This is a genomic window from Paenibacillus sp. JDR-2, assembly GCF_000023585.1.
Lineage (GTDB): Bacteria > Bacillota > Bacilli > Paenibacillales > Paenibacillaceae > Pristimantibacillus.
Genome location: NC_012914.1, coordinates 267,672 through 325,342, shown reverse-complemented (window position 1 = coordinate 325,342; position 57,671 = coordinate 267,672). Strand labels below are relative to the sequence as shown.

At 51.9% G+C, this 57,671-nt stretch carries 48 protein-coding genes (2 of these 48 cut by a window edge); 28 read left to right on the top strand and 20 right to left on the bottom strand.

Annotated elements, in window-relative coordinates:
- Positions 1 to 228: the 5' end (the start) of an ABC transporter permease gene (locus PJDR2_RS01520; RefSeq protein ID WP_012772272.1), read on the bottom strand. Its footprint begins 681 nt before the window's first position; only the first 228 of its 909 coding nucleotides appear in the window; the start codon lies at positions 226 to 228; the stop codon falls past the left edge of the window.
- Between the two features lie 133 nt (positions 229 to 361).
- Between PJDR2_RS01520 and PJDR2_RS01515 the strand changes: the two genes are divergently transcribed.
- Positions 362 to 2,137, top strand: coding sequence for a sensor histidine kinase (locus tag PJDR2_RS01515; protein WP_012772271.1), 1,776 nt, complete (start codon positions 362 to 364; stop codon positions 2,135 to 2,137).
- Entirely contained in the window at positions 2,134 to 3,639 is a 1,506-nt protein-coding gene (locus tag PJDR2_RS01510) for a response regulator transcription factor (protein WP_012772270.1), read from the top strand. Before PJDR2_RS01515 ends, PJDR2_RS01510 begins: the two co-directional genes overlap by 4 nt.
- 731 nt (positions 3,640 to 4,370) lie before the next feature.
- Here PJDR2_RS01510 and PJDR2_RS01505 read toward each other — a convergent pair.
- A complete protein-coding gene (locus PJDR2_RS01505) occupies positions 4,371 to 5,246 on the bottom strand; it encodes a hypothetical protein (RefSeq protein ID WP_012772268.1) in 876 nt (291 codons plus the stop codon).
- A gap of 417 nt (positions 5,247 to 5,663) precedes the next feature.
- On the opposite strand from PJDR2_RS01505, the gene PJDR2_RS01500 reads away from it, so the two are divergent.
- From PJDR2_RS01500 to PJDR2_RS01470, 7 genes are all read left to right on the top strand, one after another.
- Entirely contained in the window at positions 5,664 to 7,280 is a 1,617-nt protein-coding gene (locus PJDR2_RS01500) for an ABC transporter substrate-binding protein (RefSeq protein ID WP_012772267.1), read from the top strand.
- A gap of 80 nt (positions 7,281 to 7,360) precedes the next feature.
- Positions 7,361 to 8,311 (top strand): ABC transporter permease, encoded by a 951-nt coding sequence (locus tag PJDR2_RS01495; RefSeq protein ID WP_012772266.1) that lies wholly within the window; start codon positions 7,361 to 7,363, stop codon positions 8,309 to 8,311.
- Between the two features lie 4 nt (positions 8,312 to 8,315).
- Positions 8,316 to 9,161, top strand: a complete 846-nt coding sequence (locus PJDR2_RS01490; RefSeq protein WP_012772265.1) for an ABC transporter permease — start codon at positions 8,316 to 8,318, stop codon at positions 9,159 to 9,161.
- Between the two features lie 57 nt (positions 9,162 to 9,218).
- Positions 9,219 to 10,250: an ABC transporter ATP-binding protein gene (locus PJDR2_RS01485; RefSeq protein ID WP_012772264.1), complete on the top strand. Its 1,032-nt coding sequence runs from the start codon at positions 9,219 to 9,221 to the stop codon at positions 10,248 to 10,250.
- Entirely contained in the window at positions 10,237 to 11,142 is a 906-nt protein-coding gene (locus PJDR2_RS01480; RefSeq protein WP_012772263.1) for an ABC transporter ATP-binding protein, read from the top strand. Before PJDR2_RS01485 ends, PJDR2_RS01480 begins: the two co-directional genes overlap by 14 nt.
- A gap of 39 nt (positions 11,143 to 11,181) precedes the next feature.
- Positions 11,182 to 11,616 carry a hypothetical protein gene (locus PJDR2_RS01475; protein WP_012772262.1) on the top strand — a complete coding sequence of 145 codons (435 nt, stop codon included), beginning with the start codon at positions 11,182 to 11,184 and terminating at the stop codon, positions 11,614 to 11,616.
- A gap of 1,768 nt (positions 11,617 to 13,384) precedes the next feature.
- Entirely contained in the window at positions 13,385 to 13,624 is a 240-nt protein-coding gene (locus PJDR2_RS01470; protein WP_012772261.1) for a DUF6953 family protein, read from the top strand.
- Positions 13,625 to 13,704: 80 nt separating this feature from the next.
- Here the strand turns inward: PJDR2_RS01470 and PJDR2_RS01465 are convergent, their stop codons facing one another.
- Positions 13,705 to 15,102: an MATE family efflux transporter gene (locus tag PJDR2_RS01465; protein WP_012772260.1), complete on the bottom strand. Its 1,398-nt coding sequence runs from the start codon at positions 15,100 to 15,102 to the stop codon at positions 13,705 to 13,707.
- Between the two features lie 116 nt (positions 15,103 to 15,218).
- Positions 15,219 to 15,677: an HPP family protein gene (locus tag PJDR2_RS01460; RefSeq protein WP_012772259.1), complete on the bottom strand. Its 459-nt coding sequence runs from the start codon at positions 15,675 to 15,677 to the stop codon at positions 15,219 to 15,221.
- A 191-nt stretch (positions 15,678 to 15,868) separates the two neighbouring features.
- Here PJDR2_RS01460 and PJDR2_RS01455 point away from each other — a divergent pair, with 191 nt between their 5' ends.
- A complete protein-coding gene (locus PJDR2_RS01455) occupies positions 15,869 to 16,333 on the top strand; it encodes a DUF4395 domain-containing protein (RefSeq protein ID WP_012772258.1) in 465 nt (154 codons plus the stop codon).
- Positions 16,334 to 16,375: 42 nt separating this feature from the next.
- Here the strand turns inward: PJDR2_RS01455 and PJDR2_RS01450 are convergent, their stop codons facing one another.
- Complete coding sequence (locus PJDR2_RS01450; protein WP_012772257.1) at positions 16,376 to 17,029, bottom strand: FusB/FusC family EF-G-binding protein; 654 nt, start codon at positions 17,027 to 17,029, stop codon at positions 16,376 to 16,378.
- A 239-nt stretch (positions 17,030 to 17,268) separates the two neighbouring features.
- A complete protein-coding gene (locus PJDR2_RS01445) occupies positions 17,269 to 18,129 on the bottom strand; it encodes a patatin-like phospholipase family protein (RefSeq protein ID WP_012772256.1) in 861 nt (286 codons plus the stop codon).
- A 281-nt stretch (positions 18,130 to 18,410) separates the two neighbouring features.
- On the opposite strand from PJDR2_RS01445, the gene PJDR2_RS01440 reads away from it, so the two are divergent.
- A complete protein-coding gene (locus tag PJDR2_RS01440; RefSeq protein WP_012772255.1) occupies positions 18,411 to 19,331 on the top strand; it encodes an aldo/keto reductase in 921 nt (306 codons plus the stop codon).
- A 136-nt stretch (positions 19,332 to 19,467) separates the two neighbouring features.
- Positions 19,468 to 20,373 (top strand): AraC family transcriptional regulator, encoded by a 906-nt coding sequence (locus PJDR2_RS01435; protein ID WP_012772254.1) that lies wholly within the window; start codon positions 19,468 to 19,470, stop codon positions 20,371 to 20,373.
- Between the two features lie 61 nt (positions 20,374 to 20,434).
- On the opposite strand, the gene PJDR2_RS01430 is transcribed toward PJDR2_RS01435, so the two are convergent.
- Both PJDR2_RS01430 and PJDR2_RS01425 read right to left on the bottom strand, forming a co-directional pair.
- Positions 20,435 to 22,270 (bottom strand): S-layer homology domain-containing protein, encoded by a 1,836-nt coding sequence (locus tag PJDR2_RS01430; protein ID WP_012772253.1) that lies wholly within the window; start codon positions 22,268 to 22,270, stop codon positions 20,435 to 20,437.
- A gap of 20 nt (positions 22,271 to 22,290) precedes the next feature.
- Entirely contained in the window at positions 22,291 to 25,749 is a 3,459-nt protein-coding gene (locus tag PJDR2_RS01425) for an Ig-like domain-containing protein (protein ID WP_012772252.1), read from the bottom strand.
- Positions 25,750 to 26,033: 284 nt separating this feature from the next.
- On the opposite strand from PJDR2_RS01425, the gene PJDR2_RS01420 reads away from it, so the two are divergent.
- Positions 26,034 to 27,320, top strand: a complete 1,287-nt coding sequence (locus PJDR2_RS01420) for a WD40/YVTN/BNR-like repeat-containing protein (RefSeq protein WP_012772251.1) — start codon at positions 26,034 to 26,036, stop codon at positions 27,318 to 27,320.
- An 87-nt stretch (positions 27,321 to 27,407) separates the two neighbouring features.
- Here the strand turns inward: PJDR2_RS01420 and PJDR2_RS01415 are convergent, their stop codons facing one another.
- The 3 genes from PJDR2_RS01415 to PJDR2_RS01405 form a co-directional block, all read right to left on the bottom strand.
- Entirely contained in the window at positions 27,408 to 28,007 is a 600-nt protein-coding gene (locus PJDR2_RS01415) for a glycerol-3-phosphate acyltransferase (RefSeq protein WP_012772250.1), read from the bottom strand.
- Complete coding sequence (locus PJDR2_RS01410) at positions 28,004 to 29,104, bottom strand: glycosyltransferase (protein ID WP_012772249.1); 1,101 nt, start codon at positions 29,102 to 29,104, stop codon at positions 28,004 to 28,006. The genes PJDR2_RS01415 and PJDR2_RS01410 overlap by 4 nt, the downstream gene beginning before the upstream one ends.
- A gap of 1,180 nt (positions 29,105 to 30,284) precedes the next feature.
- Complete coding sequence (locus tag PJDR2_RS01405; protein ID WP_012772247.1) at positions 30,285 to 32,822, bottom strand: beta-mannosidase; 2,538 nt, start codon at positions 32,820 to 32,822, stop codon at positions 30,285 to 30,287.
- A gap of 183 nt (positions 32,823 to 33,005) precedes the next feature.
- On the opposite strand from PJDR2_RS01405, the gene PJDR2_RS01400 reads away from it, so the two are divergent.
- Genes PJDR2_RS01400 through PJDR2_RS01390 form a run of 3 tightly spaced genes read left to right on the top strand, consistent with a single transcriptional unit; the run spans position 33,006 to position 35,704 of the window.
- Positions 33,006 to 34,511, top strand: coding sequence for a sensor histidine kinase (locus PJDR2_RS01400; RefSeq protein ID WP_012772246.1), 1,506 nt, complete (start codon positions 33,006 to 33,008; stop codon positions 34,509 to 34,511).
- Positions 34,508 to 35,206, top strand: a complete 699-nt coding sequence (locus PJDR2_RS01395) for a response regulator transcription factor (protein WP_012772245.1) — start codon at positions 34,508 to 34,510, stop codon at positions 35,204 to 35,206. The genes PJDR2_RS01400 and PJDR2_RS01395 overlap by 4 nt, the downstream gene beginning before the upstream one ends.
- Before the next feature lie 18 nt (positions 35,207 to 35,224).
- On the top strand, positions 35,225 to 35,704 hold the full coding sequence (locus tag PJDR2_RS01390) for a hypothetical protein (RefSeq protein WP_012772244.1): 480 nt from the start codon (positions 35,225 to 35,227) through the stop codon (positions 35,702 to 35,704).
- Positions 35,705 to 35,733: 29 nt separating this feature from the next.
- Here the strand turns inward: PJDR2_RS01390 and PJDR2_RS01385 are convergent, their stop codons facing one another.
- Positions 35,734 to 36,243 (bottom strand): GNAT family N-acetyltransferase, encoded by a 510-nt coding sequence (locus PJDR2_RS01385; protein WP_012772243.1) that lies wholly within the window; start codon positions 36,241 to 36,243, stop codon positions 35,734 to 35,736.
- Between the two features lie 134 nt (positions 36,244 to 36,377).
- On the opposite strand from PJDR2_RS01385, the gene PJDR2_RS01380 reads away from it, so the two are divergent.
- On the top strand, positions 36,378 to 37,232 hold the full coding sequence (locus tag PJDR2_RS01380) for a LysR family transcriptional regulator (RefSeq protein ID WP_012772242.1): 855 nt from the start codon (positions 36,378 to 36,380) through the stop codon (positions 37,230 to 37,232).
- A 75-nt stretch (positions 37,233 to 37,307) separates the two neighbouring features.
- Positions 37,308 to 37,820 carry a DUF302 domain-containing protein gene (locus PJDR2_RS01375; RefSeq protein ID WP_012772241.1) on the top strand — a complete coding sequence of 171 codons (513 nt, stop codon included), beginning with the start codon at positions 37,308 to 37,310 and terminating at the stop codon, positions 37,818 to 37,820.
- A gap of 125 nt (positions 37,821 to 37,945) precedes the next feature.
- Here PJDR2_RS01375 and PJDR2_RS01370 read toward each other — a convergent pair whose 3' ends face one another.
- Complete coding sequence (locus tag PJDR2_RS01370; protein WP_012772240.1) at positions 37,946 to 38,299, bottom strand: DoxX family protein; 354 nt, start codon at positions 38,297 to 38,299, stop codon at positions 37,946 to 37,948.
- Positions 38,300 to 38,434: 135 nt separating this feature from the next.
- On the opposite strand from PJDR2_RS01370, the gene PJDR2_RS01365 reads away from it, so the two are divergent.
- Complete coding sequence (locus tag PJDR2_RS01365; RefSeq protein ID WP_012772239.1) at positions 38,435 to 38,800, top strand: winged helix-turn-helix transcriptional regulator; 366 nt, start codon at positions 38,435 to 38,437, stop codon at positions 38,798 to 38,800.
- A gap of 46 nt (positions 38,801 to 38,846) precedes the next feature.
- Here PJDR2_RS01365 and PJDR2_RS01360 read toward each other — a convergent pair whose 3' ends face one another.
- Positions 38,847 to 39,485, bottom strand: coding sequence for an FMN-dependent NADH-azoreductase (locus tag PJDR2_RS01360; RefSeq protein WP_012772238.1), 639 nt, complete (start codon positions 39,483 to 39,485; stop codon positions 38,847 to 38,849).
- 138 nt (positions 39,486 to 39,623) lie between these two features.
- Here PJDR2_RS01360 and PJDR2_RS01355 point away from each other — a divergent pair, with 138 nt between their 5' ends.
- On the top strand, positions 39,624 to 39,983 hold the full coding sequence (locus PJDR2_RS01355) for a winged helix-turn-helix transcriptional regulator (RefSeq protein ID WP_012772237.1): 360 nt from the start codon (positions 39,624 to 39,626) through the stop codon (positions 39,981 to 39,983).
- Between the two features lie 73 nt (positions 39,984 to 40,056).
- On the opposite strand, the gene PJDR2_RS01350 is transcribed toward PJDR2_RS01355, so the two are convergent.
- Positions 40,057 to 41,307: an MFS transporter gene (locus PJDR2_RS01350; RefSeq protein ID WP_041613247.1), complete on the bottom strand. Its 1,251-nt coding sequence runs from the start codon at positions 41,305 to 41,307 to the stop codon at positions 40,057 to 40,059.
- A 135-nt stretch (positions 41,308 to 41,442) separates the two neighbouring features.
- Here PJDR2_RS01350 and PJDR2_RS01345 point away from each other — a divergent pair, with 135 nt between their 5' ends.
- The 3 genes from PJDR2_RS01345 (at position 41,443) to PJDR2_RS01335 (ending at position 43,851) form a co-directional block, all read left to right on the top strand.
- The gene (locus PJDR2_RS01345; protein ID WP_012772235.1) at positions 41,443 to 42,327 is read left to right on the top strand and encodes a LysR family transcriptional regulator; all 885 of its coding nucleotides are present in this window, start codon (positions 41,443 to 41,445) and stop codon (positions 42,325 to 42,327) included.
- Between the two features lie 85 nt (positions 42,328 to 42,412).
- Positions 42,413 to 42,820 carry a DUF6855 family protein gene (locus PJDR2_RS01340; protein ID WP_012772234.1) on the top strand — a complete coding sequence of 136 codons (408 nt, stop codon included), beginning with the start codon at positions 42,413 to 42,415 and terminating at the stop codon, positions 42,818 to 42,820.
- Positions 42,821 to 42,990: 170 nt separating this feature from the next.
- Entirely contained in the window at positions 42,991 to 43,851 is an 861-nt protein-coding gene (locus PJDR2_RS01335) for a hypothetical protein (RefSeq protein ID WP_012772233.1), read from the top strand.
- A 40-nt stretch (positions 43,852 to 43,891) separates the two neighbouring features.
- Here PJDR2_RS01335 and PJDR2_RS01330 read toward each other — a convergent pair whose 3' ends face one another.
- The 3 genes from PJDR2_RS01330 to PJDR2_RS01320 all read right to left on the bottom strand — a co-directional run bounded on the left by PJDR2_RS01330 (position 43,892) and on the right by PJDR2_RS01320 (position 49,879).
- Positions 43,892 to 45,646 carry a methyl-accepting chemotaxis protein gene (locus tag PJDR2_RS01330; RefSeq protein WP_012772232.1) on the bottom strand — a complete coding sequence of 585 codons (1,755 nt, stop codon included), beginning with the start codon at positions 45,644 to 45,646 and terminating at the stop codon, positions 43,892 to 43,894.
- Positions 45,647 to 45,803: 157 nt separating this feature from the next.
- A complete protein-coding gene (locus tag PJDR2_RS31645) occupies positions 45,804 to 46,961 on the bottom strand; it encodes a YecA family protein (RefSeq protein WP_012772231.1) in 1,158 nt (385 codons plus the stop codon).
- A gap of 140 nt (positions 46,962 to 47,101) precedes the next feature.
- Positions 47,102 to 49,879: a glycoside hydrolase family 3 C-terminal domain-containing protein gene (locus tag PJDR2_RS01320; protein WP_012772230.1), complete on the bottom strand. Its 2,778-nt coding sequence runs from the start codon at positions 49,877 to 49,879 to the stop codon at positions 47,102 to 47,104.
- A gap of 225 nt (positions 49,880 to 50,104) precedes the next feature.
- On the opposite strand from PJDR2_RS01320, the gene PJDR2_RS01315 reads away from it, so the two are divergent.
- Entirely contained in the window at positions 50,105 to 50,734 is a 630-nt protein-coding gene (locus PJDR2_RS01315) for a YfbR-like 5'-deoxynucleotidase (protein WP_012772229.1), read from the top strand.
- Between the two features lie 180 nt (positions 50,735 to 50,914).
- A complete protein-coding gene (locus tag PJDR2_RS01310) occupies positions 50,915 to 51,193 on the top strand; it encodes a DUF2277 domain-containing protein (protein WP_012772228.1) in 279 nt (92 codons plus the stop codon).
- 132 nt (positions 51,194 to 51,325) lie between these two features.
- Here the strand turns inward: PJDR2_RS01310 and PJDR2_RS01305 are convergent, their stop codons facing one another.
- On the bottom strand, positions 51,326 to 51,763 hold the full coding sequence (locus PJDR2_RS01305) for an Lrp/AsnC family transcriptional regulator (protein ID WP_012772227.1): 438 nt from the start codon (positions 51,761 to 51,763) through the stop codon (positions 51,326 to 51,328).
- 158 nt (positions 51,764 to 51,921) lie between these two features.
- Here PJDR2_RS01305 and PJDR2_RS01300 point away from each other — a divergent pair, with 158 nt between their 5' ends.
- Positions 51,922 to 52,377: a VOC family protein gene (locus tag PJDR2_RS01300; protein WP_012772226.1), complete on the top strand. Its 456-nt coding sequence runs from the start codon at positions 51,922 to 51,924 to the stop codon at positions 52,375 to 52,377.
- 47 nt (positions 52,378 to 52,424) lie between these two features.
- On the opposite strand, the gene PJDR2_RS01295 is transcribed toward PJDR2_RS01300, so the two are convergent.
- Complete coding sequence (locus PJDR2_RS01295) at positions 52,425 to 52,787, bottom strand: DUF423 domain-containing protein (protein WP_012772225.1); 363 nt, start codon at positions 52,785 to 52,787, stop codon at positions 52,425 to 52,427.
- A gap of 126 nt (positions 52,788 to 52,913) precedes the next feature.
- Between PJDR2_RS01295 and PJDR2_RS01290 the strand changes: the two genes are divergently transcribed.
- Positions 52,914 to 54,173, top strand: coding sequence for an MFS transporter (locus PJDR2_RS01290; protein WP_012772224.1), 1,260 nt, complete (start codon positions 52,914 to 52,916; stop codon positions 54,171 to 54,173).
- Between the two features lie 380 nt (positions 54,174 to 54,553).
- Positions 54,554 to 57,671, top strand: partial view of an endo-1,4-beta-xylanase gene (locus PJDR2_RS01285; protein ID WP_012772223.1) — the 5' portion only. 1,271 nt of this gene lie beyond the right edge of the window; only the first 3,118 of its 4,389 coding nucleotides appear in the window; the start codon lies at positions 54,554 to 54,556; the stop codon falls past the right edge of the window.

Below are 57,671 nucleotides of genomic sequence, written 5' to 3'. Positions count from 1 at the left end.
CCAAATAATCCGGAGCGTCTTGTCGTTGCTGAAGAGCATCTCGAAATTTTTGAAGCCTACCCAAGGACTATGGAACACGCCATCGAAGAAGTTGTAATTCTCGAAGGAGATGACAAGCCCGCCTATTGGCAAGTATCTAAAAATCAAGTAATATGCAAGTGCCGGAGCAAACATCAACATTAGAGGCACATTTTTCTTGAACAAGGCTTTCTTAGATGCTGATTTCAAGCTATTCCCTCCTTTCAAGTTACTGTTAACCTTTGACCTGTTACCAGTGTATCCGTTTGCAAAGGGTACTTCTTTAATTTTAATTGGAGGAACTTTAGCTAAAATTAGATCTTGTAAGGAGGCTGGCTTTGTTATGCCGTTTCATACCCGAAGTCTTGTCGTCAAGCTGATTCTCAGCCTGTCGCTGATCGTCATTCTAACTTCCTCTATAACCGGAATCATCGTGTACCGGTCCAATCAGAACATGTTCCGCGAGGAAATCCGCAGCCAGTTCCTGCAAAACAACAAGCAGGCGCTTCAGCGGATCAACCAGAATATCCATGAGGTTGAACGGATCTCGCAGTCTATCGTCTTCCACCCTACCGTCGTGAAGATCTTGACGAACTCCTTAAATAACGAAGATAAAGTCGAGCAGCTGCAGCTCATGTACGACATGGTCTCGCAGGCGAAGCTTGATGCGCCCCATATTCGCGCGATGTTCATCTACAATCTGCGCGGCGACAGCTACTACAATGCGAATTACGGCGCCGTCTCCATGCTGGAGAAGCCTACCCGCAGCATTATTAATCAGGAGCTGGAAGGCACCAACGGCGCCTTGACCTGGTTCCGGCTCAAGCTGGCCAGCTCGGCCGACCCAAGCGGCTACCGCTATATGATTATTGCCGCCCGCCAAATGAAGAGCACCTACCAGGAAACGTACGGTACGCTGGTACTGGTGCTGGACGAAGGCTTTTTCTCCGAGGTCATTGACGACATCGGACAAGATGACGGCATCGTCTATTTGCTTGACCGCAAGGATCGTCTGTTGTTCAGCCAGCGAAGCCAGGAGGTTAACGCCGACGAAGAGCAGGATTCACCGGAAGTCATTCCGCTGCAGCATGACCAGGAAGAACGGGCATCGATTGTTCAGTCTACCGGCCAAGGCAATTATCTGTTCGTGAAAAACACCTCCGATTCCGGCATCTTCAAGCTGATCAGCGGATTGGGACTAAGCGCTCTGGACAAGCGTAACGCCGATATTTTGAAAACCATTGCGCTATCCGGCCTGTTCAGCATCCTGCTGGCCGGCCTGCTCCTGACACTCACCAGCACCAGGCTGCTTCGGCCGCTCGGGAATCTCGTATCCGGGATGAGGCGGCTTCGGTCGGGCCAGATGAACGCCCGCGTCGAGGTTCGCTCCAAGGATGAGCTGGCTTTTCTAGGAGAGTCGTTTAACGATATGGCCGACAACATTCAGAAGCTGGTTGACGAGGTGCTGCTCAAGCAGCTGCGGGAGAAGGAAGCGGAGCTAAGGGCGATCCAGGCGCAGCTCAATCCGCATTTCTTGTACAATATATTGAACGAAATCTACTGGAAGCTGTATTTGCAGAACGCCAAGGATACGGCCGGCATCATCCAATCGCTCTCGAAAATCCTGCAATACTCCTTGAAGCCGATCGAGCAGCCAAGTACGCTGCGCGAGGAGCTGGAGCAGCTGCAGAGCTACATTAATATTCAGATGTCCCTCTTCCACCCCGACCTCGAGCTGGATATCCAAACGGACGAGCATCTGCTCTGCTTGGAAATGCAGCGACTGCTCCTCCAGCCGGCGGTCGAGAACGTCTTTGTCCATGCCTTTGCCGATAAGACAAAAGCGGACAAGAAGCTTCTGCGGATTCACGTTTATCAGGAGCAGGAGCATCTGAGAGTGGACGTAACGGATAACGGCAAAGGGATTAAGCCAGAGATGCTGCTTAAGTTAGCGGCGGGTGATCGCGATGTTCACGGCAATCATCTGGGCATTCATAACGTGGAACGAAGAATCCAACTCGTCTATGGCGCGCCATACGGGCTGCATTTCGACAGCAGGCCTGGTGACGGAACAACCGTCAGCTTTATTTTACCGATCAGCAAGGAGGACTCCGTATGAAGGGAACCGTCTTAATTGTAGAGGACCAGCCTAATTTCCGTGAGGGGCTGAAGTTTATGATCTCGCAGAGCAGGAATTGGACCGTCATCGGAGAAGCCGAGACCGGTGAGGAAGGCTGGCAGAAGGCGCTGGAGCTGAAGCCCGATCTCATTCTGATGGACATTCACATGCCCGTTATGAACGGGATTGAGCTCGCGGAGCGCATTCATTCGCATGGGATGGATACGTTGTTTATCATCATTACCGGCTTTCAGGATTTTCAATATGCGCAATCCGCCATCCGGTACGGAGCGATGGATTTCTTGCTCAAGCCCTGCTCGGATGAGGATATTTCAGGCATTCTAGGCAGCGCCTCCAAGAAGCTGCAGGCAAAACGCAAGGATCAACAGACGACGCGCGAGCATCTGCTCCGCTCGATTCTGCTCAAGTACCAGATGAATCAGGAGCTGACCTCGCATTTCCTCCGCATGTTCGAAGGTTGCCAGCTGTGGCTGGTGACGATTACGGATTATTTTCCGGAGGGTAAAAATTACGGTGCCGACGATCTATACGTGCTTCAATACGGCATCTACAACATCGTCCAGGAGCTGGCGCTAAGCGAGGAGGCGGATGCCAAGCTGCTTATTCTGAAGGAAGACCAGTTTATTCTGTCGGCATCCTCCGACTTGAAGACGGATTGCTGGCGAGAGCATGCGGAGCTTGCCGTACGCGAATATTTAGGCATTGCTATCGAAAGTATCCCGCTTGGCCCATGTATGGACGTCGATCAGCTGATGTCTGCCTATGCTTCCTATAATGAACAGCGCGTGTTAGCGCCAACGGTTCCGCAGACAGCGGACCGGTCAAGCAAGCATCAAGCCGTCGAAGCGGTGAAAAACGAGATCATGTCGCTCATTATCTCCGGGGACCTTCAAGCTCTGCATGACTACTTCGAGAAGGTTGGCGGGCAAGCCGGCTCCCTCCAGCTGACGGACGGCAAGTTTCTGGTGATCAATCACTCCCTTGCGCTGGATCAGATTTCCGAGGTGCTCGGACTGTTCAGCCATCAGGGCAAATCGGCCGAGTCGCTGCTGCAGACGATTGACCAGCTTCCGGGAAGCATGGAGCTGAAGAGCTGGTTCAAGGCAGCCTGCCAAGACTTCGAGACCCGGCTGGACCGCTGGAAGCAGCAGGCCAATCCGTATGTGAACAGCATTCAACAGGCGATTGATTATATCGAAGAGCATTATTTGGACAGCGATCTGTCGATCAAGCAGGTGGCGGAGAACATTCATTTGAACCCAAGCTATCTGAGCACTTTGTTCAAAAAAGAAACCGGCGAAACCTTCACCGGCTACGTCAACAAGCTTAAGCTGCAGAAAGCGCAGGTGCTGCTGCGCAACACGGACATGAAGATCTCGGAGATCTGCCAGACCGTCGGGTTCGAAGACTCGACCTATTTCTCGAGCGTGTTCAAAAAGCACTTCCAGATCTCGCCGAGCGAGTTCCGGCAGAATCATTAATGGCGTCAAACAGATAGCGACCAAGGAGACTTGTACTCCGTGGCCGCTATTTTTCTATACACGCTCACTCACGCTTTTCGCGCCCCCTCCACTACCTTCACGTTTTCCTCGCACAAGATCCCATGTGCATGCACTCCCCTAGCGTCCTTCCCTCTTACACGCTTCTCGGTACGTTGGATTTTGTACAGCGTAAATGCTAAGAGAGGCTCCAGCTCAGCGCCTACGTTAGATTGGATACAGTAAAAACCTGTGTATCGCGCTTTTCCGCATAAAACAGGCCGGTTACGTTGGCGGAGATCCAAGGTAGGGTCAAGCATTCTACTATTTTTGAGCTTTTTTATTGGTTAGAATCCAGCATAGCCTGCTCTCCCAGTCCAAACCTGCAAATGTTAGGGTTCATCCCTCTGCTAAGTTGCACAATATGCAGCATATTGACAGCCACCAGCCCAGTAGCCAGTATTATGCTGCACGGAATACAGCATATCCCACTCAGAACAGACCAAATGGACCAAATGAGCGAAATATACTGCACTCCGTGCAATGTAGTTTAACCGCAACCGCCAATTAAGCCCTATATCCTGCATTTCGTGCAATGAAGCTCGTGTTCCTGGCTATCATGCCATGGCATCGCAACATCGAACCAGCCAACCGCCCTTCTCCTTCCTCAACAGAGAAAAAAACAGCCCCCGAAGAGCGCTAAGCTCCCCGGAGGCTGTTCATCTTCTATTACCCTATTGCGCTGCTATTGAACCCATCGAAGTAAAGGCGAGCGGTCCAAAGCCTTCGGTTGGCTCCCCTACCGGTTGATTGACTTTGAACAGGAAGCTAGTACCGTCCACCGTCTTCACGATAACTTCCTTCGTCAGCTTATTGCTTGCCGCTTTGAGCATCAAATCAACGTCGCCAATCATCGATTTCGAATCCTTCTGATCGATCGATTGCACATCGCCTACGGATTTGAGCTCTTTCTCCGCATCCGCCTTCACATCGTCCAGCTTGAACCCTTCCGGCAGCTTGCTGATCTCAATGTAATAATCGTTGTCTACATTCATGATCAGCTTATTAGCCGCCGCATCGAATTTAAATTGCTCGAAGATGTAGAGCGCGTAACCGTCGCCTTTGGCAAGCGTACCGGTACGGGTCTCCTCATTGCCCTCCAGCTGGAACTTAAAGTCCTTTGTTGCAGGAAGCTCGTTGACGGCTGGCGTATCTCCGGCTGCTTTCTCAATCTTGGTGATCGTGAGCAGCTTAGCCGTTGCATCGCCCTCGATAGCCGCTTCCGTGTACTCGAAGCTTACGTTATCGCCTTCTTTAAGAGCAGCCACCGCACTGTCCGTTCCTTCTCCCAGCTGATAGGCAGCCGCTTCGCCATCCACTGTGATCTCAACCGTATGTGAGTCGGCCAAGCCGACAAATACACCTTTTCCTTGTTTTGCTTCCGCACTAGGCGATTCCGACGGAGTTGGCGACGCCGATACCGTAGGACTTGGCGACGAATTCACATTCGAATTTGAGTTATTGTTGTTGCAGGCCGATAATAGGCACGCCGCCAGCACCGTACTGCTCAGCAGGATCGTCCATTTCGTCGTGATATTTTTGTTCTTCATACTTATACCTCCTAAAAGGAATTGCTCTTTGTTGAGTGGCTGGTTCCGTCACTTGCAGTAGTTCTAACTTCGTAAGCTTTACTCGTTATTACAAACGTTTCCGCTGCTGTAAAGGTTACATTAATTTATGAATAACATCACCCAACATTAGGGAAACCTTGTCATATCCAGGCATAACAGGGGCTTCCTTGCATCGACAGTTCTATCTTTTTGGAGCATAATGAGAGAAATATAATAAATCCTTTACCGAAGCTTATTTCACGGTGAGCGACCGCGCTTAAAGCAAGGATTTATTGCCAAACAAAATTTTTGATTTTGAAAATTTCAGTTGTGGAAATTTAAAGATTGTAATTCCGAGTAATCCGATGTATTATACAATACATTAGAACACCACAGAAAAAACTGGAGGATGGAATCATGCGCAAAAGCATTCCCGCTTTACTTACCCTCATTATTCTAGCAGTAATGATTAGTGCTTGCAGCGGCAACAACAATGGTGGCAACACTGCAGGCAACAATTCCGAAGCATCGCCTTCGAACACGGCGGCAGCCGATCAAGCGAAGGACGGCGGCAACCTGATCCTGGGTGTACAAGCCGACCCCGTTGTTCTTAACCCAATCTATGCAGGCGACCGTGTCAGCCTGACAATCGACCAAGCTCTCTACGCTCCACTGTTCCAAGTGAACAACGGCAAGAAAACCTTCTACCTGGCTGACAGCCTTGAGCCTTCGGCTGACAACCTGACTTATACACTGAAGCTGAAAAGCGGCCTGACTTGGCATGACGGTCAACCACTGACAGCTGACGACGTTGTCTTCACGTTCGATACGATTCTCGACGAGAAGCAAAACAGCTTCTTCCGCGAGAACCTGATCCTGGGCGGCAAGCCGATCAAAGCGGTTAAGGTTGACGACACTACGGTTGAATTCCAACTGCCGCAAGTAAACCCGGCGTTCGAAGCAACTCTCGTGCAATTGACTCCTATTCCTAAGCATATTTTCGAAGGCGAAGCGAATATCGAGAAAAGCACAAAAAATAACACGCCTGTTGGTTCCGGCGCATTCAAGTTCAAAGAGTACAAAACAGGCGAGTACGTAACGCTTGAGCGTTTCGATAACTACTTCGGCGGCAAGCCGCATCTGGATTCGATCACTTACCGTATCGCGAAGGATGCCAATGCAGCTAACCTGGCTCTGCAAAACGGCGAAATCAACGTGAAATACCTGGATCCGCAAGACGTATCCACAATCGAAAGCACGGGCAATTTCGATATTCAAGCTTACTCCGAAGGCCGTCTGGCTTACCTGCTCTTTAATGAAGACAGCGACACTGGCGCCCTGAAGAAAAAAGAAGTTCGCCAAGCGATCTCTTACGCTCTGAGCCGCGATGAGCTGATCCAGACGGTATATGGTTCGAGCGAATATGCAGATCCTGCCAAATCGTTCGTAACACCGGATGGCCTGTTCCAAACGAATGACGTCACTTCCTATGACAACGATGTAAATAAAGCAAAAGAATTGCTGGCTTCCGCCGGCGAAAGCAACCTGAAGCTCCGCTTCATCGTATCGAGCGGCAATAAAGCGCAAGAAGCTGCTGCCCTGTACATTCAGCAAAAGCTGAAAGCCGTTGGCATCACGGTTGAACTGCAAAGCATGGACGCTTCCGCGTACGGTCAGAAGTTTGTTGACCTGAAATCGAAAGACTACGAGCTGTCCTATGCAGGCTATATCATGGGCTATGACCCGGACGCTTACCGTATCCTTTACACAACGGGTTCGAACTCCAACTACGCTCGCTACTCCAATCCTGAAGTAGACAAGCTGTTCGAGCAAGGCGCTGGCGAAGCTGACGCAACAAAACGCGGCGAGGCTTACCAACAGCTGCAAAAAACAATCGCGGATGACGCGCCTATCTACCCTGTCGGTTATACAAAAACAATCGTTGCGATCGACAAACGTTTCGGCGGCCTGAATGAAGCTGTTCTGAAACCGGTCGTAATCTTCGAAGATCCGTCCAAGTTGTACATGAAGTAAGAATTAAATATGGATATAGGCAAAAAATAGCTGGGACTTCCCAGTTATTTTTTGCCGTAAACAGCATAGGAGACAATCGCATGAGACAACTCATCGCTAGACGCTTACTGCAGACGATTCCGCTCTTGCTCTTCGTCTCGATCGCCTGCTTTGCCTTAATCAAGCTGGCTCCTGGAGACCCTGTTCTATCCTTCGTGACGCCAAACATGCATCCCGAGGATATTGAACGTATCCGTCATAATCTCGGGCTGGACAAGCCTGCATATATTCAATATTTACTGTGGATCAAGGAGCTGTTCCAAGGCAATCTTGGTTACTCGCTCGTGAATCACCAGCCGGTGATGGATCAAATCCTTGACCGTCTGCCTGCAACCGCGGGACTGATGGCTAGCGCCATCGCGCTGTCCGTCCTGATTGCCATTCCGCTTGGCCTTACTGCCGGAGCGAATCGTAACCGCTGGCAGGACAAGATCATTAATCTGATCTCTTACGTCGGCATTTCGGTCCCCCTGTTCTACCTGGCTATTTTACTTATCTACTTATTTGCGATTGAACTGCACTGGCTTCCGATTATGGGCATGCGGACGATTGGCGTCCATTCCGCGTGGGACGTCGTTAAGCACGGTATTCTGCCATGCGCCGTTCTGGCATTTGGTTTCCTGTCCGTCTATGTGCGTTACATCCGTTCCAGCACGATCGGTCAGCTTAAGGAAGATTATGTTCAGATTCAATACGCCTTTGGCGCATCGCGCCGGCAAGTGCTGTTCCGCCACGTCATGAAGCATGTTCTGCTGCCGGTTATTACGCTGCTCGGCATGTCCATGGCGGATCTGGTTACCGGCGCGATCGTAACGGAAACCGTCTTTTCCTGGCCGGGCATCGGCTCGCTTGGCATGACGGCCGTCAAAGGGATGGATTATCCCGTTATTATGGGCATTACGCTGTTCTCCGCCTTGTTCCTGATCCTTGGCAACTTGCTTGCGGATATTTTATACGGATTCGCCGATCCGAGAATCAAATCAACGAGGTGAGCTCATGAATCGGACCAAATGGCGAAATGCGGGCCTCGAGCTCGTTCGAAGCAAAATGGGGATCGTCGCAATCGCGATTCTCGTTATTTTCATACTGGGAGCGATCTTTGCTTTTCTCTCCCCCAAAGATCCCAACGCACTGGATGCCTTGCAGCGACTGAAGTCGCCTAGCTCCGCGCATTGGTTCGGAACCGACGACTACGGCCGCGATTACTTCGCCCGCGCCTTGTACGGCGGACGCGTCTCCCTGATGGTCGGCTTCTCCGCCATGGTTCTGGCAACCACGATCGGCACGATCGTTGGGGTTGTCAGCGGCTACTTCGGCGGCTGGATCGATAACCTGCTGATGCGTTTGCTGGAAGTCATTTTGTCGATTCCGACCTTCCTGCTCATGCTTTTGCTAAGCGTCTTCCTGAAGCCGAACCTGACCAGTATCGTCTTTATTATCGGACTTCTGATGTGGATGAACATGTCCCGTATCATACGGGCCGAAACAATGACGCTTCTGGAGCGCGAGTACGTGCTGTATGCGAAAGCCTCCGGTCAGAATCACTTGGGCATTATTATCCGTCATATTTTCCCGAGCCTTGTTCCGGTCATTATCGTTGCCGCAACGAACAACGTGGCTTCCGCGATTATGATGGAATCAACCCTCAGCTTCCTCGGATTCGGGGTGCAGGCTCCAAACGCGACGTGGGGAAGCATGCTTAACAATGCGCAGGGCTATATCGCGCAAGCGCCTTACCTTGCGTTGTTCCCGGGTTTATTCATTCTGCTGACGGTGCTCAGCTTTAATATTCTAGGCGATATATTGCGCGTTGGCTTCGAACCGAAGCTTGGCAAGCGGTAATCGAAGGGATCCCCTTCCTACCCTGGCCCGCGCCCTTCCGAAAGGAGTGAACGTTAGATGGCAGACAGGCTGCTAACCGTCAATAACCTACAAGTATCATTCCATACCCGCAGCGGAGAAAATAAAGCGGTTCGCGGCGTCAGCCTTCATATCGATCAAGGCGAGACGATCGGCATCGTTGGCGAATCCGGCAGCGGCAAGAGCGTCACCGCCAAAGCGATTATGGCGATGATTCCGCCTCCGGGCGAGATTATAAGCGGCGACATAACCTTTGCCGGCGAGAAGTTGAACGACCTGCCAGAACGCAAATGGCGCCAGATTCGGGGCAACCGGATCGCGATGGTATTCCAGGATCCCATGACCTCGCTTAATCCGGTTAAGAAAATTGGCGATCAGATGACGGAGGTTATCCGCAGGCATCGCGGTCTAAGCAAGGAAGCCGCGCTGAAAGAAGCCATTGAAATGCTCCGTCAGGTCGGTATTAACGAACCTGAGCGCCGCGTCCAGCAATATCCGCATGAATTCAGCGGCGGCATGCGTCAGCGCGTTATGATCGCAATGGCGTTATCCTGTCAGCCGGAGCTCCTGATCGCCGATGAACCAACAACGGCTCTCGACGTAACTATTCAGGCACAGATTCTCGATCTGCTGAAGGAATTGAAAGCTAAGACCAGCGCTTCTATCGCGTTAATTACCCACGACCTTGGCGTAGTCGCCCAGGTATGCAGCCGCGTTATCGTGATGTACGGCGGCATGGTCATGGAAGAAGGAACGGTTGAAGATATTTTCTATAACTCCAAGCATCCGTACACGCAGGGTCTGTTGCGTTCGGTACCGCAGCGGCAAGGCGGCTCGCGCGAACGTCTGGTGCCGATTGAAGGCTCCCCGCCGGATCTGCTCGACCCGCCGCCGGGCTGTCCGTTTATGGAACGCTGTCCGCATGCGATGCCGAAATGCGCGGAGCTTCCGCCTCATTTTCAGATCGGCGAAGGCCATCGTGCCCTCTGCTGGCTGAACGATGCCGAGATTCAGGCTGAATTAGCGCGCCATCCGGAAATCGAAGGGAGCGCTGCCCGTGTCAGAGGATAAAAAAGTGCTGGTGGATGTCCAACAGCTGAAAAAGCATTTTGTGAAGAGCCGCGACGCCTGGGGCCGCACATCGGAAGTACTGAAGGCCGTTGACGGCGTAAGCTTCCGGATCAATAAAGGCGAGACGTTTGGCCTTGTTGGCGAATCCGGCAGCGGTAAATCCACCGTTGGCCGCTCTATACTGCGGTTGTACGATTACACGGATGGGACGGTCAAGTTCGACGGCCAGGATATCTCGAAGCTTGGCGAGAAAGCGCTGAAGCCTTTCCGACGGCGCATTCAATCCATTTTCCAGGATCCCTACTCGTCTCTTAATCCCGGCATGAGCGTGCTGGATTTGATCGGCGAACCGATGAACATCCACGGTCTGTACAAGAATGTAGAGGAACGAAAAGAAGTTATCGCTTCGCTGCTCGAGAGGGTAGGTCTGAAGCGCGAGCATTTATACCGGTATCCGCATGAATTCAGCGGCGGCCAGCGCCAGAGGATCTCCATTGCGCGCGCGTTGTCGGTACGCCCGGATTTCGTGGTCTGCGACGAGCCGATCTCGGCGCTCGACGTGTCCGTGCAAGCACAGGTTGTTAACATGCTTGAAGATTTACAGGCTGAATTCGGTCTGACCTATTTGTTTATTGCTCATGACCTATCCATGGTACGGCATATTTCCGACCGGATTGGCGTGATGTATCACGGACGGCTCGTAGAGATTGCGGACAGCGATGAGTTGTACGAAAATCCTCTTCACCCGTATACGAAGGCGCTGCTGTCCGCGATTCCGATACCGGATCCGCGCGCTGTCGTTGAACGGGTGATCTATACGCCGGATGCTGCCACTGAAGAAGCTGCGGTGCTGCGTGAAGTACGTCCGGGGCATTGGGTCGCTTTACCGTAAGATAATTAATAGAGCTAAGTTAAGGGAGGCTGAAACCAAATGACGAATATCGTAAAGCTGTCGCAATGGGATGCATTGCTTGTGGAGTCTCTTCGCAAGGGACATGGCTGGTCGGATGACGAGATTATTGCCAAAGTAAAGGCGGGAGCCGATCTCCCGACGGATGATAGCATCTTCCAATTCAACTATGGCGATCTCGCGGCTTTTGCCGAGAAAGAGCCGGAGACGTTTGAAGCGGCTGTCCGCAGCGGCTACCAGATCAAGTACAATACCGTACGCGGCCTCCGCAGCTGGATTTGGGTCGCCTTCGGCGATGAGCCTCAGCTCGAACTTGAAGCCGGGCAAGAAGCCGTAACCGCACAGCTTACGCCAGAACAGCTGGAGCGCGTAAAGACGGCGTTGTCCTTCGGCTGGTCCATCCAGCCGGTTGATGGTGTGCCTGGCTCGTACCGGATCGAACCGATCCAGCGATAAGATTAAGGGGATTAAACTTTAAGCCGCATTCTCACTCGAGAAGGCGGCTTTTCTTATGCCGATTCTTCCAATACTCGCAGCCCGCGTATTGCATATACACCTAACTTTGCCCACCTCTATTCCATCCGCCAACCTCCAACCTTGACGCCTTCCATTCACCCGCCGGTTATCCGCGGTTAACTTGGAGTAGCTTAATTGCAAATAACTTATGAGGTTGCCTCACTGATTAATGAGGCATTTCGTGCTAAAACATGCCTCGGGCGGGCATTTTCGCGCAACAGTGAGGGTAGCTTCATAGTTAGTGAGGAGCAACGTATGCATTAGGTGGAGATGTTCACTATTTCGGACTTGGAGCTGCTTCGAGCACCGCTTTACGGCGGGATGCCTCACTGTTAGTGAGCTTTTCCGCGTTCATAACGTGCTTCAGGCGACATTTTTGATCAGTAGTGAGGCTAGTCTCATTGTTAGTGAGGAGCAACGTGCGCATTAGGCGGAGATACTCACTATTTCGTGCTTGAAACTGCTTCGAGCACCGCTTTACGGCGGGATGCCTCACTGTTAGTGAGCTTTTCCGCGTTCATAACATACTTTAGGCGACATTTTTGATCAACAATGAGGCTAGTCTCATTGTTAGTGAGGAGCAACGTGCGTATTAGGCAGAAATACTCACTATTTCGTGCTTGAAGCTGCTTCGAACACCGCTTTACGGCGGGATGCCTCACTGTTAGTGAGCTTTTCCGCGCTCATACATGCCTCGGACGAGCATTTCCACATAATAGTGAGGCATTCCGCGCTGATACGTACATCGAACGAACATTTATGCGCAATAGTGAGGCGAGCTTCATTGTTAGTGAGGAGCAACGTGCGCATTAGGTGGAGATACTCACTATTTCGCACTTGGAGCTGCTTCGAGCACCGCTTTACGGCGGGATGCCTCACTGTTAGTGAGCTTTTCCGCGCCATACATGCCTAGGACGAGCATTTCCACATAATAGTGAAGATACTGACTAAATTAGTAAGGCATTTCGCGCTCAAACGCGACTCCGGCCGGGCATTACTGCATAACAGTGAAGATGCCTCACTTATTAGTGAGGCATTTCGTGCTCAAATGTGCCTCAGGCGGGCATTTTCGCGCAACAGTGAGGGTAGCTTCATTGTTAGTGAGGAGCAACGTGCGCATTAGGCGGAGATACTCACTATTTCGTGCTTGGAGCTGCTTCGAGCGCCGCTTTACGGCGGGATGCCTCACTGTTAGTGAGCTTTTCCGCGCCATACATGCCTCGGACGAGCATTTCCGCACAATAGTGAAGATACTGACTAAATTAGTGAGGCATTTCGCGCTCAAACGCGCCTCCGGCCGGGCATTACTGCATAACAGTGAAGATGCCTCACTAATTAGTGAGGCGTTTCGCGCTCAAATGTGCCTCAGGCGGGCATTTTCGCGCAATAGTGAGGCTAGCTTCATAGTTAGTGAGGAGCAACGTGCGCATTAGGCAGAGATACTCACTATTTCGCACTTGGAGCTGCTTCGAACATCGCTTTACGGCGGGATGCCTCACTGTTAGTGAGCTTTTCCGCGCTCATACATACTTCGAGCGATCATTCATGCTGAGCAGTGAGGCTAGACTCACTGTTCAGCATGAATGATCGCCAACAAGGTGGGTAATCAGAGTGGCGAGCTGACGCCCGGAGAATCCGGCATTTGAACAAGGCATTCCGTCACTATGATATAATAACTCCAATCAGGTATTGGAGGTCGCATAAGAACGTGGAAACAACAACCGAGCAGCACATCGCGGAGTGGATGGTTAATGAGATTAAATTTAGAGGGATGCTGCGCCAGGAAGAAGCGATCGAACATGTTAAGCAGCAATTTGGCGAGCAGTATATCTTCGTGAACGAGAACGGGAATGTCTCCTTGGAAAAGGAAGTGAAGAAGGCATTCCGCAAGCTGCATAAAGGACGGGTCGCTTGGGACCGGGACGGCTTCTTCTGGGCGTGGACTTAAGCGGAGCCTCACCCCCCGCCCAACGTCAGCACCGTAACAAAAAAGCCTCCAGCATAAGCTGGAGGCTTTATCTATTTAAGCTAGTCAATCAACCGGTGCCGGTACCACTTCTTGCCGCGGAAGCGCCAGAGGAAGATAGCTCCCCTTACGCCCCACTCGAGGTTCATCGCAAGCCAGACTCCGATAATGCCGAAGTCGAATACGATCGCGAGCAGATAACCAAGCACAATACGGAACAGCCACATCGACAGCAGCGATACGACCGACGTAAACTTCGAGTCGCCCGCCGCCCGGAGGGCCGACGGCATGATAAAGCTGATGGACCAGAACACAACCTGCATAAGTGCATTAATAATCGTAATGATGAGGATATCGTCCACAATCTCAGCCGGAGGATGGAACAGCCCAACCAGCGGATAAAAGAGCGGCAGCATTAGACAAGCCATCACGAACAGGCAAGCCGTGGACAACCACAGGAAGGATCGTGTGAACTTCCGGGCATCCTCGATATTTCGCTGCCCCATGCATTGGCCAATAACCGTAATCGCGGTAATAGCCAGCGCATTGGACGGAATCTGCAGCACGTTGGCGAGCGAGCCGCTAATCGCGTTGGTTGCGATAGCAAAGGTACCCAGACCAACGACAAACGTTTGGGTAACGATTTTGCCGCCGTTAAAGAACATCTGCTCTGCCGCAAACGGCAGTCCAACGAACAGGATTTTCCGAAGCATCGAAAAATTGACCGACAGCATATCCCGAAGGCGAAGTCTCAGGCTCGTATCAATCTTTACGAGGTAGACAATGGCCAGAATAGCTGCCGCATACCGCGAAATATTGACGGAGATGGCCAGCCCCAGCACGCCCATATTCATCAGGTTAATAAAGACGATGTTGAGCAGCACGTACGTCAGGTTCATGACAAGCGACAGCATCAGCGATGCCCGGCTTCTTCCGATACCGCGAAGCGCCCCGCATACCGCCTCCATCATCGCGATGCCGACGTAAGACAAGCCGCTGCCGATCAGATACGTCCGCCCCTCCTGGAATACCTCCGGCGAAGCCGCTCCAAACAGCAGATTGAGCATCTGGCTATGGAACACCACAACAATCAGGCTGATTGCAAAAGCGACAAGCGTAACCGACGAGACGGAGCTCGCCGCAGACTTCGATACCATCTGATGATTGCCGCTGCCTTTGTATTGCGCAACAACAACCGTTCCCCCGGTCGATACGGCGATAAAAACGCTGATCAGGAAGATGTTCAGCGAATCGACCATGTTGACGGCACTGACCGCGTCCACGCCAGACGAGCTGACCATTGCCGTATTCACCAGGTTGAGGCCAACGAGAAACGCCTGGTCAATCAAAATCGGAATAAACAAGGCAATAATTTGCCGGTAATCAATCGACACTCCCGTGAAGTGCTTTTCCAGGAAAGCCTCATGCTTCCCTCTCAGTCTGGGTCGTCCTATACCCATATCATCATCTCATTTTTCTTGTTGAATTGGTGAAGCCTAAACTACCTACTAAGCTACTACTATCGCCATGATTTGTCCATGACGGATTCCAAATGACCACAAAAAATCCACCTGCCTTAAGCGGCCGTGGATTCGGATTCGTATACCTGCGAACGTCTGCTCTCGATTTGCTGGACAACGTACAGCACAAGCATCAGACCAAGCAGCGCCGCGCAGACGGACACCGGGATAAACCAATGGTGGGCAGAGTGCGAGAAAAACGGAATTAGCGCTACGGCCACAATCGGCGGAGCATTCCACTTGAATTTATTAATTAGCCAGATTGTAATAACTACGTTAATAAACAGCGAAATCGGGCTTGGATAAATGTAGTACAGCACTGTTCCAATGGCAGAGGAGATAACTGCGCCAAAGGTGACTCTTCCCACTTCCGCTATCGTTGACGAGCGGGAGATAAAGAGAAAGCTAAATGCGCCAAGGGTCGGGAAGAACAGCGTATCCAGAAAGCTGAAATGCAGGGAAAGCCAGTAAATAAGCATTACGTAAAGGCATAGTGCGATTGTTTTCAAGTTCATGAGCTTCTTGTTAACCTCCAGTCACAAGCCGAGCAAAATTGCGCCTGCTTCATTGTAAAGAGTTTTGGAAAGAGCGTCAATCGCAAAATAATCCTAAATTATATTTATAAATCCCTACCCGAAAACTATGAATTATTATATACTGGGAACAGTCGTCACGTAAAACTATTTCGCGTGAATGGAGGATTTATATGTCTCGGCCTACCGTTAACCTCAGTTACGAATGTGTGGATGAAGTGCCCCTGCACCGCGTCCGCGGCAATCAGCTTGGCATTCTGTTAAGCGTGATCGCAACGGTTTTGACCCAGCAGTGGTGGATTCTGATTCTGCCGCTGGCCGTTCAGCTCGTCAGCCGTACGTACGGAGTCAAATATAACCTGTTTGTCCGCCTGTTCTCGCCCTTGCTCCCGGTGAGCCGGCGGACCGAAGCCCGCGAGCTGCTGCGCTTTAACAATCTGCTCGTGATTCTGTTTCTTGTCGTCACCCTTGCCGCCCATTATCTTGGGTTGACGGTTCTGTCTTACATCGCTCTTGGCATGCTGACTGCCGCCGTTGTGGCTGCCTTAAGCGGCTTCTGCCTCGGCTGCTTCATGTACTTCCAATACAAGCAGTTCCGGCTGCGCCGGGCCGCGAAAGCGAGAGCCGCATCCCAATAACAGTAAAAGCCCGCCGTCTCCGGCGGGCTTCTTTCTATTCGATTAAAGAACGATATCGGAAATAAACCGTTCCAACACCGTCACATCGGTAATATTGTTGTTGCATCTCTCGCTGTTCACGCACATGTAATTGCCGATGGCCTTGTAGTAATCCGGCGAAGCATTAGCCGGTCTCGACTTCGTAACGGCCGAGAACAATGCCACTTCCTCATGCCGGTTGCACAGAAAACATACGCTCTTCTTCTGCACGGGCGTAAATCTGCCTTCCACGCCTACAAGCCGGCCATTCAGATGATACGCGAGATACATTTTATTCGTTGCGATATCCGTCCAGCCCAGATAAGTCACATAACGCAGATCAATTGCCGCGAGATCGGGAACCTTCAGCTTTTTGGCCTTCGGGAACAGCTTCTTCAGCTGCTTCTCCTCGACGGTATCGAACGGCTTCACGTATTCCTCAAGCGACCTCAGGTAACCTTGAAACTCCTGCGGGGTATTTAACGTCGCAAAGCTTTCGAGCAGTTGCTGCTCGGCCTCCGTTGCCCCCGGGAATGCTTCCATCACTTTAAAAGGCGTGTTTGACCGTACGGATGCAATAACCTTAAGATCGGATACCGTGCTGCAGGCCTTCTGCAGCTCTCCTACTTGCTTCTTAATCAAATTCAGTTGATGGTTTCTAATAAATGGTGTACTCATTGCTTTGTCAGCCCCTTATTTTATTTGATCGACTTACTCTCAAATAAGGTGCAAAGCCCATTATTAGAAACGATAGCCGGGCGACCATCCTTCAAGTACGCCCCATGCAAAGTATCGCCCCTAATTCAGGCTCTGCATGAAGCTGATTCGTAATCCGGCAAATTGATTTGCCATTGTTACCGCCTCCCTTTACTACTCGATTATAAAATACATTCGGCTCCGCCCGCAATCCTTGCCGCTTAGCCTTCCATCCATTTCCGCAGCTGCGGCATCATCCGCTTCGCATCCTCGTAGCCCTGCTTGTACAAGGCATCAAGCTTCGCCGGATCCCGTTCCATTCTTCCCACCGTAAGCGTCTCTTGCGGACGAATCACAAATACCGCGCCGCTCTTCTCCTGCTCGGCGATGTAATCCAGCGTCCCGTTATACCGTTTATGCCTCCCCAGCATGAGCTCCACAAGCTTCGGATATTTCCGGTAGGCGCGCTGCACGATCCAGCTGAACTTGCCGGTCGATTTCCGGTAGTCCCCGTTCCTCGTCAGAATAAGCAGATTGCGCTTATAGCCGTCGCTTTCAGCCATCCTGAGCGGAATCGGATCGGAGATCCCGCCGTCCAGCAGCTTCCGCCCGCCGTATTCCGCAATCGGCGCGATAAAAGGAAGCGAGCTGGATGCCCGGAGCAGCTGCAGCAGGTCGAAGTCCGGTTCGCTTTTCCGGTAATAGACCGTCTCACCCGTCTCGCAGTCGGTTGTACCAATGACGAACTCCTCCGGGCTCCGCTCGAAAGCCGCGTAATCAAACGGCACATGCTTATTCGGAATCTCGTCGAAGATAAAGTCCATGCCGAAGAGCTGCCCCTTCTTCCAAAGGTTTTTCCAAGAGATATACCGCGGATCGCTTACCCATTCCACATTGACGGTCCGGTTGCGCCCAAGCTGCCTCGACAGATAACTCGCCCCCATGCAAGCCCCCGCCGACACTCCGATCATATAAGGGAAATACACGTTATGCTCCGAAAAATACTCCAGCACGCCGGCCGTATACACGCCCCGCATGCCGCCGCCTTCCAGTACCAGCCCGATATCGTGCATCGCACTCATGCCTTCTGCCCCCTGCCTGCCAGAGGCTTTGCCTCTATTCGTACTTTCATTGTAACGTAAACGCTAAAGAAACTTAACAAACTTTCCTAAGTCCATGCCTTGAAACAAGCCATCAACTATGTCACAATCGAGTAGGATACACGGGACAGTTGTCTCCGCACCGTAAGTCTGCAACCGATTACATAGTTGGCGGCATTCCAATCCGATTCCTGCAGCAAGAATCATCACAAATAGCGTGATTCACGTTTTGTGTAATCATCCATTTTAGGAGGGACTTATCAATGAGAACCATTAAACTCGGAAGCACTGCGCTTGAGGTACCGGTAGTTGCGGTTGGCTGTATGCGTATCAATTCCTTGGATAAAGCAGGGGCAGAGCGTTTTGTCCAAACGGCGCTGGAGCAAGGGGCGAACTTCTTCGACCATGCCGACATCTACGGTGCCGGCACATGCGAGGAAATCTTTGCGGAAGCGATTCATATGAACGACAGCGTTCGTGAAAATATTATTTTGCAGTCCAAATGCGGAATTAAGCCGGGCGTTATGTTCGACTTCTCGAAAGAGCATATCCTCGCTTCGACGGACGCGATCCTGAAGCGTCTCAAAACCGACTACCTCGACATCCTGCTCCTGCACCGTCCGGATGCGCTTGTTGAGCCGGATGAAGTAGCTGAAGCGTTCGACCGTCTGGAAAGCTCCGGCAAAGTACGCCACTTCGGCGTATCGAACCAAAACCCGATGCAAATCGAGCTGCTCAAAAAATCGGTGAAACAACCGATCGTGGCGAACCAGCTTCAACTCAGCATCACGAACGCAAACATGATCTCGAACGGCATTAACGTCAACATGGAGAACAGCTCCGCAATTAACCGCGACGGCAGCATCCTGGACTACTGCCGCCTGAACGACATTACGGTTCAGCCTTGGTCGCCATTCCAATACGGCTTCTTCGAAGGCGTATTCCTGGATAACGACAAGTTCCCTGAGCTGAACAAAGCCATCGACGCGATTGCCGGCAAGTATGACGTGAGCAATACAACGATTGCCATTGCATGGCTGCTCCGCCATCCTGCCAAAATGCAGCCGGTTATCGGCTCGATGAACATCGAGCGTCTGAAGGATTGCATAAAAGCAGCCGACATTACGCTTACCCGCGAAGAATGGTACGAAATCTACCGCGCGGCAGGCAATATTTTGCCATAAGAAGCACTCAAAATAGCAGCAGCCTCCGGTTCAACGCCGGGGGCTGTTTCTTTTCCTATAGCAAGAATCATCAAGAACACGGGTTTCCATTCGTATACAATGAGGTCACCCGGAGAACAAGGAGGCAAACATTCGAGTGAAGCAGGACTATCTGGCGCAGATTCAGCAGACGATTGATTACATTGAAGCCCATATAAGCGAGGAGCTGTCTTTATCGCGGCTGGCGCAGGTTGCGAAGCTCTCGGACTTTCATTTCCACCGGGTCTTTCAATCCATGGCAGGAGAGACCGTAATGGAATATGTGCGTAAACGGCGTCTGGCGATATCCGCTTACCAGGTGGCCAATTCGGATGCGAAGCTGATAGACATTGCTCTCGATACCGGGTTTCAGAATCATGAGACCTTCACCCGCGCCTTCAAGCGCATGTTCGAAATGACGCCGGCCGAGTACCGCAAGCGGGAGATCAAGCCTCCTGCCTACTCCAGGCTGAACGTGCTGCAGCGCAAGTACAATCCCTATTTAGGAGGAATACGCATGGAATACAAGATTATAACCAAACCTGCCTTCAAGGTAATCGGCTACGAGATCCGTACCCGGGCAAACGGAGACAATCATAAAGAGATCCCAGCCTTCTGGCAGGAGTATATTCAAAAAGAGCTGTACAAAAATATTCCGAACCGCGTGCACAAGGAGTCCCCGGTCGAGCTAGGCATCTGCTACAACTTCGATATGGGCTCAGACAGCTTCTCTTACCTGATCGGTATGGAAGCGGAAAGCTTTGACGGCGTAGAAGGCGAAGGTCTTGTATGCCGCGAGTTCGACGGGGCCGAATATGCCGTGTTCACTACTCCAAAGGTGCCGCGCGAGCAGTTCTCCTCCTCGATTCAAAATACTTGGATGACCGTCTTTGGCGAGTGGTTCCCTCATTCGGGCTACGAGCATGCCGGTACGCCGGAGTTCGAGCTGTACGACGAGCGCAGTAATCATGAGCTGTCGGAAATTCAGATGGACATCTATATCCCAATTAAGAAAAAGGCTTAATGCAGCGAAAAAAGCTATCCCCCAGCCAAGTGAGCCGAGGGATAGTTTTTTTCTTATCTGCTTAGGAGTTAATAAGTCCGGCTGCAACCAGCACACGCTTCATGATTACGGCCGATTCCGCGCGGGTAATCGGCTGCTTCGGCAGAAGCTTGCCGTTTGTTCCTTTTACAATGCCTTGCTTTGCTCCTGATGCTACCGCCGCAAGCGCCCAGCTGTCGATGTTCTTCTTATCGTTGAACGGGCTGATGAGCCCTGCGGTTTCGCTGGCCGAAGCTTGTACCAGACCGGTTATGGCGGAAGACCGGTTAATCATCACGATCGCTTCTTGACGGGAGATGGATGCATTCGGATGGAAGCTTCCGTCCGAATATCCCGTAATAAGACCGTATGATACGGCATTCACAACCGCGTCATGGTACCATGCTGTCGCACCCACGTCGCGGAAGGATACTTTGGTATCGTCCTTGGGAGCATGAATGCCGAGCGCCCGCAGTAAAATCGCGGTGAATTCCGCCCGCGTTACCGAGCGGTCCGGCGCAAAGCGGTCTGCGGATACGCCCTGGATCACCATGCGGGATGCCAGATCGTTAATGTCGGCCTTGGCCCAATGATTCGTAACATCGGCAAAGGTTTTGGAATGCCATACCACCGCATACGTGCTGTTCGTCAAGCTGTTGATCTGCGCGTAGTAGTGACCCTCCGACTGCGTAATGACGGTAGGTACATGCGTAATCGTACCGTCGCCTGCCATCACAACTCCAGTCGTGATATGGGATGGATCAACGCCGTCCGGAATCGCTATCGTGCGGTTCACGTAATTCGAGAAACGGTCGATCGTAACCGATTTGCCTCTGTAGCTTGCCGTAACTTCAAACTGAACCGGCGTGGCGATAAGATCCGCCTCACTGTTAGCGGCGGCTTGCTCAACGCTTTGTTTATCCTTCATGACCGATATGGTCACTTGAATCTTAATATCCTGCAAAGCCGTCCCCGCACCCAATTGTCCGGCAACCTGATCGATATTCAGCTGCGAAGCAGACAATGTATAGCTGGCCTGATTGGTCTGGATGACAAGCGATGCAGCCCTATTCTCCATCAGCTTGACCAGCTGTCCGTTTAGCTCGCCAACGACGACTTCGCGGCTGCCTTCCACCGGAAGCGTCAACGTCTTGATCTGATTCTGTTGCAGCTGCTCGGCAACCTTCTCATTATCCACGCTGATAGTCGTAACAACCCGGCCATTAACGACAACGCTTGACAGCGTAGCCGATTCGCCCTGCTCCTTGCCGTCCACAATCACCTTTACTTTACCGGTATCGATCGGCAGATTTGGATACACCGTAATCTCGCCTTCCGTTACCGCCACAGGCAAAGTGTGCATATCCCCGTCCGTAAAGGTCAGGCTGGCGGGATCTTCCGCATCGACAGTCAGCGTCTGCTTAGCGGATTCGGAGCCGGGTTTTGCTTTCACTTGTATCGTAAACAGCTGTTTAGCCTCGTTAATCAACCGGTCGCCGCCCGTTGTATCCACCCAAATAACGCGAAGCCATCCGTTTTCCTGGTCAAAGTTGGAGACAAAGCAGCCTTCCTGCGATTCGCTGCATGTCTCCGTATTCGCGTCGCCGTATTTCGGCTTAACGCTAATGATTTCGAGGGCTTTGGGGTCGTAATTGAGCTGGACGTTATACGAGCCGATTCCTCTTTCCGGCTGCTTGATCGATACCGGAACATCCACTGTCCCGCCGGTATTAACCGATACGTCGCCAATCTTCAGCTGGACCGGCACGCCTGCCGAAGCCTGCGCGCGGGTGCTGCCAAAGGACAATCCGCCCAGCAGCAGGGTAAGGGCCAGTACAAACATTAAGTAAGGTTTAGTCATCTTCTGTTGTAAGGTCATGATAAGCCTCCAAGGTGGTATTATGGCGTGTGTTTGCCCATGAACTGAAAGGAATTAGCTGGATAGGTGTCCCATTGATCGCTGTCAAACTCTATAGACGCACCGTTCACCCCGGATTTTCGGACAAGGGTTTTAGGACTGTCTAATAAACCGCCTGTACCTGTCTCGTTCGGATCACCCAATACATCAATCACCTGATCGCCCTTTTTCAGAACAATCCCTTTCAGAATGCGGTTGGCACCTTGGTTGAATTGAACTTCTTCGTTGTAATACGTTGTATGAGTGACATCAAAGAAACTATAGAATGCTCGGTCGATATAAATATAAACCGTGTTTTTATACGCCGGCGCAGTAAGCTTCTCACTGCTAACGACGGTTGTATGGCTTACCGTGTCATAGTGATAAAGCCACAGCGAGTACGTTTCCCCGGTAACAGGATTGCTGCCCGGAGCCCGCTCCGGATAATACAGCTCGACAGCCATGTCGTAAGCCCCCGTACCCTTCAAAAACTCTGAAATGTACATCTCCGGCACGATTTCAACCGAAGTTGTCTTGAAGGCAAAGGCGTTGACCGTTTTGTTCCCGATCAGGCTGGCATCCACGAAAGCTCCCGCTTCGACCACCGCATAATACTCCGTATTAGCCGTGAAAGCATTATGCTGAATCGTGACGGTTGAACCGTTCACGGATACCTTGGATCCGTCAGCCGCATCTATCGTCTGGACAATGCTGTTATCGGATTTTTTGTAGATCGTAATCTTTTTCCCTGCTGCAGCCGTAATGTTCTTGTCAAAGGTCATTGTAAGCGGATCCGCCTTTTTCACCTTGGTTGCTCCCGCTGCAGGAACCGTGCTGATTATATCCGGCTCAACCTCCGCCTTAATCGTCAGGTTCTGCGAGGTAATCGCCTGACCGCTTGCGACAGCCGAAGATAATGCGGTAACCGAGAAATCCGTAATATCCGCATCAAAATCCGTTCCGTCGTAATCGAACATGACATAAGCCGATCCATCAGGAAATACTCCCGCACCGATAATCGATAAGCCCGCCGGTGCATGGTTCAAGACAAAATCATCGTCATCCGCATCAGCCAGGAATGTATCTCCGTCAAGCGTCAGCGTTACGAAAGCTCCGGAATTTAATTCGCTTTCTAAGAGCGGCACACCAGGGTCTTCGACAGCCAGCATTTCACGAGTATCCTTTGACGTAAAATTCCAATCCGTGATCCCCGCAAAGCCGTTTCCTGCCGCATCTTTCACTGTTCCCGCTTCAATCTGAATAATATAACCTTTCAACGCATCAAACGGGGCATGCTGAATCGTCAGCGTGTCGCCGTTAACCGATACCTCCGAATCGCTGCCAAAGGTATAAACGGCAAACTCGGTTTGATCCTTGGCATTAACAATCTTCACCGTCTTGCCGTTAACCGGTATAACCGGTTCACTGAACGTAACGGTAAGCTCATCCGAGAGCTCTACGCCCGTACCATTATCCGTAGGATTCAAGCTGCTCACAACCGGCGCTATCGTATCCGGCGTGGAGAAATTCCATGCCAATATTCCTTGCAGTCCGGCATAGACGTTACCGGCCGCATCCCTGAAGGCTCCCGCATCGATTTCTACATAGAAATCAGCACCGTCGGCCAGGTTCGGGTTAAGCAGCGTTACTGTATCGCCATTAATCTGAACGGCACTTGTGTCTGTGACGTTATAAGTCTTGATCAGACTGTTGCCGGAAGCCCGGTAAATACGCACGGTCTTGCCGTTTACCGCCTGTACGGACTCCGAGAATACCATCGAGATCGAAGCCGTCCGGTCTACGCCTGAAGCGTCATCGGCCGGCGTTGTTGCCTGAAGAACAGGCGCTATCGTATCCGGCGTGGCGAACGACCAATCCGTACCGTTGATTCCCGCAAAATCATTACCGCTAAGGTCGGTCAACGCCCCCGCCTCCACTTCGATGGAATAGGACGTCGTCTCGGCCAAGCCCGGATTATGAATCGTCACCGACTTGCCGCTGATCGTCACTTTCGTTGTATCCGCAGCGTCATAGGAGACAAGCTCGCTTTGATCTGCGTTAAGAATCGTTATTTTTTTACCGCTAACCGCCTGTACGTTCTCATCCAGCGTCAAGGTGAAGCTCGAGGCTTTATTGGCGTCTGCCGCTCCGTTCACAGGAGATAACGCAGCCGTAACCGGTCCTTCCGTATCTACGGTTGTAAAGCCCCAGCCCGAGCTGCCGGAAATACCTTCAAACGGATTGCCAACAAGATCGGTAAAGGCGCCTGCTTCAATCGTGACGTAATAAGCCGTTGCATTGCCAAGACCCGGATTGACAAGAACAGCCGCATTGCCCGTAACTGTCACTTTCGAAGGATCCGATGCCAGGTAGGTAGTCACCATCTGATTGTCCGACGCACGGTATATATGTATGCTTTTGCCTGCTGCCGCTTTGATTGGCTCATTAAAATCTATCCGCAGCTGCTCGGTCCGGCTTGCGGCATTCGAAAGAACAACCGGCGTCGTTCCTGTTACGACAGGCGGCGAAGTATCCGGAACGGTCCCGGTTGTGCCTATTTGTACGGCAGAGCCTGCTGCCCCGCGCGAATCTACCGGTACAACCTCGAAGAAGAGATAATGGTCGACATCAACGTCCTTTACGGTATAGGCCGTGGTAACTTCACCGGGAATCGGCGTCTTATCGGAGCCGTCTGCCAGCGTACCGCGGTACCATTGATAGAGCGAGGTTCCTTCCCCGTCATTCTCCGGATCGGCATAACGGTAGCCGCCGGTTAATGTGCTGCCTGTATGCACGGTGCCTGTAACGGCAATTCGGTCAGCCGAAGGCGCATCATTGCTGTCCTTCAGATCGGCAATAAACTTTACTCCGCCCGTTGCCGGCGTCTTGCCGACATAGCTGTTCATCAGAACGGTTGCGTCGGCCGTCGTAATGACGCCGTCGCGGTTGACGTCGAGCCTATTTTTCTCTTGATCCGTTATGGGAAGCTTGGAATTAATCACTTTATAGATGTACAGCACGTCGGCTGAGGTTAATAGACCGTCCCCCGTTGTATCTCCAAGGAGAGTTACGTTCAGATCTACGTAATCGGTTAAAGCAAGCGAGGTAGAATCACTGCCCGTGATCGCAAGACGGGTAACTCCAGGCTCTTTGACACGGACTTCAATTCGGCCATTAGCCGTTGTAGCAGTTGCCACATTAGACTTGCTCGAAGAGGCTGTTACGGTAACCGGACCCGTAAACTGCGGGAATACTCCGCTAACGTCAAAGCTGAAAGAGTCTCCGTTCACCGCCATGCCGGCATTCAGCCACCCGTTATCTCCCGTAACCGGCGTCAACACCGTATTGACCGGCTCTGCATGTACGGCTTGTCCACCGACAAGCGGCACCGTAAGCAGGAAAGCCGATAAGGCGCAAGCTGCTTTCTTCGGAAGACTAGAGTTATTCATTCGTACGTTCATGTCATCATCGTTCCCTTCCTGATGTTTGGACTCTACGCTGCGAACGAAGAAAGACTAATGAACTATTTTTTCGCACCTTTATATGAGTCTTTATCCCTACATTTCGACGTTATTTTCCAAAATCCTTTATATAGAGACACGAAATCCCACATTTGATTGTCGAATCTCCCCTACCGAATGACTAAATTACTTTATTACTAAAATTCCCTGCAACTCTGCAGAAACATGGTTCGTCTAAGGGGAGGAAGGTTAAGCTATTAATAAAAAACCAGGCGGTGAACATCATGAAAAAAATCAGCACCCTTGTTTTACTGGTAACGCTCAGTTTGACCCTGCTTATGGCAGGCTGTTCGAAGGCTGATAACTCGGCCAATACACCATCGTCAAACAACCCCACCAACCAGACGTCAAACTCTAACAATACGGATACAGGCTCGACGAATACGAGCACGAATGCGCCTAGCACGGAACCGGAGGACACTTCCTCGCAGCAGCCAGGCAATAACGGAGGCAGCACTTCCGAGAATCCGACTCCGATCAGCACTAATGAGCAAACCGCTCAGATCGGCAATGTTACGGCACTTCGTCTTGCCGATTCGAAGGCGGGCTGGGTAGCCGGCAACGGTCAAATCGCAAGAACCGATGACGGCGGCGCACATTGGAGACTTCAATATTCCGGCAGCAAGCCGATTAATCAGATTTTTGCCCTTAGCAGCAATAAAGTGTGGGCAACAATTGGCGACAGCAATGCCAAAAGCCTGATTCTCATTCAATCGACTAACGGCGGCAAATCATGGACGAAGGCTGGTACTGTGCCTAATCATGGCTTCCTCCATTTTACGAATGACAAAACGGCCTTCAGCGGCAATGCAATGACCAAAGACGGCGGCAAAACGTGGACGGAGCTGCAGACGCCGGGCAAAGAGATCGGCGAAGTTTACTTCCATGACGTGAACAACGGCTGGGCTGTGCAAGTGGTGAACGGCCGACTTCTCTTCATGCATACCGGAAACGGCGGCAAGACTTGGAATACCGTGATGACGCGCAAAACCGAAGCAGCGCCTAACGACGTGATCATCCGTTCTACAGCGGCAAACGATGCTTGGATTGAGCTTATCGGAGACTCCGGCATGTCCCAGACCTCCTACTCGCTGTTCCATACGGCAGACGGCGGCAAAACATGGCTCCCGGCAATCGTGAAGAACGGGGCAGGCTCCGGTCCGGCACCAGGCTTTACGATGGACGATGCATCGGTTCCTAAAGGCATGACCAGCTCAGCGCCCGGCACCTTGTATGTCGTAAATCCGCAAACCGCGATTATGGGCGGACAATGTTCAGCTTGCGACAAACCAAACACCATCATGAAAACTACGGACGGCGGCAAGCACTGGACAATCGGCAAGTCTGAATTCACGGGTTACGGCACGCAATTTATTGGCGCATCGGATGCCAGCCATATCTGGTTCATCACGACGGACGCAACCAATGCAGCCGTGCTGAATACATCCTCCGACGGAGGCAAGACCTGGCATAAGGCCTTTACTTTCAAAAAGCCGCAGGCTCAAAAATAAAAGTTCACACTTATAAACACTTAGAATGTGGCAAAAAAGCCCTTCTGCATTTCTGCAGAGGGGCATTGCTTTTTTTCTTATAGCAACTCAGTTCGTGTCCTTAACGCCTATCAGCTCTTTCCGGTGCGAATAGGCCAGCAGAAGAAAGTTAATCAACCCGAGAAGTACATATGGCCAGGAATAATTGTCCAGCACCAGATAGATGGATAAGAGCAGCATCCCCAGCACAACGTGAAAGGCGTCGGTTTCCGAGGAGATAGGTCTGCCCTTGCTCAGCCGTCTGGATACCAATAGCAGCATCGCCAAAATAACTGCATACGCAAGAGATGCCGCAAAGCCGGTAAGGCCGCTCCAGACGCCAAAGGTTACGGCAATTGCCTTGCCGCCCCTCCAGCCGGTAAACGGAGAGAATATATGGCCAAGGATAGCCGCCGCCGCGGGAAAAATAATACCGAAACCGGTAACCGAGTCGCCGTGTTGCATCAGGGCCATCGGCAGGTAACCCTTTGCAAAATCCAGCACAATGCCGGCAAGGCCATAACCGTATCCCGCTGCCTTCCACAAGTTAATTGCGCCTGGATTGCCGTCTCCGTAGGTTTTCAGATTAAGCTTCTTTATTCTGCCGATCCAATACGAGAACATCAAGGAACCCGCCAGAAACGCTAATGCCGTCCATCCGATGATCATGGATTGCCACGCCCCCCTACCTCAATGCTTCTGCCCTTCCAGGCCACCTTCCGCAGAAACACCACCTGATACAGTGAATAAAGCATAATGTACAAGAAGAAGACGGTGCTTAATAGATGAATGGCAGGAAGCCAGATTCCGAAGCGCCCCGTATAATGGACAAAATAATAAATCTGCAGCGTGTAGACCACATAACCGACGGCGAGGGGCACCAAGGCGGACGTTCCAATGACAAAAGGAGCCGCTTCCGCCGCAATCAGCCCGATCAGCCAGACGGCTACGAGCAATGTTGTCCGGATATGCAGCTTGCTTGTGCTGAGCACCGCTCCTTTGCTGAAGCCCTGAATTTCGCTCTTGATTCCTCCAGGATACATGCGGAAGGACACCACGCCCCGGCCGATGAAATTCTTCACTTTCACTCCGGCCTGAATAAACCGCGCTCCCAGGTTCAGATCGTCAAGCACCTCGCCTTTGACGCTCTCATGCCCTTTCGCTTGCTCGTAATCCTCTCTTGTGGCGAGAATAAAGGAACCGTACAAGCCTTTATCCGGGTTTGTCCGCTCCATGGGAGACGTAAAGGCAAATAAGCCAAGCAGGTTTGGGATAAGCGCCAGACGCTCGTAAAATTTTTCCGCTACGTGAAAAGGAACAACCGAGATGACCCCTCCCTCCTTCTCTCTCACAGCCAGCAGGGAACGTACCGCATCGGGCGCCAGGCGGACATCCGCATCCAAAAACAGAATCAGATCACCCTCGGCCTGCAGATAACCGTTCCATACCGCCCAGTTCTTGCCTGTCCATCCGGACGGGAGCTCCGGGTTCGAGACGACTTTTACGCCGTAGCTCTCCGCGATGGCCTTCGTGCGGTCCTCCGAATGATCGTCTACCACAATAATCTCAAACGGTTTATAGGACTGAGTCTTAAGGGAACCCAGCAAAAAAGGCAAATTTCCCTCTTCGTTACGGGCTGGAATAATAACCGACAGCTTCCTTTCCTGAAAGGGACCTTCGCTGCTGACAGGCACCGTATTTCTTCGGAATAGCACAAACCCCATGGCTGAGGCGCATACGAGTAAGGCTGTGATCAATACCCCCATGTCTCACACCCCCCAATAAGCTTATATAGCAAATATATGGCTTTGGCGGTCGTTCTAAGAACGTTTATCTGCCCGGGCGGCAGGCTTGATCCATTAAATTTTTATAAAAGCCTGTAATCTACGCCTCTTGGCAGCCGAACATTCAGGAGGTTAACGGGAGACCCGCTTCCTTCAGAACCACCGCGATGACGTCGCGAAGCGGCCCTTCGTTTTTCACAAATAGTATCCGCAAGTCGAGCTCCCCTGTGCATGACGAACCTTAAAGAAGAAGCTGGAAGACTTAACTTCCATGCCTGCGGCTGCTTCGGCGCATGAGACTGCCACTTCGGCGGCTTTAAGGTCCCCTAAGGACCTTAACCGTCTAACTAGCTACTCCTTTCGCTAGCTTAAGGTCCCTTAGGGACCTTAAGTTTCATGCCAGCGCCTGCTTTGGTGCATGAGACTGCCACTTCGGCGGCTTTAAGGTCCCTTAGGGACCTTAAGTTCCATGCCAGTGCCTGCTTTGGTGCACGAGACTGCCGCTTCGGCGGCTTTAAGGTCCCTTAAGGACCTTAACCGTCTAACTAGCTACTCTTTTCACTAAATTAAGGTCCCTTAGGGACCTTAAGTTCCATGCCAGTGCTTGCTTCGGCGCACGAGACTGCCACTTCGGCAACTTTAAGGTCCCCCAAGGACCTTAACCGTCTAACTAGCTACTCTTTTCGCTAGCTTAAGGTCCCTAAGGGACCTTAAGTTCCATGCCAGTGCTTGCTTCGGCGCATGAGACTGCCACTTCAGCGGCTTTAAGGTCCCTTAGGGACCTTAACCGTCTAACTAGCTACTCCTTTCGCTAGCTTAAGGTCCCTAAGGGACCTTAAGTTCCATGCCAGTGCTTGCTTCGGCGCACGAGACTGCCACTCCAGCATCGATAAGACCCTGCTGGGGTCTTATCGAGTGGCTTTCTTCCGTTCTTGCCATGCTTAAGACCCTCTCAGGGTCTTATCTTGCTGCATACCACCCGTTTCGGCACCAAATTGTGCTATTGCGAATCAATAAGACCCTAGCGGGGTCTTATTGATTATTCTCCACCGATTCCCGTGCCACATAAGACCCTGCCAGGGTCTTATGTGCGTCCTCCGACGGTCAACAAAAAAGATGCCCCCTTGCCAAAGCAGCAAGGGGGCATCTTAATTTTTACTTATTACTTCGCGTAGTTAAACATCGACTGCACGGTTACCTTCCCTGGCGATGAAGGGACGAACAACACTTGGTCTGCCGCTTTTTTCTTGAACTGTACCGTTACGGGGACCCCCGGAATCAAGTCGAAGAAGTTATCCGTAAAGATTCCTTCCTCCTCCGCTTGCACCCAGACCTGCTTGGCCAGCCGCTTAGCCGTTAATACAAATGCCGTTCCTTCGCTGCCGGCAACTTCTTCCACCGCAATCTCAGGATCCGTAAGCGCAAGTTCCTTCGTGTAGACAAAATAGTGCTTGGAGCTTGCCAGCTCCCGGCCAGCCTGAATCAGTCGTCCGGCCAGTACCGTTCCGTTAGGATTAAACTCTCCAAGCTGTTCGGCCGACAGGGAGAGAACCAGCTTAGCCGAGCGGGCGCCAACGGCAATCGTCTCGGAGCCCGACTTCAGCAGGCAGCCGTCCAGCTCATGCAGGCTCCATTCCAGCACGGCGTCAATAGACTGTCCGAGGTCGGATACCACATGGAAGTTCGTCACGTCGTCCTTCTGGTCGAAGGACAAGAGAACATCGGCGAAGCTATTCTTGATCAGGTATTGAGCGGCCTTCCATCTGCCGTAGTAATCCATGCTTGCCCAAGACGCAACCGGCCAGCAGTCATTGATCTGCCAATATAACGATCCCATGCAATAATCCATGCTCCGGCGGTGAGCCTCAATCGCCTGCTTCATCGCTTCAGCCTGCAGCACTTGGCTGATATAGAGGAAGGAAGGGAAATCCTTCGGCTGCTTCATATACCGGTCCGCATAATCCTTGATCAGGAAGTTGCCCCGGCCATTCTTCTGATGATGCAGCATCACTTCGGAGTCCAGCGCCATATCCTTCTCTTCCGCATAAGCACGCACGGTCTTGTATTCCGGGAAGGACTGGAAGCCGTACTCGCTCATGAAGCGTCCGATATTCTGGTTATACTGCTCGAACGGCTCTTGGGCATGCCATACCGCCCAATAATGGATATCGCCATGCGAGGAGCTGTTAGTCGCATGCTGCTCGCTATTGCCCGTCTGGCGCTGCATCGGCGATGACGGCCAGTATTCAATATCCGGCGCCATAGCCGCCACAACCTCCGGCAGCACCTGATGGAAGACAGCCTCGTAATCCGCCCAGATTTGCTCCCGCTGCTCGGCGGTGTACAGCTGCTTCCAGCCCCAGCCGCTGTTCTCGGCATATTGGGACCAAGCCGTGTCAATCTCGTTGTTGCCGCACCATAACGCGATGCTTGGATGGTTGCGCAGACGGCGCACATTGTCCTCCGCCTCCGCGCGCACGCTGCCCAGGAACGCTTCATCGCCGGGGTACATGCTGCAGGCAAACATAAAGTCCTGCCACACCAGAAGCCCGTTCTGATCGCATAATTCGTAGAAAATATCCTGCTCGTAGATCCCCCCGCCCCATACGCGGAGCATATTAAAGTTCGATTCCACCGCGCTTGCAATCTCGTGGCGGTAACGTTCATCGGTCACCTCACTGAAGAAGCTGTCGCTTGGAATATGGTTAGCGCCTTTCGCGAAGACCGGAATACCATTCACCTCGAAGTAGAACGACGAGCCCCGCTCGTCCGGCTTGCGAATCAGCTTCACGCAGCGAAGACCTGTCACAGCGGAAGCTTGAGCCAGCTCCTCCTGCTCTTGCGAGAGAGCAGCTGTAAACGCATACAAATGAGGCTCTCCAAGACCGCGCGACCACCAAAGCTTCGGCTGTTCAATCGTAAGCGGCCAATCAACCGTTTGCGCGCCACTCTCAAGAACGACCTTGCGGGTCCATTCCTGTCCGTTATCGGTATGAAGCTTTAGCTCAAACTCGCCGCCGCTCTCCGATTCCACCGCAAGCTGAACGGTTAATTTCGCCTCGGCCGCCGTCACTTCATCCTGCTGAATATACAGATCCGTGATTCGCGCGCCGCTCCAGCCTCGCAAATAAACCGGTCTGCCAAGCCCGCTCGTGACAAACCGCGGACCCCAGTCCCAGCCGTAATGATACGGCGCTTTGCGCGAGAATACGCTTACTTTTTTGCCTTCAAGGCCGCCAATAACGGAGTCGTCATTAGGTGCCGGCAAACCGGGACCGTAGGTCTCAAGCTTAGCCAATCCCTCTTCAATCGGGGAGCGGAAGCGAATGTACAGGCGGTTGCCCTTTTCCCGAACATGAGGCTTCGCATCAATCGTCCAGGTGCGGAACATATTGTCCGCCGACAGGATCAGCGCATCGTTCAAATACACGTCCGCGTACGTATCCAGCATCTCGAACACCAGCTCGAGCTTGGCATGCGCAAGCAGTTCGCCCGGGGCGTCGAATACGGATTCGTATTCCCATGCTTTTTTATCAATCCACTGCAGGTCCTTCTCGTTGGTCCCGGCAAACGGCTCGGAAATAAGGCCATTCTTCAGCAGGTCCGTATGCACGCAGCCCGGCACAAAAGCCGGCTTCCACTCCTGCTCTTCGGTATTCTTAAACGTCCAGTTCGAAATCTGCCACTTCAACTCGCTCATTAGAATCCTCCTAAATATAAGGCCATTGCCAATGGTTTTTGCGTAAATGGATGCATTCGACTGTAGTATAACGGAGGTGCGAAACAAATGTATACCACACTAATTTATACTTTTTTCAGGCTTATTTTATAGAAAATTTGAACGGGCAGGCTACAATGATAGAGAAATGAGGTGCATGAGGCAATGTCCATCCGAAAAAAACTGATTTTCTCCTATGCGGCCATGATCGCCGTTCCTATTCTTTTATTTGGACTGACGATCGCGCTGCTCGGGAATCTACTCATAAAAGACGCCCTTCCGGGAGCCGGAGGCGGAGACGGCAAATCCGGGCATTCGTTCCCGCTCAGTTCCATCCGCGATCTGTTTATGGGACGCAGCGAGCTGAGCTCCGGCCTAAAGTTCATCGCCGAGCATGATCCCAAGCTGCTGTCCGACCAAGCATTCCTAACGGATACGGGAGCGAAGCTCGAGGAGGTCGAGTCCGGGATGATTGTCATCCGGAATGACGAAGTAGCGTATGCCTCGCACGGATTGCCCGCCGATAAGATTCTGGCTGACTTGGCTGACGGACATATGAAAGCGGAACATCCCGGTCCGCCAAGCGGCAACCAATGGGACACGATCCCCTTCTTGAGTCCGGACGGTAGCAGCGGCAAGCTGATCATCGTCTCCGATATGAAGCCGGTCGCGGACTTCTTCAAGCGGCTGGTTCCGTTGGTGCTGCTCACCTTGCTGGGAGCACTCATTGTCACCAATGGCCTGCTTACTTACCTTGTCTCGCGAAGCATCATTAAGCCGCTGTATGCCTTGAAGGAAGCAGCCGGCCGGATCCGGGAAGGCGATCTGGATCATCCCATTCAGCTGCGAAGACAGGATGAAATCGGTCAACTTGGGGCGGCTTTTGAAGAAATGCGCGTTCGCCTGCAGGCATCCTTGGGAACCCAGCTTGAGCTTGAGCAAGGCCGTAAAGAGCTGCTCGCGAACATCTCCCATGATCTGAAGACGCCGATAACCGCGATTCAGGGCTGCACCGATTGCCTGCGTGACGGCATTGCCGATACGGAAGAGAAGCGGCAAAAGTACGTGCAAATGATCGCCGGCAAAACGATCGAGATGAACCGGATGATTGAGGAGCTGCAGCTGTATTCGACTCTGGATACGGGCAAGCTGCCTTTCCATTGGGATACGGTTGATTTAACGGCCTATATGATTCAGCTCGTTAACGAATTGCGGCTTGATCCCCGCTTCAGCGGGACGGAGGTTACCTTCATCCCAAGCGCGGGCACGGAGCAGGTCCTTATCCAAGCAGACCGCCAAAAGCTTCACCGCACGCTTATGAATCTGGCCGACAACAGCCTCCAATATATGAAAGGCGAGATAAAAAAACTGGTATTCTCGCTTGATGAAGAGCCTGGCGGCATCTATCTCCTGCAAATACATGACAACGGTGAAGGCATTCCGGCCGATGCTCTGCCCCGCGTATTCGACCGGTTCTTCCGGGCGCAGTCCTCGCGAAGCCCCGGCAAAGGCAACAGCGGACTGGGCCTCGCCATTGTGAAGCAGATTATAGAAGCGCATGGCGGAACCGCAGCGGCTGTCAGCAGGCCAGGTGAAGGAACAACGATACAGCTTCGGTTCCCTTCTTGGAAACAAGACAGGACGAAGCCGGAGAATGGAGGTATACAATGAAACGGATATTGATTATTGAAGATGATCCGGTTATTGCCGAGGTACAGAAGGATTATCTGCTCGCCCATAGCTTTGAGGTCGATATTGCCGAACGCGGCGATTCGGGCCTGGAGATGGAGCTTCGGGGCGAGTATGATCTCATCCTGCTGGATCTGATGCTGCCGTCCATGGACGGTTACGAGGTGTGCAGACGGATTCGCGAAGCAAGCAACGTTCCTATCCTTATCGTGTCGGCTAAGAAGGAAGAGATCGATAAGATCCGCGGCTTTGGGCTTGGGGCGGATGATTACATCCTGAAGCCCTTTGGCCTTGGCGAGCTGGTAGCCCGGGTGAAGGCCCATCTGTCGCGCTATGAACGGCTGGTCGGACAAGGTCATAACGGACAACACCGGGATGAACTGCGGCTGAACGGCATCCGAATCGAGAAGCAGTCCCGCCGGGTGTTCGTGAACGAGCGCGAGGTGTCTTTTACCGCCAAGGAATACGATCTGCTCTTCTATCTCGTCACCCACCCGAACCGTGTCTTTCGAAAAGAGGATCTGTTCGAACAGATTTGGGGAATGGACGCGATCGGCAGCGATCACGCAACGGTTACCGTCCACATCAGCAAGCTGCGGGAGAAGATCGAGCGTGATCCGTCGAAACCTCAATATGTCGAGACGATCTGGGGAGTCGGGTACCGGTTTAATATTTAAGGGGGAGGAATGGAACGCTTGAAAAGAATCACTTTGCAGCAGCGGCGGATCTTACTCCTGCTTCATATTCTTTTTGCGGCGATTATGTTTGGCGTGCAGGTTGCGTTTATTATCCTGGCCTTAACCGCATCCGTTACGGATGATGCCGCCGTGCTGAGGTCCTGCTACACCATTATGCATCTGCTGGCCGATTCCAGCGTACGCGCCTCTACGATTGGCACCACGGTAACCGGCATTGCGCTGTCGGTGCTGACCTCCTGGGGACTGTTCCGTTATTATTGGGTGATCGCCAAAGAGGCGCTTACTCTGCTTGCTATCGGTATCGGCTTTATCGGTTTATACGAATGGACCTTGCGGGGCTTGGACGGCAATGGAAGCCTAACCGTCCATCACACCTGGCTTATCATCGGCATTGCTTTACAAACTATATCCATTATCATCATGTATATTCTGTCCGTGTGGAAGCCGGGCGGCAAACGGAAACCCCCGGCCTTGTAAGGTCCGGGGTTGGTTTTGCTTATCCAGCGTCAGCCGATATTCTTGTAGTACATCATCGTGGCAGCGAGGCTGCCGTCCGCCGATCTCGCAAAGTTCGGTATACGCCCCGCCAGCTGGTAGCCAAGGGACATATACAGCAGATTTGAAGGATCTCCTTCTCTCGTGTCCAATACGAGCAGCGACCGATTCTTCCCGAGGGCAGCCGCTTCCGCTTCCAGCATCAGCTGCCTGGCAATCCCTTTGCGCCGGTACTCCGGATGAGTCATCAGCTTCGCAATCTCCGCTCGGTGTGAGCCGTTCGCCTTGCCGCATAACTGCAGCTGTACCGTGGCCGCAAGATGTCCGTTAACCTTGGCAACAAACAGCATCACCTCCGGATCCGAAACACTCCTCCAATATTCTATCGCTTCCTCTTGGCTGAGCGGCGGCAGGAACCCGACGGATGCCCCGTCCTCCACAACGCGGACAAGCACATCCGCCAGTTCCCGAAGCGAAGTCTCTAACGACGTTAATTGTTCGATAACGATATCATTGCCCATGCTGCTTTCCCTCCATCTTTTTCTTCAAAACTTGCTTATAGACTCATCATAATGGCATGGTTATCATTTGTATAACGAATAATATAGGTTGCTATGATTCATATTTTCAATAGTGAAAGGGCGTTATCGTTCGTATGGATTCTTCGCAGCTTGAAGCGTTTATCGCAATCGCTCATCTCCTTAATTTTACGAAGGCGGCTGAGCATCTTCATATCTCCCAGTCGGCCATAACCGCAAGGATCAAGGCACTAGAGGCAGCGGTCGGCAAAGAGCTGTTCCAGCGGGATAACCGAAACGTCAGCCTGACGCAGGCAGGCATCGCCTTTTACCCTTATGCAGAAAGAATGCTCCGGTTGTTTGAGGAAAGCAGGCTGACACTGTCGGATACGTTCGAGCAATCCGTTGTGATGAGCGGTCCCGGCTCAGTCTGGCACTACCGGTACTTGTCCCGGATTCTCGCCTTCAAGAGCGACAATCCGCAAGTCGCCGTGAAGTTCTTCAGCCATATCGACCCCAGCTATATGGTCCGCGACCTGCTTCTTGATGGTATGGTGCATCTCGCGGTCCGGTTTGATCCGCCCGAGCATCCAAGAGTCACCCGGCAGCTGCTGTTCGAGGATGATCTCCTGCTCGTGTCCAAGCAGCCTAAAGCCGGCGTTGTGCAGCAAGAGGATTTCCGGTCTCCTGATTATTGCCACCTTGCGTGGGGTACCCCTTTTCCGGAGTGGTTCGCCGAGCTTGCAGGTACGGGTTATGTCCCTGCCCTGGAGATCGATCATTCCTCCATTATGCTGACGATTCTGCTGCAAGGGGATCGATTCGGCTTCCTGCCCCGCTCTATTGCGCAGCCTTATCTCGATTCGCACGCTTTGTTCGAGCTCTCTTGTACCGTCAAGGCGCCGTCGATCCGCGCATACGCCACCTATTTAACCGACCAGCTGCAGCACAACAGCGTCAAGCTTGCCCTGCAGATGCTTGGCTTATCGTAATTTTTCTGTCATATGCCTCCACTTCCTCTCATACAATTTGCTGACTGCTTATCCCGGCAAAAAGGAGGATCGCGGATGAGACACGGAGAGCCAATTACAGCTGGTTATGCGATGATCGTAAGAGAAGATATTCCGACAGGACTTTCTTATGAGGCGCTTGTCGCCGCATTTGAGCGGCAGATGGGAAGATGGGATCCGTATATCGGGAACCAGCTTGTCCGGCAGCAGGCATCCTGGGAACAGGTAGAAGCAGCTGTTAAACCGATGGAAGGCCCGCATGGACTGATGATTTTGTCTGAGGTGAATCAAGGGGAGCTCCTATCGCTTCAGAGCGGCATCAAGCAATGCCGTCTTTATCTGGTAGGCAACCCGCTTATCGCGGAGCCTATTCTCGCTGTCGACCGAAGAGCCAGCCTGTACGTCCCCTTCCGCGTCACTCTGTATGATAATGGCGGCCCGCGCGGAGCCATTATATCGTTTGACCGGCCATCCTCGTTCCTCGGCGCGCTTCATCAGCCGACGCTTGCGCCATACGGCAAGCTGCTGGATACAAAAATTTACAGCGTTGTGCGATCCATTATGATGTAGCGACAAGCGTAAACGGCTGCTCCGCCTTAGGAGGGGCAGCATACGTTTCGCGAATTTCTTATATTTTTAAAAAAAGAAGGAGGGTACTGCATGAGGCAGTACCCTCCTTCTTTCGTTCGGCGCGCTTAGAACCGGCCGATTGCCACAAACAAAGCCACGGCAAGCATAATAATGTTCATGCCGATGCTGCCGTATTCCGCGCGCCTTGCATGGAATACGGCAGCGAACAGCATAATGACCGCGATCCCGATTGCCGCGATTGGCGTCAGTACCGGCGCGATATCGGTTGCCCACGGAAGAATTAATCCCAATCCGCCAAGCAGCTCGGACAAGCCGATAAAAGCAACATAGCCCGTAGAAGCATCCTTCGCCCAAGGCATCGTGCTTTTTACTTTATTAGGCTGGAAGGTTTTCATGACACCTGCCGGAATAAACATTAAAGCTAACAATGCTTGCGCGATCCACAATGCAATATTCATAAGATAGATCCTCCTTGATAACGTGTTGTTTATAGCGATATAATAAACCCAAGGGTTAAGTGACGGAAGTAGGCACATCAAATAAACCTAGTATCCAAAAAGAAACCTTAAGCCCCGATTGGGATTGGAGGAATTATGGCAGACGAAAACTGCAGCCGGGTGGAGACCGCATTAGAAATTTTAGTCGGGAAATGGAAGCCCGTTATTTTATATCAGCTGTTCACCAACGGTACGATGCGTTTTAGCGAGCTCCAACGGGCGCTGCCGGACATTACGAAAAAGATGCTGACCTCTCAGCTCAGAGAATTGGAATACCATGACATCGTGCACCGGAAAATCTATATGCAGATCCCCCCGAAGGTCGAATACTCCATCACGGATTACGGGATGAAAATGACCCCTCTCCTGGAAGCGATTAATGCATGGGGCACTATGCATATCCAGCATCTGAACGAGCTGTACAGCGAAGGCCGCAAGCCCGAGGACGCCGAAACGAAATAAAAAACCCCCACCTAAGTGGGGATTTTTTATTGGGAACCCAATCCTATTAGAAGCGTTTGGCGACCTCTTTAGCATGCGCGATTGCCTTTTCTTTGACAGCGGGTGCTTGCTCCTGTGATTGCAATGCCGTTCCTTCGACAAAAATGGCTTCCATGGATTCAATCCCATAGAACCGTAAAATCTTTCTTAGGTAGCTGTAGCCCATTTCAAGCGGGGCTAAAGGACCCTCCGAATATACGGAACCGCTCGCTTGAATGTGCAACGCTTTTTTGCCGGTTAACAAACCTTCAGGACCACTCGCGGTATATCTGAAAGTCTTGCCCGGAATTGAAGTCGCATCCGTATATGCTTTCAAAACCGGCGGAACCGTGAAATTCCACATCGGGGACACGTAGACGTACTTATCGGCAGCCACGAATTGATCAACAAGCTCCTCAAGACGGGCCGTTTTCGTTTTCTCGGCATCCGTCAGCTGATCGAAGGAGGAACCCGACCGAAGCTTTTCCCAGCCTCTTAGAACATCGGCATCTAATTGCGGAATAAGTTCTTTATACAAATCCAAATGAACAACCTCATCCGTTGGATTTGCCTCACGATACGCTTCAATAAATTCTTTGCCTACCGCTAGGCTAAAGGATTGCTCTGGATCAAGGGGATGCGCGGTAATGTACAATACGGTTGCCATGATTCGAAACTTCCCTTCTGTTATGAAATGAAATACGTTTGCTAGGTAGATAATAATATATATACTCACTTATTTTAAGTAGGCACAATAATGTGGTATAGTATTAAAAAAGGTACTGTAAGCGAAGGAGGCGCACGTATGCAAAAGAACACAGTCCAATGTCAATTCGTTACGGCGCTGGATTCGATCGTAGGCAAATGGAAGCCGATTATCCTTTATCATTTGCTACAAGGCAAACCTTTGCGGTTCAATGAGCTAAGAAGATTGCTGCCCGACATCACGCAAAGGATGCTTACGCTCCATCTGCGCGAATTGGAAGAGGAAGAAATCGTTAAACGGGTCATTTATCCGCAAATCCCGCCGAAAGTGGAATACTCCTTCACGGAATACGGCAAAAGCCTGTCTCCGATTTTGGAGTCCCTGCATCAGTGGGGAAAAGCCCATATGGAGCGGAATCAGCTCAAACAGGCGAAAAATGAACAAACAAAAACGGACTAGCGCTCGCATTGCGCTAGTCCGTTTCCTTTTGCATCGGGCCCGTTATGACCTCTTCCGTTGTCTATCCTATGCCTTACGCAACATTTGCTTGTTGAGTACGAACAGCTTTTTTTGCCCGTGGGCGATGATGCAGAATATAATAACCGCCGGCGCAGATCACCGCGACAATACCTGCCACCAGGTACATCATCCGGTAATCCGTCAGGGATGCGATCATCCCCATGAAATACGAGCCTAGCCCGTAACCAAGGTCAAACATGAGGAAAAAGGTACCGTTGGCGCTGCCCCGCCGATGCTCCGGCGACAACTTGATCGCAAGCGTCTGGAAGCACGGCAGCAAGGCTCCGTAACCAATCCCCATAATGACGCCGGCGGACAATACCATAGCCGCGGAATGCGCCTGGCTCAGCAGGAACATGCCCACCGCAAATAGCCCAATGCCCGGATAATACAAATAATGCTCTTTGTAACGGTCGAACACTTTGCCGATAACCGGCCGGAAAACGACGATCATCACGGCAAACACCATAAAGAAGGTGCCGGTCACTTGCGACTGGTGAATCTCATCGGTAAACGAGGCCATAAAGCTGGATAAAGAGCTATAGGCAAAAGAAAGAATAAAACCAACAAGCGAGATTGGCAGTGCCGCGGGCTCCAGGAAGCTGCTCAAACGCCAGCCTTTTTTTTCCGGCTGCTCCTGGACTAAAGGCTCTGCCTCAGCGGCTGAGGCTTGAATGACCGCTGTCTTCAGCCCTTTTTCGCCCGGCATCTTCAGGACAAAAGCAAAGCCAAGAGACAATGCCGCAATGATGCATATCGCAAGCAGCAGCACGTTAATATTCTGGTCCTTCCACAGGAACAGCCCCAGCGCGGGACCCACGACCATCGCGATACTCATAAACATCGTATAATAGCCCATTCCTTCACCCTGCCGGGACACGGGAACGATTGTTGCCGCAACCGTGCTCATTGCCGTTGAAGCAACCGCGTAGCTCATGCCGTGAATGAAGCGGACAATAAGGAACAGAATAATGCCTTTGGTTCCGAAATAACTGAAGCAGGCGAGCAGGAAAATAATCATCCCGATAATCGCCATTTTACGTTTGCCGAAGCGGTCGACCCACTGGCCGGAGAATGGCCGGATCAGCACGCCGCCAATGACGTAAATCGTAATGACTAGACCCATCTGCTGCTGGCCGCCGTGCAGGCTATCCCGGACATACAGCGGAAACGCCGTCGTCAGGACGTAAAAGGTCAGGAACATGAAAAAACTGCTCACGCAAATAGTGACGAAGTTTCTCGTCCAGATTTTCTCTTTTAGCAAGGTTAACGCTCTCCAATCCCTGTTTGAAACTTTCTGTATATGCTGAATCATTATAAAATCTCAAATTTATAAAGTATAATACTTATTTTATAATGAAATCATCACATGAAAGTTATATAAGGGAGAGTGATCCGCTTGGAGTTTCTCCAGTTGAAATATTTTCAAGCCGTCGCCCGGCATGAGCATATTACGAAAGCCGCGAAGGAGCTGAACGTCTCGCAGCCGTCGCTCAGCAACTCCATCAACCGGCTGGAAAAACGGCTTGGCGTGCCTCTTTTCGAACGGCAAGGCAGGCACGTCAAGCTGAATGCATTCGGCAAGACTTATCTCAACCGCGTTGAACGGGCCTTTCTCGAGCTTGAAGAAGGCGAACGCGAAATTACGGATATGGCCGGGCTTGAGCATGGCACCGTGTCCATCTCCGTTACGCTGCCTTATGTGCTGCCCATGATGCTGAAGGAATTTCTGACGCGGCATCCGCATGTCCGGATTATCCAGCATCAGCTTGGTTCCGTCTCGGACATGCTTAGCGAGCTGGAAAATGCGGATATCGATTTCTGCATTTCGACCACCCCGATGAACGGGCCGGACATTGAGTGGCTTACCCTTGCGGAAGAAGAGCTTTGTCTGACGGTACCGAAGGGGCATCCTTTCGCATCGCGGGAGAGCATCTCCTTGATTGAAGCGGCGAACGAGCCGTTTATCTCGCTCTCCTCCCGCTCCAACTTCCGCGAAATTACGGACGGCTTCTGCCGGAAAGCCGGCTTCGAGCCGCGGATCGCCTTCGAGCTTGAAGAGGTCAGCTCCATCCAGACGCTTGTCGAGATGGGTCTTGGCATCACCTTTACCCTTCCGCTGTCGCTGGGCAACCGGGCGTCGAGCCCGGGCACCGTGCAGCTCAAAATCTCCGATCCGGTCTGCCGCCGCACCTTCGGCATCGCCTGGAACCGGAAGCATTACCTTTCCCAAGCAGCAGTCCGTTTCCGCGAGTTCGTGATCAGCTTCTTCGGCAAGATGTAGCCAGCCTTACGAATCAAAAGAGGAATGGGATACCTGACCGCAGAAGAAAAGGAATTAAGTAAACGCAAAAGGAGCTGTGAAGCCATTGTCGTCAGCAGCAGGAACCAAGGAAAACCCATGGAAGCTAAAGACTCCTCCCCTCACCTCCGAGTATGAGATGTATAAGGATGAGAAGGACGGAAAAGCCATTATCGTCTGTACCGTCGGCAAGACGGTGCTCCACTACGACTACCGCTGCATGGACGATTTATACGCCATGCTGAAGGAGCATGGCGACTGGATCGAGTTGGGCAGTGCCGACGAGCAGAAGCCTGCAAAAGACGGTACCGTAGAAGCCTGGGGACGCTCCCCGGAGAATCCGGTAGGCGGATGGTATGGCCTTAAAAAAGGGCTGCGCGGCAGATTTGGCATGTACATCCCGCCATTAATGGAGGCCTTGGGCCTCGCAGAGGTTGAACATAATCCAAGAAATAACCGGATGCGGGCCATATAGCCCGTGAGCCAACAAAGGATGTCCCGCCTGTTAAAGCGGAACATCCTTTGTTTATTTGCGTGCCTTCCTCACATTATCTTCCCCTAATCTAGCAGGGCTTCTGCTTTAACGAAAGCGAATGTATGCGAATACATTAATGTATGATCTACGCATAGGAAGGGGTTGTCCCCGTGAAAATTGCCGTTGCTGTCATACATGGGATCGGTCAAAGCAGGGAGAATTTCCACGCCGAGCTGGCCAGCAATCTGTGTGCCCAGATGGCTATTGTGAATCCGAGCGTAAAGCTGCATGTGGAAGGCATCTATTGGGGAGATATTGTGAACCGGCTGGAGGAGCGGTTATGGAGCCGGATTCGCGGCAAGCCGCTGCGCTGGGCCAAATGGATACGGTTAAGACCCTTCTTCGTAAACCAGCTGGGCGAAGCCATTGCCTACCAGGCTGTCCCCCGCGACAATGATCCCACACCCGATGATTATATTTATGACGAGATTCACCGGCGTTTTGCCGTATGTCTGCAGCGCCTGTCCGATCTCGCGGGACAAGATGCACCGCTCTGCATTATCTCTCACAGCCTCGGGTCTATCATATCGAGCAATTTTTTCCACGACTTGCAAAACAATAAACTGACGCCCAAAGTCTCGGAGGTTATCGGAACCAGCGAGTCCAGGCTGGTGCATGGCGAGACCTTAACTCACTTCTACACGCTTGGCAGCCCGCTTGCCGTATGGGCTTTGCGCTTTAAGGATTTTGGCGTGCCCATTGCGGTTCCCGCCTCACCGCTTCAAGGACTTGGGATTGGCGAGTGGGTGAACTTCTACGACACCGATGATGTCATCGCCTATCCCATCAAGCCACTAAACGAACGCTATAAAAAAGTCGTCACCGCGGATATCGAAGTAGAATGTCCGGGCCTGCTAAGCTGGACGCCTTTATCCCACCGCAAATACTTTCAAACGCAAGCCGTCATCGACCGGATCGTTCATTCTCTGAGCACGCTGCAGGTGTATTACGAAGAAGAAGCCCGGCCATAAGAGGCCGGGCTTCTTGGCTATTGATAATTCAATGATAAGACTAGAGCTTAAATTTGCCTACCGCCGCTTCCAAACCTTCGCTGCGGCTCTTCAACTGTTCGGTTGTGTCCGCAATCCGTTTAGCTGCTTCCAGCTGATGCTTCGACATCTGCTCCAGCGTGGCCGAGCTGTCTGCGGTTGCGCGGGAAATCTGAGCGATCTGCTCAACCGAAGCGGCTACTTCCTCGGAGCCGGCCAACACTTCTTCAGCCGCTGCCGAGATCTCCTGAATCTGGCTGTTTACATGAATGAACTGATCCATCGTCCGGTCGAACAAAGCTTCTACCCGGCCCGACAGCTCCGTGCCTTTTACCATCTCGACACTGCCCGCCTGCATTCTATCGCCGATATGGACGGACTCCTGTCCAATCTGTTCGAGCAAGGATGTTACCTGGGAGGCCGAGATAGCGGATGCTTCTGCCAGCTTGCGTACCTCTCCGGCTACAATGGCGAAGCCTGAACCATGCTCGCCTGCGCGGGCCGCTTCAATGGAAGCGTTCAGCGCAAGCAGCTTCGTCTGGTCCGAGATGCTCGTAATTGACTGAAGCACCGGCTCAATCTGCTGCATATAGCTCTGCAGAAGCCCCACCGAGTCTGCCGTCTGCTTAGCTACCGAGGCCATCAGCTCGACCTGCTGCCGCAACCCGTGTATGGATTCCCTTCCATGCTCGGCCGACTCCAGCGCTTCATGCGATACGCTTGATACCTGCATGGAAGCCTCGGATACGCGCTGGATCGCCTGCGTGATATCCTCCATCGAGCTGGCGCTTTCTTCCGCTCCCATCCGTTGATGACGCGCGCCATCGGCCATCGTCGTTACGGAATGCTCGAGCTTCTCGTTCATCGCGACCATCTGAGCCGCTTCGGTTCCGAACTGCTCCGTCGAATGAACGATGCTTTGCGTTGTCAAAGCCATGTCGCGGACAACATCCTCAAGCGTAACGCCAAGCCGCGCGATCATCTGCGTCATGGCCGAATAGACTTGTCCAATCTCGTCCTTCGACTTCACTTTCGTTACCTGAAGCTGCTGCCTTGCCTCCGCAAGATTGCCGTGGGCGATCGCTTCGGCTCCTTTTACGATAACCCCGAGCGGTCTAAGAGTACGTGCCAGGAAGAAGGCAATAAACAGAAACACGAGTAGAGTGAGCACTCCCATAATAATAAAGAGAGGTACGCTGTCCCCGATAACGTCCTTATAGATCGTTTTCGATACCGATACGTCGGTATCGATGCCAAGCACACCGATCATCTTCCCGCCTGCATCGCGCAGGGGAGCGTAGGAAGAAATATAATCTCCGTATTCCTCATTGCGGATGATGCCGGATTTGGCCGTTTCCCCGTTATTGAGCTTCCCTATAGCATCCAATGGTATATCCGTTACTTCGCCAATCGGCGAAGCGGAGTCTGAATCCTTCGGCTGCCCGTCTATAAGCAGAATCGGCTCTCCCTTATCGTTAATCTGCACCGTATAGACGTACATCGCTCCGATCCGTTCCCTGTACTCATTCATCTGCTCCCGGATCTTCCAGTACAGATCGTTCTCCTGCTGGTCTTTCACAAAATCCGCATAAGCGCTTACATCAAACTGTCCGGCATAAGCCTCTGCCATATGAATATTGAAATTGCCGATCGCTTCCTCGCTTGCCTTCTTGGTGTTCTGAACCTGAATGTAAATCAAGGCAGATGACAAGAGAACAAGGATCGCCAATATCATCACAGATAACTTCAGTATTAACCGGCTCCGAAACATATACATGCTGTCTTTACCCCTTCGACTAATTATTCCAAATGCCATCCTACGATTTTCCCTATTTTTCCTTAGGTTTCGACATGACCCTGGCATTTTCCTCCATTAGGCAAAAACAAAAACACCTTCAACCATAAAGGCTGAAGGTGTTTTTGCCAGGGCGAAATTAAGCGCCGCAGCATTTCTTGTATTTTTTCCCGCTTCCGCATGGACAAGGCTCATTTCTGCCAACCTTGGCCGATCCGGCACGCTGTTGCATCGGCACGACGTTATGGACTGACGCCACTCCTGCGCCGGACGAATCCAGTTCGTTAGGCTTAAAGCCGCCATTCGACCACATCCGGGTATTGTTGTAGACATTGATAACCAGATGAACAACCATCTCCAGCTGCTCTCTTGACGGAATCTCGATTCCCCGGGCCTCGAAGCCCATCATAATCTCTTCAAGCGGTTTTGCCATCGAGCAATCGAATTGAATTTCCGAGATGAGATCCCGGGCAACCTCTATCTCAGGGCACAAATATTGGAGAACATATTTCTCGAGTCCGGCCAATTGAGGCGTTACCTCATAATAGCCATATTCCGCGTAACGGAGAAACTCTTGTTTGTCCGGGATATAGTAAGGCTTGCCGGCAACGCTCGCCAGCAGCTCTTCCAGCTCCTCCTGATTGTCCTCGTCATAATAATCCGCAAGCAGCCTGCTGCCCGCTACATGCCAGCTCTGCTCCCGGCGGGTCAGCAATTGGCAGATGCGGTCAAACTCCGCCTCATTCAGTTGATCCTCGTTCTGCGCATTATAGATCTCGATCAATTGATCAAACGAGCATGCGCCGTATAGATTCATGGCCGCGAGAATATAGTCGTATACCTGCTGACAGCGCTCCCGTTCCTTCAGCAAGGCCGGATTCACAACCTTCGCGTAGGTCTCCTTCACTTCCTCGGGCAGCACGTAATGCAGCTTGTCCCCATCGTAGAACGAATAGACAAGTCCCGCGTTCATAAGAAAAATATACGCTCCGGGAACCAAAGAATCATCCTGCAGCGATGGAACAGCCAGTAGCTTCTGCAGCAACTCCCACTCCTGGGAGGTAGCCATGAGGAGCGCCATGCTCAATTCTTCCGAAGCGATGATCGATGCTTGAACCGCATCCGCGAGCTCCTGCTTCTTCAGCTTGGAGCGTCCTTTAATCTCGTAATTGCCGGCCAGCAGATTCAGCTTGTCCTTCGTCAGAAGCTGCAAAATCTCAGCAAGCCCTGTCTTAACCTCGCTTTTAATCGCATACTGGACATTCATCTGCTGCAATTCTTTTATTAATAATTCCAAGACTTCACACCATTCCTTTGTACGATATCGGTAAATATCCCTTATCTGCTGCTTCTACCATACACGGACAGCTGGCGAATTTCAAATAAAGCCGTAAAAAAGGGATGCCCAAAGGCATCCCTTTCGCATACGTACGGCTGTTATTCCTGCACGAACTCAATCCAGTCAATCTGCATGCCCGGCTTTACGAAATCCAGCTTAAGCTCATATATGCCTGCCGGAAGCTCCACCTTCACCAGCTTCTGGCGGATCCAGGCGCTTTCCGTGCCGTTCGTCTGAACGGTGGTCATCAACTTGCCGTTGATCAGTACGTTGCACGCGCTTTGCGCCCAAGCGAACTCGGTCGACATCAGATGAACCGTAATCCGGTATACGCCGCTTTGCTCGACCTTCATCACAGCCGGCTCTTCCGCCGTAAACGTCACCTGAGCACGGTCGGTCAGAGACTGCGCACGCGGCGCGGACAGTTCCGCGTCCGGCTCGAACCGCTCTGCCTTCTCCTCCGTTACCAGCTCTCTACCGAATACCGGCGCTTTCATAATAAAATCGCAGATGTTCATGGCGCTGCGCTGCAGCTCTCCGCGGGTTAACGTTCCGTTCTCCAGCGATTCCAGCGTATTGTCTCCCCATACATTGGATTCCGCGCCGTAGTTGGACACGACCATATACAGATCGTTCTGGGAACGAACCATCCAGTTCGTGAACTTACGGTCAGCCTGGCCGCCCTCTACAACATCATTCATAACCGCCCACCAGTCGGTCATAACGATACCTTTAAAGCCCCACTCGCCGCGAAGAATCGTTGTGTTCAGATCATAGTTGGAGGCCGCCCAATGGCCGTTAATCGGATTGTAGGAGGTCATGATCGAATTGGCTCCGCCCTCTTTGACCGCAATCTCGAACCCTTTCAGATAAACCTCGCGAAGCGCGCGCTCCGATACAACCGCATTCACGCGGTGACGGTATTGCTCCTGGTTGTTGCAGGCGAAATGCTTCAGCGTCGCATTCGATCCGCCCTTCATAATGCCGCGCGTGCACGCTGCCGCAAACGCTCCGGATACCAGCGGATCCTCGGAGAAATATTCGAAGTTGCGGCCGTTTAACGGGCTGCGGCGGATATTAAGGCCCGGACCAAGGAGAGCATCAATATCGTTGCCGAGCAGCTCCCGCCCTTCCAGCACATACAGCTCTTCTACAAGCTCCGTATTCCAAGTCGCTGCAAGCAGGGTACCGATGGCTACCTGCGTAGCTTTATGGCCGCTGTCCATGCGGATGCCCGATGGACCGTCCGCCGTACAGGCAACCGGAATGCCGAAGGCAAGCAGATTTTCGCTAACCCCGCCAAAGGCCGATGCCGTACCCGGCGTCACCTTCGGGCTGGACATGCCTTCACCCCGGACAATTGCGGCCAGATCCTCATCGCTTAGCTGCGCGATGAAGGACTCCATGCTTACTTGACCGCTCGCTACATCCTGCAGCTTGTAGCCTTGATCGCCCGTCTGCGCGAGGCTCGCCGGCAGGTTGTTCTCGATTCGCTCCGCAAGCGAAACCTTGCGAACCGGCACTTCCGCGGAAGTCAGCTCATACGTGCCGTCTTCCTTGCGGGCGCCCGGCTTCAGCCGCGAGAAGCCGACCGTTGGAGCCATCGCTTCCGTCAGCTGCTCTACCACTTGAAGAGCGTCTACGATATAGCCCTCTTGCCCGTCCACGGCTACCGCCGAGACATTCCGGACGCTATTCCCGACATAAATGCGGTACGTCCCCGCTTCCAGTACATAAGCGGAAGAATGACCCGTCACGCCCGCATCGTCATAGGAAGCCATCGCATGAGCCGGGAAGCTTAACGTAAGCCGCTGCGACTGACCCGGTTGAAGCCCCTTTGTCTTGGCGAATGCCGCCAGTGCTTTTGCAGGCTTGCCCAACTGGCCTTGGGGCGCTTCGTAGTAGACCTGCACCGTTTCTTTACCCGAGTAGACCGAACCGGTATTGGTCACCGTTACGCCAAGCTCGATATGTTCCTTCCCGCCTTTGACCGTAAGCTTAGCCTGATCCGGCACGCTGGCGAAGGTTGCGTAAGACAAGCCATAACCAAATTCGAACTGAACCTTCTCCGGCGCAAACGTCTCGAAGTAGCGGTAGCCAACATAAATATCTTCTTCGTACAAGTTGTTGAGCTCATTGCCATAGTTGCGCGTGGACGGATAATCGTCAATCGAATATGCGATCGTATCCGTTAATTTGCCGCTTGGCGATACGTCTCCAACCAGCACGTCGGCAATCGCGTTGCCGCCCTCCATACCGCCTTGCCATGCGTAAATAATGGATGGAATCGATTTCATTTCATTTCTGTTTAACCAACTCATATCGATAATATTGGATACGTTCAGCACAACGGCCGTTTGCTCGAACTGTGCCGTAACGGCTTGCAGCATAGCGATCTCTTCATCCGTCAGCAGATAACTGCCCGGCTTCACCGCATTGTCCTGATCCTCGCCCGCCGTACGTCCAATAACAACAATCGCCTTGTCCGATTGGCTTCTAGCCTGCGATACAAGCTCTGCCGATAGCGGCATTTCCTTCTGATGCCAAGGCTCCGCCGCCCAGCCGCCGCCGCCGTTATCGAACGGATTCTGCTCGATCCATTTCTCGTAAACAGCCGCCAGCTCTTCGTTAACCTTAACATTCTTCTTGCTTCGCATGCCGTCCAGCAGATTTGTCGTATGGGTTACGTTCACGCTGCCGCCCGACCCTGTTCCGCTGCGGTAGTAGTTCACTTGCGTCCGGCCAAAGATTGCAACGCTTTCGCCGGTACGAACCGGAAGCACTTGTCCGTCGTTCTTAAGCAGAACCGCGCCTTCCGCCGCTACCTTTCTGCTGAACGCCGCAAAACCTTCTAATGGAATGCCATGTGTATTCATTATGTTATCTCCTAATAAGTTTCTAGATGCACTAAGTATTATCATAACAAATTCTATATCGCGAAAACATAATAAACATTCAACTATTTTCCCTTATTAACTATGCGATTACGAGTTTATACATTAATTCCCAAATATCGTTAACGATCCAATAACATTCGGGATATATACTGGAGCAGTGCAGCAGAATATAAACTACCTTATTCCAAGAAAGGAATTCAGCCTATGGGAATTCATACGTACTTTCAGTCGTTAACCGATCTCGAGAGGATTATTCGCTGCCCGGGGAAATTCAAATTTCAGGCGCATAGCGTAGCCGAGCATTCCTGGAAGGTCGTTCAATATGCGAAGACTTTGGCGGATATTGAAGAAATGAACGGAGTCGCCGTGGATTGGAAGAAGCTCTATGAGATTACGAGCAGCCATGACTATGGCGAAATTTTCATTGGAGACATTAAGACACCCGTTAAGCATTACTCCATGGAGCTGCGCTCGATGCTGCTGCAGGTTGAAGAAGGCATGGTCGCGCATTTTATCGACGATCATATTCCTGAGGAGTTCAAGCCGACTTTCCGCAGACAGCTGCGCGAAGGAAAGGACCAATCCGTGGAAGGCCAAATCCTTGAAGTGGCGGATAAGCTGGATCAGATCTACGAGGCTTTTATCGAGCTTCAGCTTGGCAACACGGAAAAAGAATTTATCGTGATGTACCGGTCAGCGCTGATCAAAATCAAAGAAATCAAGCTCCATTGCGTCGATTACTTCCTCGCGCATATTCTCCCCGACCTTGTCGCGCAAGGCGTTAAATCCCCGATTGATATCGAAAAGATTACGAAAGAAGCTTTAGCCGAGTAATCTTCTCTCTCTTTTTCCAAACGCACAAAAGCCAGCCTCTTGCGGCTGGCTTTTTATATTTAGTTCCATTAACCTTCATGGGCCGCGTGATGAGCATGGAGCAGCAAGAACCCGGCTGGCCCGGCCGCAGTCGATGTAGTATCATAAAGGCAACGCTGGACAACCGAAAGGAGAAGCTTTATGTGCCGAAATATTAAGACGCTGTATAATTTCGATCCGCCGGCATCCGATGAGGAAATTCAGGCGGCAGCGCTCCAGTTCGTCCGCAAGCTGTCAGGATTCAACACGCCGTCTAAGGCGAATGAGGAAGCGTTCCATCTAGCGATCGGGGAGGTCGCGGAGGCGGCGCGCAAGCTGCTCGGCTCGCTGGTCACGAATGCCGAACCGCGCAATCGCGAGGTCGAGATCGAGCGCGCGCGGATTCGAAACGCAAAGCGCTTTGGCAACGGTTCCGAGTAGATGCGTCCGGAAGGACAGCCGCAGCGCTTCAATGAGGAAGCCGAAGGCAGCATGCAATAAGCCAGCCTATTGCGGCTGGTTTTTTGCATAACGCCGAAGAAGCGAATTACTGTACAATGTCCGATGCCTCGTTTACAGCAAAATCCGGTTCTCTATAATATTTTTCATGCTGATATGTGACTTCGATACGCCTATCCCCGTAAGGCTGTCCTGAAACAAAGCAAGCTCTTCGATGGATGCGGTTTGCACTTTGATCAGATAGTTATACTCCCCGCTGATGCGGTATAAATCGGTTACTTCCATGGCCGTTTCGCAAAAATCAACGAATTCCTGGCATTGCTCGGTCTTAAAAAGGATAAACGTCGTTGTCCCTCTGTTCAGGTTCCGTAGGTTTAATACCGCCGAATACCCGGAAATTACCCCTTTCTCCTCCAGCTTCATAATCCTTTCCTTCACGGACGGCTGAGACATGGATACCTCTTTGCTAATCTGAGATACAGGCATTCGCGCATTGAGCTGAAGCAGCTGCATAATTCTTCGGTCCACCTCATCCATTGCATATTCCGCCATACGTTGGCACCTCCAGAACAAATAATTCAGATAATTAGGCGGATCATTCAGAAGACCTTTTTTTCAAAGGAATTATAAAATAATCTCCTTACGATTCGCATTCCCCAGTTCCCTCCATTCTAATACAATTAGTGGACCGTATTCGAGGAGGCCGAACAATGAGCATTATCGGGTTGTCCCATATCGCCATTCAAGCGAAAGATTATGAAGCAACGATTGCCTTCTATACAAAAGTGTTGGGGTTTAAGGTGGGCCATCACTGGAGTCTGCCGTCTTTTCAAATCAAGGACGCTTCCATGCTGATCTCGCCCGACGGCAGAACCTGCTTGGAGATTTTCGATAACGACGCGGTTATCCCTGCCCAGGGGAAAAAGGCGCAATCGGAGGATGAGGTCGCTCACGGGGCCTTATTACATCTGGCCTTTTACGTGAATAACGCTGAAGAGATGTATGCGAAAGCATTGGCGCATGGCGCAAAAGCTTACGTCGAGCCGGCGAGCTTAACCCTAGGAGTGCCGCCGCTTATCGTCACAAACGCGCTTGTTCATAGCCCAAACGGAGAGGTTATCGAGTTTATTGAGGACGTTGATTTCGATATGTCCGGCAAGGTTTAGAAAAAGAAAGAAGACATCTGCCTTTCGCGAGGCAGATGTCTTTGTTTTTACAGCACGCCAATCGCAATGAGCACCCAGCCCACAATAAAGGACAAGCCGCCAAGCGGCGTGACCGGACCAAGCAGACGCACTCTTTTTAGGCTGAGCACGTAGAGGCTTCCGGAGAACAATACAATCCCCACCGCCAGGAGCCAGCCTCCCGTTACGATGATGCCGGAATCCGGATAACGGTCCGCGAGCAGACCAACGCCAATTAATCCTAACGCATGAATGATGTGATACTGCACGCCGGTCTCATACACCTTCAGCTTGTCCGGTTCGATTCGACTCTTCAGCGCATGCGCGCCAAACGCGCCAATGGCTACCGCTGCGGCCATCAAAATACAACCCAGCACAACAAACGTCTGCATTTTGCTCCCTCATCTCTTCAATTTTCTTCCTCTAGCATATCACGATCCGCAATAATTTCCGATTGCTTTACGGCCCGACCGGTAGTATTGTAGTTGGTTGGAACAGCATCAGGAGGCACCTACAACATGAAAATCATTCAGTCTACCGCAGCGGAATGGAGAGGCTGGTCCCGTAATATCCGTCTCTTCTTCCTGTCGAACATGTTATATCAATTCGGTATGGGCTTGTTTTCCGTACTCTACAACTTATATATCCACGAGTTAGGCTACCCCGACGCCATGAGCGGGACGGTCGTCGGCATGCAGTCTCTCGCTACGGCGATCTGCTTTATTCCGATCGGCCTGTTTGGCGACCGCATCAGCCGCAAGCGGCTGCTTGTTATCGGCGCCTTATGCAGCGGCATCGTATTGGCCGGACGTTCGCTGTTCGAATCAGAGAGCAGCCTGGTTACAATGGCCGTTCTGACCGGGATTTTCGCGACCGTATTTCAGGTGCTGGCCATCCCTTTCCTTGCGGACAACGTCGATAAAAAAGACCGTCTGCGCATCTTCAGCATATACTCCGCGTTTGTCCTTGCGGCCCAGGTGGCCGGCAGTCTTGGCGGCGGGGTCATCTCCGACGTGCTGCAGGATGCCGGTGTAAGCACGCTGCTCTCGTTCAAACTTGTCCTGCTGGCCGGCAGTATCGCGACAATCGGAGCATTCGTACCGCTGCAGGCGATGCGGGAGAGCAAACGACGGACAGATAGCGCGGCGGAAAAGCTTAACCAACCAGTTGCTGCGTCTCCTCCCGCTCCGGTTAACAAAGAGCTCCGGTTCATTGCTGCCTTTGCCGCCGTAGAGCTGCTGATCGGCATCGGTTCCGGGCTTGTGATCCCTTACCTGAACCTGTATTTCACGAACCGCTTTGAAGTCTCGCTCAGCGGCATGAGCTTTCTGCTCTCGCTCGGACAAGTGATGACCATCTTCTCCATGCTGATTGGTCCAACGCTTGCCAGCCGGGTCGGACAGGTGAAGGCAATCGTCATCTTCCAGACGTTGTCGCTGCCTTTCCTGCTTATTACCGGCTTTACGAATATGCTGCTGGTTGCTTCGGTCAGCTTCCTATTCCGCCAGGCGCTGATGAACGCGGCAAACCCGCTTCTGTCGGCGACACTCATGAACCGGGTATCCGCCCGCAGTCAAAGCCTGGCCAACTCGGTTATGCAGACTGCCTTTATGATGGGCTGGGCCACCATGGGCCCGGTGCAATCGCATATTATCGCGTCCCACGGCTACTATTGGGGCTATGCGATTACGTTCAGCATCACGGGATGCCTGTACGTCACGGCTTCACTGCTCTTCTTGGTGCTTTTCCGCGAAAAGCGGAAGAAGCTTGCCCGTTAATAAAAGGCCCGTTTACCGTGATTGACACGATAAACGGGCTTTTCGCATGGCTTAGCGATGTCGCACATCGCTAAGCCACTCATTTTCTGCTGCTTTTCCGCCCTTAACGATGCCGCGCATCGTTAAGGCTATTGCTCGAGCACGGATTCCCCTCACACGCTTCCCTCACTGCTAAAATGTGCCCGACCTCTCCAAGTCCAGCTACTCTGCCCCTGCGACCTCCCTTTTTTACACGAAATGTTAAATAAGTGCAGTAAGTCATTTAGTTCTTATAGTAACTCCGAATTTAATAAACGCTATAATTTTCCTAGGAAAGGAGGGGCTTCTACAACGTTTTGTAAGCGCTTAATAAAAATTCTTTTCGAAGGGGAATGCAATAAATGAGTAGATCCTTGAAAAAGTTCGTCTCGATCCTGCTCGCAGCAGCCCTGCTGATCCCGATCGGCAGACTTGCACCGGTTGCGGAAGCTGCAGAGAATCCCACCATTGTTTATCACGAAGACTTTGCAATCGATAAAGGAAAAGCCATTCAATCCGGTGGCGCCAGCCTCACTCAGGTAACAGGAAAAGTATTTGACGGCAACAATGATGGAAGCGCTTTATATGTAAGCAACCGTGCAAACACCTGGGATGCGGCTGATTTCAAGTTCGCTGACATCGGGCTTCAGAACGGGAAAACCTATACCGTTACGGTAAAAGGATATGTAGACCAAGATGCGACTGTCCCTTCCGGTGCCCAGGCCTTTCTTCAAGCGGTGGACAGCAATAACTACGGCTTCTTGGCAAGCGCTAACTTCGCAGCAGGAACCGCTTTTACGCTGACCAAAGAGTTTACGGTCGATACAAGCGTCAGCACCCAATTGCGCGTTCAATCCAGTGAAGAAGGCAAAGCCGTTCCGTTCTACATTGGAGACATTCTAATAACAGCAAACCCGACGACTACCACAAACACGGTTTACCATGAAGACTTTGCAACAGACAAAGGAAAAGCGGTGCAATCCGGCGGCGCTAATCTTGCCCAAGTTGCAGATAAAGTATTCGATGGCAACGATGACGGAAAAGCATTGTATGTAAGTAACCGTGCAAATACCTGGGATGCGGCTGATTTCAAGTTCGCTGACATCGGGCTTCAGAACGGAAAAACCTATACCGTTACGGTAAAAGGATATGTCGACCAAGACGCGACTGTCCCTTCCGGTGCCCAAGCTTTTTTACAAGCGGTGGACAGCAATAACTACGGCTTCTTGGCAAGCGCTAACTTCGCGGCAAGAAGTGCCTTTACGCTGACCAAAGAGTTTACGGTCGATACAAGCGTCAGCACCCAATTGCGCGTTCAATCCAGTGAAGAAGGCAAGGCCGTTCCGTTCTACATCGGAGATATTCTGATTACCGAAACCGTCAACTCGGGCGGTGGACAAGAAGATCCTCCTAGGCCGCCAGCGTTGCCGTTCAACACGATTACGTTCGAGGATCAAACAGCCGGAGGTTTTACTGGCCGTGCAGGCACCGAAACACTGACGGTTACGAATGAATCTAACCATACGGCGGACGGCTCTTACTCCCTGAAGGTGGAAGGCAGAACAACAAGCTGGCATGGCCCCTCCTTACGCGTAGAGAAGTACGTGGATAAAGGCTACGAGTATAAGGTGACTGCTTGGGTGAAGCTGTTGTCTCCCGAAACAAGCACCAAGCTGGAGCTTGCCTCCCAGGTCGGGGACGGCGGCAGCGCCAACTACCCAAGCCTGGCAAGCAAGACGATTACCGCAGCCGACGGCTGGGTTCAGCTGCAAGGCAACTATCGCTATAACAGCGTAGGCGGCGAATATCTGACCATTTACGTACAGAGCTCCAATGCAACGGCGTCTTACTACATCGACGATATCAGCTTTGAAAGCACGGGATCCGGTCCTGTCGGCATTCAGAAGGATCTGGCTCCACTCAAAGACGTATACAAAAACGACTTCCTGATCGGCAACGCCATCTCCGCGGAAGATCTGGAAGGAACGCGTCTTGAGCTGCTGAAGATGCATCATGATGTCGTAACCGCGGGCAATGCGATGAAGCCGGATGCCCTGCAGCCAACGAAGGGCAACTTTACCTTCACGGCAGCAGACGCCATGATCGACAAAGTACTGGCGGAAGGCATGAAAATGCACGGTCACGTGCTTGTGTGGCATCAACAATCGCCTGCTTGGCTGAATACCAAGAAAGACGACAATAACAACACGGTACCGCTCGGACGCGATGAAGCGTTGGATAACTTGAGAACGCACATCCAGACCGTTATGAAGCATTTCGGCAACAAGGTTATCTCATGGGATGTTGTAAACGAAGCGATGAACGACAATCCGTCCAATCCGGCGGATTATAAAGCCTCGCTGCGTCAGACTCCTTGGTATCAAGCCATCGGATCGGACTACGTCGAGCAGGCGTTCCTCGCCGCAAGAGAAGTGCTTGACGAAAATCCTAGCTGGAATATCAAGCTGTATTACAACGATTACAACGAAGACAACCAGAATAAAGCGACCGCCATTTATAACATGGTCAAAGACATCAACGACCGCTACGCGGCAGCTCACAACGGCAAGCTTCTAATTGACGGCGTCGGAATGCAAGGCCATTACAATATCAATACAAATCCGGATAACGTAAAGCTTTCCCTGGAGAAATTTATTTCTCTTGGCGTTGAAGTCAGCGTAAGCGAGCTTGACGTTACGGCCGGAAACAACTATACGCTCCCTGAAAATCTGGCTGTCGGGCAAGCCTATCTGTACGCCCAGTTGTTCAAGCTTTACAAAGAGCATGCGGATCATATCGCACGCGTAACGTTCTGGGGCATGGACGACAACACAAGCTGGAGAGCCGAGAACAACCCGCTCCTGTTCGATAAGAACCTGCAGGCTAAACCGGCCTACTATGGCGTTATTGATCCGGACAAATACATGGAAGAACATGCGCCAGAGTCGAAAGATGCCAACCAGGCAGAGGCCCAATACGGTACTCCGGTTATTGACGGCACCGTAGATTCAATCTGGAGCAATGCACAGGCAATGCCGGTCAACCGTTATCAGATGGCTTGGCAGGGTGCAACGGGTACGGCTAAGGCACTCTGGGATGATCAGAACCTGTATGTCCTGATTCAGGTCAGCGACTCCCAGCTCAACAAAGCAAACGAAAATGCATGGGAACAGGACTCCGTTGAAGTCTTCCTTGACCAAAACAACGGAAAAACCACCTTCTATCAAAACGATGACGGTCAATATCGGGTTAACTTTGACAACGAGACCTCCTTTAGTCCCGCAAGCATTGCAGCCGGCTTCGAGTCTCAAACCAAGAAAACGGCTAACAGCTACACCGTTGAGCTGAAAATTCCGCTCACGGCTGTGACGCCTGCCAATCAGAAGAAGCTTGGCTTCGACGTACAAATCAATGACGCAACAGACGGCGCGCGTACCAGCGTTGCCGCATGGAACGATACAACCGGCAACGGCTACCAGG

Coding starts and splice junctions, on each gene's coding strand:
- PJDR2_RS01495 (WP_012772266.1), top strand. CDS start 7,361: ATGAGACAACTCATCGCTAGACGCTTACTGCAGACGATTCCGCTCTTG.
- PJDR2_RS01500 (WP_012772267.1), top strand. CDS start 5,664: ATGCGCAAAAGCATTCCCGCTTTACTTACCCTCATTATTCTAGCAGTA.
- PJDR2_RS01420 (WP_012772251.1), top strand. CDS start 26,034: ATGAAAAAAATCAGCACCCTTGTTTTACTGGTAACGCTCAGTTTGACC.
- PJDR2_RS01485 (WP_012772264.1), top strand. CDS start 9,219: ATGGCAGACAGGCTGCTAACCGTCAATAACCTACAAGTATCATTCCAT.
- PJDR2_RS01300 (WP_012772226.1), top strand. CDS start 51,922: ATGAGCATTATCGGGTTGTCCCATATCGCCATTCAAGCGAAAGATTAT.
- PJDR2_RS01370 (WP_012772240.1), bottom strand. CDS start 38,299: ATGAATATTGCATTGTGGATCGCGCAAGCATTGTTAGCTTTAATGTTT.
- PJDR2_RS01360 (WP_012772238.1), bottom strand. CDS start 39,485: ATGGCAACCGTATTGTACATTACCGCGCATCCCCTTGATCCAGAGCAA.
- PJDR2_RS01355 (WP_012772237.1), top strand. CDS start 39,624: ATGCAAAAGAACACAGTCCAATGTCAATTCGTTACGGCGCTGGATTCG.
- PJDR2_RS01310 (WP_012772228.1), top strand. CDS start 50,915: ATGTGCCGAAATATTAAGACGCTGTATAATTTCGATCCGCCGGCATCC.
- PJDR2_RS01490 (WP_012772265.1), top strand. CDS start 8,316: ATGAATCGGACCAAATGGCGAAATGCGGGCCTCGAGCTCGTTCGAAGC.
- PJDR2_RS01440 (WP_012772255.1), top strand. CDS start 18,411: ATGAGAACCATTAAACTCGGAAGCACTGCGCTTGAGGTACCGGTAGTT.
- PJDR2_RS01320 (WP_012772230.1), bottom strand. CDS start 49,879: ATGAATACACATGGCATTCCATTAGAAGGTTTTGCGGCGTTCAGCAGA.
- PJDR2_RS01505 (WP_012772268.1), bottom strand. CDS start 5,246: ATGAAGAACAAAAATATCACGACGAAATGGACGATCCTGCTGAGCAGT.
- PJDR2_RS01385 (WP_012772243.1), bottom strand. CDS start 36,243: ATGGGCAATGATATCGTTATCGAACAATTAACGTCGTTAGAGACTTCG.
- PJDR2_RS01475 (WP_012772262.1), top strand. CDS start 11,182: ATGACGAATATCGTAAAGCTGTCGCAATGGGATGCATTGCTTGTGGAG.
- PJDR2_RS01380 (WP_012772242.1), top strand. CDS start 36,378: ATGGATTCTTCGCAGCTTGAAGCGTTTATCGCAATCGCTCATCTCCTT.
- PJDR2_RS01430 (WP_012772253.1), bottom strand. CDS start 22,270: ATGACCTTACAACAGAAGATGACTAAACCTTACTTAATGTTTGTACTG.
- PJDR2_RS01295 (WP_012772225.1), bottom strand. CDS start 52,787: ATGCAGACGTTTGTTGTGCTGGGTTGTATTTTGATGGCCGCAGCGGTA.
- PJDR2_RS01425 (WP_012772252.1), bottom strand. CDS start 25,749: ATGAACGTACGAATGAATAACTCTAGTCTTCCGAAGAAAGCAGCTTGC.
- PJDR2_RS01315 (WP_012772229.1), top strand. CDS start 50,105: ATGGGAATTCATACGTACTTTCAGTCGTTAACCGATCTCGAGAGGATT.
- PJDR2_RS01510 (WP_012772270.1), top strand. CDS start 2,134: ATGAAGGGAACCGTCTTAATTGTAGAGGACCAGCCTAATTTCCGTGAG.
- PJDR2_RS01290 (WP_012772224.1), top strand. CDS start 52,914: ATGAAAATCATTCAGTCTACCGCAGCGGAATGGAGAGGCTGGTCCCGT.
- PJDR2_RS01405 (WP_012772247.1), bottom strand. CDS start 32,822: ATGAGCGAGTTGAAGTGGCAGATTTCGAACTGGACGTTTAAGAATACC.
- PJDR2_RS01395 (WP_012772245.1), top strand. CDS start 34,508: ATGAAACGGATATTGATTATTGAAGATGATCCGGTTATTGCCGAGGTA.
- PJDR2_RS01450 (WP_012772257.1), bottom strand. CDS start 17,029: ATGAGTACACCATTTATTAGAAACCATCAACTGAATTTGATTAAGAAG.
- PJDR2_RS01410 (WP_012772249.1), bottom strand. CDS start 29,104: ATGGGGGTATTGATCACAGCCTTACTCGTATGCGCCTCAGCCATGGGG.
- PJDR2_RS01365 (WP_012772239.1), top strand. CDS start 38,435: ATGGCAGACGAAAACTGCAGCCGGGTGGAGACCGCATTAGAAATTTTA.
- PJDR2_RS01445 (WP_012772256.1), bottom strand. CDS start 18,129: ATGAGTGCGATGCACGATATCGGGCTGGTACTGGAAGGCGGCGGCATG.
- PJDR2_RS01455 (WP_012772258.1), top strand. CDS start 15,869: ATGTCTCGGCCTACCGTTAACCTCAGTTACGAATGTGTGGATGAAGTG.
- PJDR2_RS01460 (WP_012772259.1), bottom strand. CDS start 15,677: ATGAACTTGAAAACAATCGCACTATGCCTTTACGTAATGCTTATTTAC.
- PJDR2_RS01400 (WP_012772246.1), top strand. CDS start 33,006: ATGTCCATCCGAAAAAAACTGATTTTCTCCTATGCGGCCATGATCGCC.
- PJDR2_RS01415 (WP_012772250.1), bottom strand. CDS start 28,007: ATGATCATCGGATGGACGGCATTAGCGTTTCTGGCGGGTTCCTTGATG.
- PJDR2_RS01375 (WP_012772241.1), top strand. CDS start 37,308: ATGAGACACGGAGAGCCAATTACAGCTGGTTATGCGATGATCGTAAGA.
- PJDR2_RS01330 (WP_012772232.1), bottom strand. CDS start 45,646: ATGTATATGTTTCGGAGCCGGTTAATACTGAAGTTATCTGTGATGATA.
- PJDR2_RS01515 (WP_012772271.1), top strand. CDS start 362: ATGCCGTTTCATACCCGAAGTCTTGTCGTCAAGCTGATTCTCAGCCTG.
- PJDR2_RS01465 (WP_012772260.1), bottom strand. CDS start 15,102: ATGGGTATAGGACGACCCAGACTGAGAGGGAAGCATGAGGCTTTCCTG.
- PJDR2_RS01305 (WP_012772227.1), bottom strand. CDS start 51,763: ATGGCGGAATATGCAATGGATGAGGTGGACCGAAGAATTATGCAGCTG.